Genomic DNA, 57,671 nt, shown 5'->3' with positions numbered 1-57,671 from the left:
ACACCATACATCTTAACAAGAACGTATACTTTAACTGACTGCGCAGAAAACAAAACCGAATTGGTTCAAACCTTTACAGTGGAAAGCAAAGTTACTGTTAGCGGAGTGCCTACAAATACTAGCTGTTTTGGAGGTACAGATGGAAGCATCGCTGTAACAAGCAGTCCTGGCTCTACTGTTGTAATAACAAATGAAAGAAATGAAGTAGTTGGCAATACCAATTTACCAGCGGGAACTTATACTCTAACTGCAACAGCACCAGTAAACGGCGAAAATCAAGTTTGTTCTGCTACTGCTACTGTTGTAATTACACAGCCTGAATATACTGTGAAAATTTCTGGAAAAATTATCAATGTAGATACTAATACTCCTATTGCAAATGTACCTGTTACGTTAATCCCGCAAGGAACAACTCCAGGTCCAATACAAATGCATATTACAGGAGCAGACGGAATGTACAGTTTCTCTGGAATGCCAGCGGGAGATTATTTAGTACAAGTGCAAGATGCTAATTTAAATAGTGCATACCAATTGTATCCTGTTGATTCTAGCTTATTCTTTACTACTCTTGAAGATTGTAAAATCCAGACTCACGATTTTGAATATGGAGCATCAAAACTTCCTGTTCTTGGAGATTATGTTTGGTATGACACCAATAGTAATGGCATTCAAGATGAATGGTACGATGCCAATAATGATGGTGTTGTTACTAAAAACATTCCAGACTCAAATGGAGCTGTTGATTACAGCCAATGGGAATGGATCGATCTTAACGGAGACGGAAGCTATACTGGTTCTCAAAATGTTGGAGAGTTAAACGCTGGAGGTTTCGGAAACGCACTAAGCCCTAATGTAATTGTTGATGGTCCAAACGGATACCATAAAGAAGTTATTGTAGGTATTGCGGGATTCTGGAGAGAGCGTCCTACTACAGAAAATCCGTACGGAGAATATACAGTAAAATTGGTTAGAGATGCAAATTTCGATACGGTGGCTGCTAATTTAGGCTTTACAGGTTTAGTAAAAGTTATACCTTCAATGTCCGCTAAAAACATTGCTGGAAAAACAAGTAAAGCGCAATTGCACACGGTTTGTAAAACCACAACAGACAGCGGATATGTAGTAAACGTAACTCCAGAAGATCTAGTTCATTTGGATATTGATTTCGGTGTAAGCTGTAAAGAATACAAAGACATTGTGGCTAATGATGATAGCGCCGGTCCAATTGCTGGAGTAAATACTACTACAACCAATGTATTAAATGTAATGACAAATGATACTTTAGAAGGAAATCCGGTAACAGCATCAGAAGTTATTATAACAACGGTAACACCAAATGAGTTTTTACAATTAAATACTGACGGTTCTGTTGATGTATTGCCAAATGCTCCAGTAGGAACATTAACAATGGTATACCAAATTTGCGAAGCAGATCAGACAGACAACTGCGATACTGCCACTGTTACCATTACAATTGAAGGTCCTGTAATGACTGTTACTGCAACATCAATATGTATAAATGATGTTCCTTATGTTGATTATGTTGTGACACCAGGAAATTTCACTCCTGTAAATGGCGTAACCATTGCTTGGGCAGACAGCAACAACAATGTGGTAACCACAATGAAAAACCTTCCATTAAGCGGTCGTGTATTATGGCCAGGTGCTGTAGTCGATGAGCAAGGAAAAGGTATTGACTGGCCAGGATGGATTTTTGAAAACAACAGATGGGTTCAAGGCGCTGACGGATTTGAAAAACTACGCCCAACTTCCAACGTAACCATCTCTGTAAATCCGAGTGAGACTATTACACTGAGCTATCCACCGGCAGATCCTTATTGTACTGCAAGACCAACATTTGCAATTGTTGCCAATGATGATACTCCTGCACCAATAATTACACCAACCGCTCAAACTAGTGTGGGTAATGTTTTAACTAATGATACACTAAACGGTACTGCAGTAAATATAAATGATGTAACATTGACAACAACTGTTCCTGACCCAACGGGTTCAATAACAATAGGCCCTGACGGAGCTATCAATGTTGCGCCAAATACAGCAGGCGGTACTTATACATTAACGTATCAAATTTGTGAAAAAGCCGATTTCGGAAACTGTGACACCGCTATAGTGACTGTTACTATAATCTCTCCTCTTATTGCAAATGATGATACCTTCAGTAATATTGGATGTAATACATTTGGATTAGTAGGCAATGTATTGGCAAATGATTTAAAAGGAAGAATTGCTGTAACATCAGAATTAGTAAACTTTACGCTAGTTGTAGAAGGAAATAATACTAAAACAGATCCAAACATTACGGTTGATGCTGCTGGAAATGTAAATGTATCGAGTTTAACACCTGCTGGCACTTATACTTACAACTACACAATCTGTGATAAATCAAGTCCAGAAAATTGTGATTCAGCTATTATAACCATTATAGTAGTTCCGAATGGTGTGATACAAGTTAGCGGTACAGCATGTAACGATGATTCTACATTGGTAAACTTAAGCAACCTTCTTCCTGAAGGAACTCCAACAACAGGAGTTTGGCAGGATAGAAATAATACTAATGCCTTACAAGGTGGTATTCTTAATCCGTTTGGTTTAGCATTAGGCAATTACGCTTTCGAATATGTGATAGCCGATGAAAGATGTCCAAGAAGCATAGTTTTAAACATGGAAATCAATGATGATTGTAGAGTCTTAGCTTGTGGTAATGTAGTAGTTCATAATGCATTCTCTCCAAACGGAGACAGTATAAATGATTTCTTCAAAATTGACAATATTGATGACATAACTTGTTATCCAGGCAATACTGTTGAAATATATAATCGCTGGGGAATCTTAGTTTTTGAAACTACAAACTACAATAATACAACAAATGCTTTTGATGGAACTTCGAGAGGAAGAACAACTGTTAAGCAATCTGACGGACTACCAACTGGAACTTATTTTTATATCATTACTTATAAAGCTCTAGATGGAAACAACAATGTTCAAGATCATAAATTAAACGGATACTTATATTTATCTAACAACCAGTAAATATTAAAAATACGCTGTAAAACATTCTTTTACAGCGTATTAAATAAAATCATCCGAAAATTTTGATTAATTTTGAACAAACACATTGAAATTCAATGATTTAAATAGTCAATAGTAATTATTAAATTAATAAAATCTACTATGAGAACAAAATTATTTTTCTTCGTCATTCTGTTAGTTACATGTTCTGGCTATGCGCAACAAGATGCACAGTATACGCAATACATGTACAATACAATAACCATAAATCCTGCCTATGCCGGTTCCCGTGGAGTCTTTAGTGTATTTGGTCTTTACCGCACCCAATGGGTTGGACTTGATGGAGCGCCAGAGACAAGCAGTTTTTCAATCAATACACCTATAAACAACAGCAATTTAGGAATAGGAGCATCGCTTGTTAATGACAAAATTGGTCCAACAAATGAGAACAACATCTCAGTTGATCTTTCTTATACCATTCAGACATCAGCAGATTTTAAACTTTCATTTGGTATAAAAGGAACTGCAAATATCTTCAATTTAGATATCAACAAATTAAATCCAGAAAATCAGGGCGATCCCCAATTTCAGGATTTAGATAGCAAATTCAGTCCAAATATTGGTGCGGGAGTTTACTGGCACTCCGACAAAGCTTATATCGGTTTGTCTGTTCCAAACTTCATTGAAACCAACCGATATGATGATAATGATGTTGCCATTTATAAAGATAAAATCAACTACTATTTAATTGGAGGTTATGTATTCAATCTTGATAAATATCAGTACGTAAAATTTAAACCCGCAATTTTGACCAAAATGGTTGAAGGCGCACCACTTCAAGTAGATCTTTCTGCCAATTTTATGTTCTATGATAAATTTATGATTGGTGCAGCCTATAGATGGAGCGCTTCTGTAAGTGCTATGGCTGGTTTTCAGATTACCGAGGGTCTATATATCGGTTACGGGTATGACAGAGAAACCACCAAGTTAAATAATTATAATTCAGGATCACACGAAATCTTCCTGCGTTATGAATTCTTCTCAAATAAAGGCAAAATGACAACTCCTCGTTTCTTCTAAAATAAGGTATCATGAAAAACTATACACTACTTTTCGTTACAATTATAGGCGCTTTTTCATTTAGCAGTCATGCACAGCAGTCAAAAATAAATGCTGCGGATAAAAAATATGACAGCTATGCCTACGTAGACGCAATAAAAATTTATGAAAAAGTGGCTGATAAAGGCTACAAGTCTGAAGACATGTTTAAGAAACTGGGAAATGCCTATTATTTCAATTCAGATTTTCAAAATGCTGCCAAATGGTATGGCGAATTATTTGCAATGAACACCAATGTCGAACCAGAATATTATTTTAGATACGCTCAGTCTTTAAAATCAACTGGAGATGTTAACAAAGCAAATAAACTTCTAGAAGAATTTAATGCCATTTCAAAAAATGATAACAGAGGAAAACTTTACAAAGAAGATGTAAACTATCTGGATCAGATTAAAGCAAATTCTGGGAGGTACCAAATAGAAGATGCTGGTATAAACAGCAAATACTCCGATTACGGCTCGTTTGTTTACAATAATAAAATTTATTTTGCATCTGCACGAGATACAGGAAATTTCACAAAACGCAAACACAAATGGACAGGAGAATATTTTACTAATATTTATAATGCCGATCTGGATCCTGCAACAGGAAGCACCACAAAAGTCAATAAATTTAAATCGGCTATAAATACTAAATTCCATGAAGCTTCGCCAGTTTTTACTAAAGATGGAAAAACAGTTTATTTCACAAGAAACAATTACATCGATGGAAAAAAAGGAAAAGATGACAACAAAATCACTTTAGTAAAACTATATAAAGCAGAACTCGGAAAAGACAACAAATGGACAAACATTGCCGAACTTCCTTTCAACAGCGATAATTACAGTACGGCGCATCCAGCTTTGAGTCCAGACGAAAAAACACTTTATTTTGCTTCCGATATGCCGGGATCTTTTGGGCAGTCAGATCTGTATAAAGTCAATGTAAATCCAAATGGAGGCTACGGCACACCCGAAAATCTTGGAAACACCATTAATACAGAAGGAAAAGAAACCTATCCGTATTTGACGAGCGAAAACGAGATTTACTTTTCATCAGACGGGCATCCAGGTTTGGGAGGTTTAGATGTTTTTGTGGCCAATATTGACAATAATGGAAAAATAAGCAACATTCAGAATATAGGAGCCGATGTGAATTCTCCTAAAGATGATTTCGCTTATATTATTGATCCTGAAACAAGAAGAGGATTTTTTACTTCCAATAAAGACGGAGGTCAAGGTTCTGATGATATTTATAGATTCTTAGAGACAAGAAGACTAAAATGCGTTCAAGAACTTTATGGCACAATAACAGACATAGACACTGGTGTTGCACTTCCAGGAGCAAAAGTCACTTTGTATGATGACCAGATGAATCTAAAAAATTCTGCTGTTGCCGATGCATCAGGCAATTATAGTTTTTCTGTCGAATGCGGAAAAACCTATTATGTAAGAGCTGAAAAACCAGAATATACCACAAAAGAGCTGAGTATTACCATAGATAAAGCAAGCGGTAAAACCAGCCTTCCTATTGCTCTGGAAAAAGCAACCTGCAAAGTTACTGTGGGTGACGATTTAGGAAAATGCTTTGGTATTAAAATGATTTATTTTGATTTGGATAAATCTAATATTAGAACCGAAGCGGCATTAGATCTTGAAAAAATCTTAGCGGTATTAAATGATTATCCAACAATGAAACTGGATATCCGTTCTCACACAGATAGCAGAGCATCACATCAGTATAATGAAGCCTTATCTGACCGAAGAGCTAAATCAACAGTTCAATGGCTGGTTAAAAACGGAATAGCTCCGAACCGATTAACTGGAAAAGGATATGGCGAAACAGAACTTGTAAACAAATGTTCAGACGGAGTTCCTTGTACTGAAGCAGAGCATCAGGCCAATAGACGAAGTGAATTTATTATCACAGCATTATAATAAACTGCAAATAACCAACCCAAAAAGCTGCCTAATAGGTGGCTTTTTTTAATTTAAAAAGTCGTTGCAATTCTAAGAATTACAACGACTTCTAAAAAACCAACCTGTTCAATATACTTTTATAGCTTAACAAAAATGTTAGTATAATATTTTTTTCCTGTAGCAGCATCTGTCGTAACAGCTAATCCGAAGTGGGTAAAATCACCTACAATATTCTCTTTGTGTCCTGGACTATCAAGCCAAGCTCTCAAAGCTGCTTCGGCAGTTTTATAATTGTAAGCAACATTCTCTCCTACTTTCTTAGCTCCCAATACGCTAGTCATATTACTAGATCTAGCCGTAAAATCGTTATGATTTACAACATTATTTTGAATCATATATTTATTATGTTCTTCACATTTAAAAGAAATATGATTCACTCTTTCCAAAGCATTCAAACCAACACTCACACGGTATTCGTTTATCAGCTTCATCGTTTCTATTTCGGTATCGTTGTAAGTGTAATTGGCAACAAGCGTTTCTGTTGGAGCAGTAGTATCCAAGCTTGCTTCGGCAGTGTCAGCAGAACATGCGTTCATTGCGACTAAAATCGCAATGAACAACATGGTGCGCATAATCGTTTTCATAATCATCAGCATTTTAGCGGTTTAAAGTAAATGTTGGGGCAAATCCTTTAAATTTATCTTTGAATTAAATATCGTTTGCTTTATCTGTTCCAAACGTATTCAATTTACCGTTAAACTACAAAATTAATCGATGAAATGCATTAAATTTTTATTTAAAAAAGTATTTTCTTACAACTAAGAAGACAAGCGTTCAATTTTCCATGAAAAATCAGATTGGCTTGTGTAACGAATTCTGTCATGGAGCCTATTTGGTCTTCCTTGCCAAAATTCAACTTGCAGCGGAGTCACAATATAACCGCCCCAATTTTCGGGTCTAGGAATTGATTTTCCGTCAAATTGCGCTTCTAGTTTTTTAAGATTTTCTTCCAAGAAAGTTCTTGACGGAATCACTTCACTTTGGTGAGAGACAATTGCTCCCAACTTACTCCCGTCTGGACGAGAATCAAAATAATTATCTGAAATAATCTCAGAAGTTTTCTGAGCAATTCCTTTTATAATAACCTGACGTTCCATTTCCTGCCAAAAAAATGACAGACAAATATTTGGATTGGCCTCTATCGCTTTTCCTTTTTCAGAATTATAATTGGTGTAGAATATAAATCCTTCTTCCGAGAATTTCTTCAATAAAACAACACGAGATTTCGGAAATCCGTCTAAACCGATTGTGGAAACCGTCATGGCATTCACCTCCCCGCTTCCGCCAAAATCTTCCACCTCGTGAAACCATCGGTTAAAAAGATTAATCGGATCTTCAGGAATATTAGTTTCTAATAATTCACTTTTCTCGTATGACTTTCTATAATTGCTTAAATCATTCATGATTTATTATTTTAGATTGTTGATTTTAGATTTTAGATTTTCTCGCATTGTCATCCTGAGCGTCCCGAAACTTCGGGAGAAGGACTTGTGTGCCAGAATTTAATTTTTCAGACGAGGGCTTCGACTCCGCTCAGCCAGACAAACTAAAGCTCTTCTCTCTTAGCGGCTTAGCAACTCAGAATCTTAGCGACTTTAAATTAAAATAAAGGCTTCGACTCCGCTCAGCCAGACAAACTAAACCCTTTGCTCCTTTGTCCCTTTGTCTCTTTGATCAAAACTCAAACGAAACCCCATCATCTCCCAATAAAACATTCGGGAAAACTTCCAGAGCTTCTCTTTTAAAAGTCTCAATTCCGTCGTAACGGGTTGAATAATGACCTAAAATTAACTGTTTTACATTTGCTTTTAAAGCAATATTTGCCGCTTCTTTTGCTGTCGAATGCAGTGTTTTTTCTGCCAACCTTGCTTCAGATTCTAAAAACGTAGATTCGTGATATAAAATATCGGTATTCTGTATAATAGGAATAATTTCTTCATTATAAACCGTATCAGAACAGAAAGCATAACTTTTCGTTGCTGGAGGATCAAAAGTCAGTTTTTCATTTTCAACCACAGTTCCATCGTCAAGCGTAATGTCGCTTCCATTTTTGATTTTCTGATAATAGGCAACGTGAATATCATAACGCTGAACTGCTTCAACATTTAACTTTCTCTCATCTGGCTTTTCCTGAAACAGAAACCCATTCGTGTAAACGCGATGTTTTAACGGAATCGTTTTTACAATTACCTTTTTATCTTCAAAAATAACTTCACTTTCTTTCGATTCTAATTCGTGGAAAAATAAAGAATAAGTGGTCCAAGATTCTGTTAACTTCAATTGAAGCAGAATCAATTCTTTTATTCCTTTTGGTCCGTAAACATGTAAATCAGTTGTTCTTCCTAAAAGCGAAAAAGTCGAAATCGTTCCGATTAAACCATACAAATGATCACCGTGAAGATGCGAAATAAAAATGTGATTAATTTTTGAGAATTTAATCTTATTCTTTCGAAGCTGAACCTGAGTTCCTTCACCGCAGTCAATTAAAAACAATCGGTTTTTAATCTCTAAAACCTGCGAAGTCGGATTAGTAAGTGTTCTAGGAGTTGCGGCGTAACAGCCAAGTATAGTTAATTTCATTTTAGATTTATGATTTTAGATTTTAGAATGAGAAAAGTATTTTAGATTCAGCTTTAAAAAAATCTAAAATCTAAAATCATAAATCTACAATCAGAAACCTAGGTCTCTTTCAATTTCTTCCATTTCGATAATATCGTGCGCTTCCAAAAGAGAAGGAACCACAGCCAATTTATCTGAAATAGCGTTAAAATCAAGATCAGTTGCTACAATTACAAACGATTTTTTTGCTTTTTTCTGAGCTTTCGAAAGGGGTAAAAAAGCTTTCAAATCTTTTTCTGAAATATTAGAATCTGATGACAAATCGATTATAATATTTTGTTTTTCAAAGGTTTTAAATTGCTGCGTTATTTTTTCCAAGAAAGCATTTACATCTCCTTGAGTATCTTTAATCGTAACGGTATGTCCTTTTTGATCTACTTTCATTTTTAATTTTATGGGGCTTATATAAAAATTGATTTTCTGAGAGCTAAGGTACGAAAGTTTTTTTAGTGGTCAGTGGTCAGTTTTCTTAGTGTTCAGTTATATGCTATTGTCACCCTGAACGGAGTCGAAGGGCATAACGTGAGCAACAAACAAGGCTTCGACTACGCTCAGCCTGACAACTTAGGAAGTCAAAGTATTTCAAAACTGATCACTAAAAAACTGACCACTGAATACTCTAATTTTACTGAATCTTAGAAGCCAATAAATAAATCACTGCCATTCTAATCGCTACACCATTTTCCACCTGATTCAAAATCACAGAATGATCAGAGTCCGCTACTTCAGAAGTAATTTCTACTCCTCTATTGATGGGTCCTGGGTGCATGATTACGATTTCTTTTCCTAGAGAATCCAAAAGCGGTTTATCTACTCCGTATTGCTGTGCATATTCACGAGTTGACGGGAAGAAATTCACATCCATACGTTCGTTTTGTACACGAAGCATATTCGCAACGTCACACCATTCTAAGGCTTTACGAAGATTTGGTTCAACCGTAACTCCCAAAGATTCGATATATCTCGGAATCAAAGTTTTTGGCCCGCAAACTTTTACTTCTGCGCCTTGCATTTGTAAAGCATATATATTAGAAAGCGCTACTCTTGAGTGTAGAATATCTCCAACAATAACCACTTTTTTTCCAGCAACATCTCCCAATTTTTCTCTGATTGAATAACTGTCCAATAAAGCTTGAGTTGGGTGTTCGTGCGCACCGTCTCCTGCGTTTACGATACTGGCTTTGACATTTTTAGATAAAAAATAAGCCGCTCCGGGATTGGAGTGGCGCATTACAACCATGTCAACTTTCATGGAAAGGATATTATTTACAGTATCAATCAGGGTCTCTCCTTTTTTAACCGATGACTGAGCTGCAGAAAAACTGATAACATCAGCAGATAAACGTTTCTGCGCTAATTCGAAAGAGAGTTTGGTTCTAGTACTGTTTTCGAAAAAAATATTGGCAATCGTAATATCTCGTAATGAAGGAACTTTTTTAATAGGTCTATTAATGACTTCTTTAAAATGATCTGCCGTTTCAAAAATCAGGTTAATATCATTCTCATTGATATATTTTATTCCTAATAAATGATCTACGCTTAATTCTTTCATTTTTCTTTCTTTAATATTAATTTGTCAAATTCTGAATGGCAAAATATTCGACATTCAATGCTTCTTTAAAGAGCAGCTACTCTATTCAGTCATTCTTTCGACAACTTCGCTGTAATCCTGCAAATCTCTGCCGTCTTCATTATAAATTTGCTGCCATCTGAAACCTGGAATTTCTAGCTTTCTTTTAGCAGAACCATCCCACTTTACTTCAAGACCATTATTTCTTAGAACTTCTGCAACTTTATTTCCAACTTCAATTGTGGTATCTGCATCAGAATTATCTACTTTCTGAAAAGCGATATACAAACTTGGATCCTCTAGAATTATAGCTCTGGCCAAATCTTGTTCGTGGTAAAAGCAATAACCGTCAGATTCTATTCCACTATTTCGAAGCTCTCTCTCTACCTCAACCACTTCATATTCACCGTCACTTGTTGTGTATCCAGCATTATGAAGTGCAATGATATTCTGATCGCATAATTCATCAAACGCTTTTATAAGCTTTTCAGTATCTGTTGGACTTACCCAATTTTTACTTTCTGAAAGTAACTTTTGGTATTCTTCGTCGATTTTTTCGAAAGCCCAAGCTTCAGAAATTTCATCTTCAAATTCGTTGTCTTCAATTTCTTCCATGATGTTTTCTTTAATTTCATCAATAGGAAGAAATCCCATTCTTACCTGATTAAAAATTGATTCATAAATAAACTCTTCGTTCTCTGTCATGACTATATTTTCAATTTTTAACGATTAACATATTAATTGGTAACCAAATGAACTACATCTTCGCCGTCGTTTTCTTTCCAACTCACGATCACTTTTTCGCCATTAATAGCATCTACCTGACGACCGCGATAATCAGGCTGAATTGGTAAATGACGGCTGAAACGTCTGTCGATTAACACTAATAATTCAATTTCTGAAGGTCTTCCGAAAGATTGAATGGCAGTTAACGCAGATCGAATGCTTCGACCTGTAAACAAAACGTCATCAATAAAAATGACTTTTTTGTCTTCAACGATAAAATTGATTTGAGTTTTATTGGCTTCAAGAGGTTTTTCTGTACGACGGAAATCATCTCTAAAAAAAGTAATATCCAGATAACCCAAAGAAATTTCAGGAACCTGATATTCGTTTTCTAATATTTGTTTTAAACGTTCAGCTAAAAAAACGCCTCTTGGCTGAATTCCCACTAAAATAGTATTTGAAAAATCAAGATGTTTTTCGATTAACTGACAAGCCAAACGATGAAGTATGATAGTAACTTCTTTTGAATTAAGTAATACTTTCTGGCTCATAATTAATTGTAATGATTGGTCGCGCAAATATACGGAATCTGATTTTATTTGTTGGGGTGTTGGGGTTGGAAATATTTTTTGTCTTTTATATCTTCCTAACCAATTTATAGTATATTTTCGTATTGCGAATATTTTTATTTCATAAATTTCAATAGTAAATAATAAATGAACCAGACTTTAATTGAAAATGTAAAACTTGCCATCAATCCTAAATTTCAAGATTGGGTTTTATTTGAAAATGGAACATACATTGTTTTTGACAATACTGATTCAATTAAAGACGTGAGAAACGAGGCTATTAAAATCATGGCAGAATACGGCCCTGTTCATATCGGATCTCCTGCTGGTGATTTTGGAGTTACCACACTTAAAAAATCAGAAGGATGGTCAATATCTGGGCATTACTACGGAATGTATACTTATGTTCATCCGTCAGAAATAAACTCCTCAACTTTTAATGAAAGTGAAATAGGTTTATTTGGTCGTTCAAAAAGAGACTTAGACGGCAAAAATCCTAACATTATACATATTAATCGAAAAATTTTTGATGTAAAATTAGTCGCAGGTTTTGTAGGTATAAAAAAGATTCCTCTACCTTTCGTATGGGCTATTAACAATTTCAATCCAAAATTAATTTTAGAAGAAGACTATTTTGAACATAGAGGCGGTTTTTGGAGCAAAACTGACGATTATGACAATATCGAAAAAATTGATATTTTTCTGGCTTACAAGACTACTAACATTGAAATTACCAAAATAGATTCTAAATTTACTTTTGTTGGAAATACAAACAATAATATGGAACTAAAAAAATGTTTGGCATTCTTTCATGAAAAAAAATGTAATCTCACGCAAAAGGCTTTGGACTTTTTAAATCAGTAATCTTTATAGTCATATCTTATTGACAAGAATTACAAATGAAAGCAATATTTCAAAATTTTGTAAAAAACTCAAAAAACATCTTCTTATTAGATGCATTTGGAGCATTGCTTACAACTCTTCTACTCTATTTTATCCTTCGAAATTTCAACGAACTTTTCGGTTTATCTAAAGAAATTTTCGAATGCCTTTCAATTATTGCATTTGCATTATTTATTTATTCAATCAACTGTTATTTTTTTGTCAAGCAAAATTGGAAATCGTTTTTAAATATAATTTGCATTGCCAATATTCTATATTGTTTTTTAACATTGGGAATTATAATTTATTATTATCAAAGTATTTCTGTATTTGGGATAATTTACTTTTTGGGCGAAATCGTCGTGATATCAGGAATTGTTTTCTTGGAAATAAAGACAATAAAAAAACAATAGCAATTTCAAAAATTCCGTAGAAATGAAACATTTTGTAGCAACGTCCCGAGACTTCGGGATTAATCCGTTGAAAAATTGAACGCCCAGATATAATGTAAGATGTGCCAAGCCTACAGCTCTTTCTAATCTATCGCATAAATGTAAATAGGATTAAAATCCGGCCCTACAATATTTAGCCGAGCCGCTGGCTCTCTTGTTGATTAGATTTTTCTTTATAAAATCAAATCCAAATCCTAAAACATTTCCAAAAAATTCTATAACACGTTTTCTTGATTCTTGAAGTAATTTTAGTATTGAACTTAAAAACTCAAAATCATGCAAAATAAAATACTAAGATTGTTAATGGTATTTGTAATACTATTTTCATTTACAAGCTGTGAAGTTATAGGAGACATTTTTAAAGCCGGAATGGGATTCGGAATCTTTATCGTAATTTTTGTTATTGCGATTATCATCTGGATTTTCGCCAAGATGTTCGGCAGCAAATAATAATAAATAACAAAATAAAAAATCCCAAATTCCAAGCTAAATTGGAATTTGGGATTTTATTTATTGGAATTTCAAAAAATTAAAGATTGTACATCTTTTTTCTTTGTTCCTGAATCTTTTCGTCATCAAGATATTCATCAAATGTCATGTAACGGTCGATCACTCCGTTTGGTGTTAATTCTACGATTCTGTTACCAACTGTTTGTGCAAACTCGTGGTCATGCGTTGTGAAAATTACAGAACCTTTAAAGTTTTTCAATGAGTTATTGAAAGCTGTAATAGACTCCAAATCTAAGTGGTTTGTTGGTTCGTCTAGCATTAAAACGTTTGCACGCTCCATCATCATTCTAGAAAGCATACAACGTACTTTTTCCCCTCCTGATAAAACTCTAGATGTTTTAAGAGCTTCTTCTCCCGAGAAAATCATTTTTCCTAAGAAACCACGAATGAAAACCTCATCGCGCTCTTCTTCTGTTTTAGCGTACTGGCGTAACCAATCTACTAAAGTCAAATCGTTTTCAAAATATTTATGGTTTTCTGCTGGCAAATACGCTTGGTTTGTTGTAATTCCCCAGTCGAAAGTTCCAGAATCTGCTTTTTGTTCTCCGTTTAGAATTTCGTAGAAAGCTGTTGTAGCTCGTGAATCTTTAGAGAAAAGAACGATTTTATCGCCTTTCGCCATATTCAAATCCACATCTTTGAATAAAACTTCGCCATCTACAGACGCAGCTAAGTTTTGTACATTCAAAATTTGGTCTCCAGCTTCACGATCTTGATCGAAAATAATCGCAGGGTAACGACGGCTAGATGGTTTGATCTCAGAAATGTTTAATTTCGAAATCATTTTTTTACGAGAAGTGGCTTGTTTCGATTTCGCCACGTTTGCGCTAAAACGACGAATAAATTCTTCCAATTCTTGTTTCTTCTCTTCTGCTTTTTTGTTTTGCTGTGCGCGCTGTTTTGCCGCTAATTGGCTAGACTCGTACCAGAATGTATAGTTTCCAGAATAGTGATTGATTTTTCCGAAATCAATATCCGAAATATGTGTACAAACCGCATCTAAAAAGTGACGGTCGTGAGATACAACGATTACAGTGTTTTCGTAGTTTGCTAAGAAGTTTTCTAACCAAGCGATTGTCTCGAAATCCAAATCGTTGGTAGGCTCATCCATGATCAAAACGTCAGGATTTCCGAAAAGTGCTTGCGCCAAAAGCACACGTACTTTCATTTTTCCTTCCATATCAGCCATTAAAGTATAATGATCTGCTTCTGTGATTCCTAAGTTAGATAACATCGAAGCAGCATCAGAATCGGCATTCCAACCGTTCATTTCTTCAAACTGCACTTGCAATTCTCCAATTCGGTCAGCATTGGCATCATTATAATCTAAATAAAGCTCATCCATTTCTTTTTTAACAGCATACAGAACTTTATTTCCCATTAAAACGGTTTCCAAAACGGTATGCTCGTCGAACATGTTGTGGTTCTGGTTTAAAACCGACATACGTTTTCCCGGTTCTAAATGGATATGCCCAGAAGTCGGGTCCATATCGCCCGAAATGATTTTTAGAAAAGTAGATTTTCCAGCACCATTGGCTCCAATAACTCCGTAAATGTTTCCATGAGTGAAAGTTGTATTTACTTCATCAAATAAAACTCTTTTACCAAATTGAACTGATAAATTATTGACTGTTAACATGAATGTCTTTTTAATTAATTTGGTGCAAAAGTAGTGAAAAAGGTTCTAAGTTGCAAAGATGCTAAGTGGCTAAGGTTTTCTTGTTTTTTTGAACCATATCAGTGATGTAAGTTCATTTAAAATACTGTTTGTGTTTTTAATCGCGCAAAGTCGCAGAGACGCAAAGTTTTTTTTTAAAAATATAAGTCCTGTAAGTTCATTTAAAATACTTTGTGTTTTAATCTCGCTAAGTCGCAGAGACGCAAAGTTTTTTTTAAAAACCATATAAGTCATGTAAGTTCATTTAATATACTTTGTGTTTTAATCGCGCAAAGTCGCAGAAACACAAAGTTTTTTTTTAAAACCATATAAGTCATGTAAGTTCATTTAATATACTTTGTGTTTAATCTCGTAAAGTCGCAGAGACGCAAAGTTTTCTAAACCATATAAGTGATATAAGATATTTTAAATATTGCGCATAGAAGATTAACCAAAGTTTGTCATCCTGAGCAACGAAGGATCTCCGCAAGTAGCTAGACAAGCAAAATCGCCAATCTTTGTAGAGTTTCTTATGGAGATCCTTCATTCCTCAGGATGACAAAAAAGAGAAAACTTTGCGCCTCTGCTCCCGATAACTATCGGGATTGAGAGATTATTTCAGCATTAAGCTTAAAATATCTTACATCACTTATATGGTTTAAAAAGAACTTTCTTTTTCCAAAGCTACTTCTAGACTTTCGTAGTTATTTAAAACTTTTGCAATTTTGCCTTCTTTGTTGAGAATGAAATGTGTTGGAAAGGCATTTAGCTGTAATGTATTATTCATATATTCTTTCATGTTTGGAATAACAGAATATGACAGTGGTTTTCTGGCTAAAAAGACTTTTAATTGTTCGGGAGTATCTTCGGCTAGGCTAACAAAAATAATATCTTTTCGGTCTTTGTATTTTGCTGCTAATGCGTTTACGGCTGGAAATTCTTTGATGCAGGCAGCGCAGTGAATGTACCAGCATTTTATCACAATGATTTTCCCTTTCATCGTTTCGTTTGAAACTTCATTTCCGTCTAAATCTTTAAATGAAAATTTCGGAAAAGGCTTTCCTTCCATTTCATAGTTTTTCAAAGCATCAAAAGCTTCTTGACTGATCGTGGCTTTGATACTGGTATCTGATTTTGGCTGAATTTTAAATAATTTATACTCGTAAATAGAATCTGCAGATTTTAATCGGATTGGAATAAAATTTTCGTTTACGAGAATATTAAAAAAAGCTTCTTTTGAAATTTCTTTTGATGAAGTATCCAAAGCCGTAAAATCTCTGGAAAGCATTAACGTTTTATTGTACGCTGACCAGCTTTCGTAAGTTTTCTGAATTTGAACGGGATCCACTTCTGGATTTCCGAATTTGGTTTGGCTAATACAATTTGTAAAAATTAAAAGGAAAACTAAAAAAAGGATTGACTTTTTCATTAACTGAAATAAAATAAATAAATGGCAAAATTACTTAAAAGTTTAGTCTTTTCTGTTGTGAAATTAACTATTCACTTTAGGCAGAAAAGAAATGTCCATATAATATTTCTTTGGATTTGAAGGGTCAATCAGTACTTTTATCTCTTCTGACAAAATGAAATCTGTTGGATTATACCAAATATCTTCACTCTGGAATAAATGCATTTCGTTAGTTGCTGGATTGAGCCATTGACTATAAATAACATACGGGCTTCTTCCGTTTACTTTATAATTGTAATTAATATTTACATTATCAAATTTGGTTATAATAGATCTCCCGTTGAATTTTAAATCATCTATTTTCTTTTCTTTCATTTTACCAAATAGAATAATTGAAAAACCTATTAAAAAGAAAATACTACCTAAAATTCCTAAAATTAACGGTGCAAGCCACAAAGAAGCAAATCCGTTAATATCGGCATCGTAAGGGTCTGCTGGATCGTAAAAAATTTCTACAGTTTCACCTTCATGATAACTTGGAGGGTTACTGCTTACGGATGAAGTAAATTCGATCTGCTTTCCTTCTTTTGTTGTATAAGAAACAACGGGCTTATAAGTTGTCGAGTTATCCGATCTTGAGGGTATTAATGCTGTAACAGTCCCCTGAACTTTTACTGCTCGATCTAAAAATGCTTGTTTGCTTTGGTAAAAGTAAAAGGCTCCAGCTAGTAATGCTAAGCCAATAGTTAGAAATACGTATTTTATGATTCTCATCTTTCTATTTTATTAATTGAAGTAAAATTATTAAAATAGATAAAAATACACATTGTAATTGTCTTTTTATGCCATAAAAAAACCCGACAGTGGAACTGTCGGGTTCATAATGCATTTCTCTAGGCAAAAACCAAATAACAAATTACCTAAAGGCGCATTTATTCGAAATAAAAAAAGTTAAAAAATAAATAACCAAACTCAATTTTAACCGTCCCATCTTTTATTTCTAAATTTTCAATCCTATTTTAGTTTAAAAAGTTCATTACTTTCAATGACTTTTTGTTTCCTGATTTGTCAGTTACAATCACAATAAACACTTGTTTACTTGAAAAACTTTGGCTGTTAAGCAAGATCTCTTTGTTGTTTTGAAGATTTCTCTGACTTACCACATTCTGCCCTATTGTGTTAAATACATCAACTTGAGCAATATCTTCCGAATCATTTGACACAGACAAAGTGTTATTTTTAAAATACGCTAGTGTTGCATTATTTGTAGCTGAAATATCTTCAACCGCTAATGTTTTTGCAGTTGCTGATTGTGATGCAAAATAAGCCGCGTATGCTTTAGACAATTCAGATGAATTACCGCAAGAAGAGGCATCCCAGTTGACAGACCAAGTCATTAAACCTCTTAAAGAAGGATATGGACCACCTGGCTGCATCGTGTATGTTCTTCCTGAAAAATTAGTTCCATTTCTTAAATAATCCATAGCATTAATTCCTTCTGTCGGAGTCAAATAACCGCTACCTGCTGCACTTGGACAAGCTGGCAATGCGATAAGAACTTTTGAAGCTGGCAAACCATCAAAATGCATTCCTGTAGAAGCTATATTATACCCTTTTATGATCATATCAGTTAGCGCTGTAACCATGTTTGATTTCTTAGCTGTACCATAATACTGGCCGTCTAATCCGTTTTCTCCACCTGTATTGTACAATTGTACCGCTAATAAATCCAATTCATTACGCAAGTTTTGAATAATTGGCAAGAAAGAACCAAAAGTATCTGTATAAGTAGTGTAACCTCCTTGTACATATTGTGTTTCTGGAGCTGCAGTTAATAAAAATCCAGGACCATAGTAAGCTTTTAATTCTTTGAAAGCATCAATTACATTTTTTAATCTTGGATAAGCAGAAATACCTTCATAAGAAATATCTCTTAAGTTTCCTGCACTAAAATTCATTGATCCGCCTTCAAAATCAATATCAACTCCATCAAACTGATACTCGTCAATAATTGCTTTTAGACCATTAACAAAAATATTTTTCTGAGTTACATTTTCCAAAACAACATGACCATTTTGACCTCCAATAGAAACAATAACTGGAACGCCACTATCTCTTAAGGATTTTATATCATTTTTCAATAATTGTTTATTGAAAACGCCGTTGGTCAAATATCTAGCATCATTTGTAGTTAATATTGGTGTATAACCATCGCGATTAACTGTTTCTACGAAAGCATAGTCCACTACGTTAAACTTGCTTCCCACCATTTGAGAAAAATATAAAAATGGCGCACCTGCATTTTCCCAAGAATGTGCGTATCCTAAAATAACTTTAGATGGAAGCGGGATAAATCTATTAGTCCCTACTTGAGCAATTTTAATGGTATTGTTTAATGTAGCTATAGCAGACTTGTTATCGGTTGCTTTAATTACAATTGGATAATCTTGATAAGCAGATGGTGTAAAATTATACGTATAGGTATTATTTGTACCTGCTGTCATGTTAAATGTACCTCCATTAATTGTAATAGTAACACCAGAAACTGTTCCGTCACTATCTACGGCTGTAACTGAAATTGGCACAGCTTGAAAAGAATTTTGGTATATCGTTGTATTCGATGGAGTATTCCAAGTAATTACAGGCAATGCATTAGGACATGTTGTTCCCGAACATTGTAAAGAGAACGTTTTTGTATTCTCTGCTGTCGCTCCGCTTGATGCTGTTACAGTTGCTTTTAAGGTATAATTTTTATTAAAATCTGCTGCAACAGGCGTCCAACTTGCCACATATTCTGATCCAGAAAGTGCTGCTGTAATATTTTGACCGTTGATGTTAAATGCTACTGACGAAATAGTTAAACCAGAATCTACGCTTGCAGTTGCTTTTAACTGAATTGCTGTTCCTGGAGAAATAGCTACAGTTGCCGTTGAAGGTGATGTAATAGTAACTTGTGGCGGAGTAACTGCGTTTCTGTTAAAATTATAAACTGTTGGCGTAGTCGGAACCGCAAAGTTTGCTAAATTATTTGGATAGTATGTTACTTCTCCATTTTGCCAAGAATTTAGTTTTAAACTTAAAATCTGCGTATAACCTGCTACAACTGAATCATCAAAGGCGTAATTTCCTGATGCATCTGTTGTTGCTAAAACACTTTTCCAGTTATGAGTATTATCTGTCCAAGGCAGTACAATTTCTACTTTAGCATTGGCTACTGGAGCTGAACCATTTTTAACTGTTCCGCTAATTAAGTTTGTCGCTGCCGCCAATGCCATTCTTGACGTTGCAGTTGTATTAAAATTATAAACCGTTGGAGTTGATGGAACAGGAAAGTTTGCCAAATTGTTTGGATAATAATTTACTTCTCCGTTTGACCAAGTATTTAATTTTAAACTTGTAATAGTCGTATAACCGTCTGTAATAGAATTGTCGAAACTGTATTTTCCTTGTGCATCTGTTGTTGCAATAACGCTTTTCCAGTTATGAGCATTGTCTGTCCAAGGTAAAACCAATTCTACTTTTGCGCCCGCAACAGGAGTTGATCCGTTTTTAACTGTTCCGCTGATTTTGCTTGAAGTTGAAACAACATCTTGTGTAAAATTTAGTGTTTTATTGGCATTCAAATTAGAATAAACAGTAGAAGCTGGAGTAAAAGTCTGACCTGTTAAAGCAGCTGTTACAGTGTAATTTCCGCCAGAAGGCAAACTTAAAGAATAAGCACCACTAGCATTCGTAACCGCTGTAAAATTACCTCCTGTAGAAGATGCTGTAACTGTTACACCAGAAACTGCTGTTGATCCGTTTAGAACTGTTCCGCTTACGGTGTAATTTACAACTACTGGGCCTTGCGTAAAATTCAATGTTTTGTTAGCATCGATTGCATTGTAAACAGTTGATGCTGGCGTATAAGAGAATCCAGATTTTGAAGCAGAAACTGTAAAGTTTAATCCTGCTGTTAAACCTGCAACACTGTAAGCACCGCTAGCATTTGAAACTGCTGTTAAAGTTGTACTTCCAGAAACTGCCGAAACGGTTACGCCAGAAACTGGTGTTGTTCCGTTAAGAATTGTTCCGCTTACGGTATACACAGGCTGAGAACCTTGAATCGTTACTCCTGTCTGATTAACGGTTACGTTTGTTAAACTCACTGGTACAAAAGTATAAGAAGCTTTTGCTGCTGTAAGTGAATAGTTTTGTCCTGAAGTTAAGTTATTGAATGTAAAGTTTCCTGTTTGAGAAACTACTGTTTGGATAACTACATTCGAAGCATTTCTCAATTCTACTGTAACATCTGTAACCAAGTTTGCTCCATTTTTTACTGAACCAGCAATACTTACTGTCCCTGGAACAACACTTCCGAAAGAAGTATCAACTTGATTTAATAATGAATTTGGAATTGAACCTCTAGTATCTTGAGATAATTCCCAAATCATACCTCCTGCTAAGTTTTTAGATTTAATGTATTGTACTTTTAAATCCATTGACTGTTTATCTTCATAGGAGATAAATTCCTTCGTAGTAGCATTATATAAGTACGGAACTTTTGTAGTATTATCAAAATAACGAACCCATCCTGCAGAAGCTGCAGACGGTGTTACCATCATTGTATTTGGATCTAAATAAGCATGTGAGTTAGTAACTGGATTTCCTACTAAATCGCAAATCTCGATACTTCCTGATTTTTCACACGCTCCAGCACCATCCCATGTTCCTGTTGGATTTTGAGGATTCGTACATCCTGGAACTATATATCTTGGTGCAGATACAAATAATCCGTTAGTTGAATTTGCAGCAACGTTATCGAATTTCTTTCCATAGAAAGGCAATCCCATGATTAATTTGTTCGCAGGAAAACCAATTACGTTCAAGTATTGATTGGTTAACTCGTCTAATGATTCCGATTGTGTTGCACCGTACAATGGATCATTTGTATTTCCGCTTGCATATAATGGAGCATTGTAGCACGTTTTATCGTACCAGTTTCCTCCAAAATCATATCCGAAATAAGTAATATAATCGCAGTAAGTCGAAATATCTTCGCTCATGCCATATTGTGCTCTGTTGTTTGGCCCTAAATACTGTTTAGAAACATTTCTCACATTGTTTCCTGCAGCAATAGTGACCAATTTATTTGGCATTGCCTGACGCATCGCTTTTAAAAGAAGCACTAAGTTTTTATTATCGTCAGGACTGTATTTTTGTGGAGGCACTGGCGCACCATTCACGATTTCTGTACCGTCAGTTCCACCAGAAAGAGGATATTCCCAATCGATATCGAAACCATCGATAAACGGATATGTTGTAATGAAGTTTGCCATATCTGCAGCCAAAGCGGCTCTAGCAACCGGACTGGCTGCAATTGGAGAAAGATCCTGGCCTTTTGTCCAGCCTCCAACAGAGATTAAGACTTTTAAATGAGGATACTTTTGTTTTAATTTCATCAAATCGTAAAAGTTTCCTTTAACTGGAGCATCCCAAGGAATTCCGCCTTCCATATGCTCAAAATCGGCATAGGTATCCAAACACTTTAATTTTGTATTCTCTGGATGGGCAGGATCGTAAGTTGTCCCATAAAAAGAATAATTTAAATGCGTAATCTTACTTCCATCAATTTTCGGAACATTAAAATCCCGAGCATAAATAGACCATTGCGCATAATACCCCACTACCTTTTTTCCGTGAGCCGGCTGAGCTAACGCGAGTAAGGGAAACAACAACAAAAAGAGTAATCTGTAATAATGTTTCATAGTTAATAAATATTGGTTAATAGAAAAATAAGTACTTGGGCCATAACTGCTTATTCAACAGTCAGGTTTCGCTTAACCGCAGGTTGGAAGGCTGCTGTCAACTGGAAATAAACTCAAATTACATTCTATAGATAAATATTACTATTTCTGATTCATACATAATCATTAGCAAATAGCAGTGACTGATATTTATTTATAATTTTTAAAAAATTAATCGTAAATACAAATGATAAATTTGGGACTAATCATCAATCTATACTCTCGTTTTTGTCATGTTTTATTGTATTCTTTTTATTTGGTTTTTAAAGGTTAATACTAATTTTCACGGCTTATATTTTACTATTTGATTTAGTTAAGTGCTGTTTTGGGCTATAACTATCTCTACCGAGGAACTCCGGCAGAGATAATTAAAAGCCTAATTAATGTAACTCTAATAACACTAACTCAACCAAAATTTTAAATCAATTTCTTTAAACTTTCATAAACTGACAATTCTACGTCAGCATGGTCTTTTGTATTGCATTGCTCAATTAAACTTTTTAAATCTGCTGCTTTTAAAGCCGATTTGTTGTCTAATACCAGCAATAATTCTTGCGATGCATCACTCAATTTTTTAGATAAAGGAAGCAATGGCTGTACTAATGGCGCATTTTCACTTAGTGCTATTAAATCTTTATTCACACTAATCCATTTATTAAAAAATGTTGCAACTTTTGCTTTATTATCAGCCGATTTATTGGCTAAATATTGATTTACTGCTGCGTCAAAAGCTAAAGCATCTTTTGCATCTGGTCCACAAGCATCTGCAAACAAGGTAAACGGAGAGTACATTTGATATTCTGTTCCTCCTTTGTTACGAGTATATCCTTTTAAAGGTTCGCTTACTTTAGAAAATTCTTCAAGCGATTGAATACTCTGATTGTTAGCAATATTTCTTAAAATAACATCCTTATTGCGAATATGTGTAATGCCTAATTCTTCTAATCTAAAAGAAATGTTTTCTAAACGCTTACGCATATTTTCTACATCGACTACATCTTCTGCAGACCATAATCTTTCAGCGATTGCTGCTGTTCTTGGCCAAACTCTTGAATCTATTGTTGTTGGTGTCGCCAATTCTGTCCACATTGTAGCTTCTCCACCCAAAATTCTTGCTCTTTCATCATTTGTTAAATTAGCGCCTTTTGGCATCGGATCGTTTAAGTAATGGCTTGCAATTGGGTACATCAAATCGATATAATACCCATTTGAAAGAACTGTTTTGTATCCTTTTTTAACGGCATCAACTAAGGACTGTCCAGCTGCCATTCCTTCGTTTGGACCTCTCCAAGAATGTACAATAGCTTCTTTAGATAAATCTTTGGTTAAGATTTCTTCCCACCCCATTAACTGTTTTCCGTGTTTCTTTAACATCGGAGCCAATTGCATGGTGAAATACGTCTGTAATTCGTGATTGGTTTTTAAATTATGCTTCTTTTTAAATTCTTGAATTTTCGGATTTGCATCCCAGTCTTTTCCTTCGTTTTCATCTCCCCCAATGTGGAAATAAGCACCTGGAAACAACGGACAAACCTCATCAAAAACTTCGCTTAATAATTGGTATGTTTTAGGATTTGAAGGATCTAATGTTGGCGAAAAAATACCAGCATTTCTTTCAACTCCATAGGTAGCGATTGCTGTACCTTGAATATTTTTTTCGGAAGTTCCTCCAGTCAGCGTGATAACTTTACTGCCAATTTCTGGATAAGCCGTTAAAATTGCAGATCCGTGACCTGGAACATCTATTTCTGGAACAATTAAAATACCGCGTTCGTCAGCGTATTTTACGATATTTTTAATTTCCTCTTGAGTGTAATACATTCCATCCGAAGCCAATTGTGTAAACTTTGGATGTTTTTTCATTTCAATTCTCCAGCCTTGATCGTCAACCAAGTGCCAGTGAAAAACATTCATTTTCATTGCTGCCAATGCATCAATATTTCTTTTAATAACATCAACCGGCTGAAAATGTCTTGAAGCATCAATCATTAAACCTCTCCAAGTAAATCTTGGGAAATCTGAAATTTTTGAAACTGGAAAATAAAAAGATTTTGAATTGTTTTGAAGCATCTGCAACAAAGTCTCCAAACCATGCAAAGCTCCCAAATCACTTGAAGCATTTAAAGTAATTTTGTTTGAAGTAATATCTAAATGATAACTTTCGTCTTCGTATAAACCAATTTTACCGCTTTTAGTACAGTTGATCTGTAATTCAGCAGTTGGCACTTCATTTAATTTTGTAATAAATCCTTGTTCGAAAAATATACCTGTTCTACCATCTAAACGGCGCAAAAAACGCGTTACTCCACCAAATATTCTTGCATTTGGATTACCTGTAATATTTACTTTAAAATTTTTATTTAAATTAAAATTACCTTCATTAATAACAACATTCTGAGGCCAAGGCATAAGATTCAGCTGCTCCTTCTGGACTTGAGCGCCTGCAGATATACCAGCAAATAATAGTACAAATAGATATTTCATTTTTCTTTTTTTTGGTTTGGATAGTTTTTAATAAGTATCCCAATTTATATAAAAAAAGACAAAATTCAGAATGACTTCTGCAGTACCTCACTTTTACAAGCAATCAACTGAATTTTGTCATTTGATTCATAGAATCATAAAATTTTTAGTAATCAAAACGCTTAAATGCTTCAATCGCTTCGTATTCAGCCAAACCTAATTCATCATACAATATGGCTGTATTTTTATTACGATCTTCTGCTCTAACCCAGAATTCACGAGAATCATTCCCTTGAAACATCACTCTGTCTTTTTGAGACTGGTGGTGTAAAATGGCATGACGTTTCAATAAAACTTCTGATGGGCTTAACGGAACTGCCATGTCAATTTCGTGAATATCCCACTCATGCCAAGCTCCTCTGTAAAGCCATAACCAGCAATCGTTCATGTACGGTTCTGGTTTTAACTCTTTTAAAGCTGCAAAAATGGCATTTAAACAAACCTCATGAGTACCGTGCGGATCTGCAAGATCTCCTGCTGCAAAAACCTGATGCGGTTTTATTTTCGCAATAATATCTTTTACAATAGCAATATCTTCTGGTCCTAACGGATTCTTTTTAACTTGTCCTGTTTCATAAAAAGGAAGATCTAAAAAGTGCGTATTCTCATCTTTCAATCCGATATATCTTGTTGCTCCATAAGATTCTCTTCTTCTGATAAGCCCTTTTAATTTTCGAACTTCTAAAGAATCGATTTGATTTTCAGATTTGTTATTTAAAAATTCAATAACCGATTTGAAATTGATATCCGAATTTTCGTCTCCAATAAAATCGCTGGCTACTTCTGCAAATTTTAATGCTTCATCGTCTGAAACCGCAATATTTCCTGAAGTCTGGTACACTACATGAACATCGTGTCCTTGTTTTATTAGCTTAGAAAATGTTCCTCCCATAGAAATCACATCATCGTCTGGGTGCGGACTGAAAAGAATAACTCTCTTTTTTGCCGGATTTGCCCTTTCGGGACGAAATGAATCATCTGTGTTTGGTTTTCCTCCTGGCCATCCGGTGATTGTATGCTGTAAGATATTAAACATATTAATGTTCATATCGTAAGCAGAACCTTCTTGAGCCAAAAGATCTGACATTCCGTTATTATTGTAATCACGGTCGGTCAATTTCAAAATAGATTGTTTTGTTTTTTGACAAAGCCAAACAATAGCTTTACTTTTTAATTCAGGAGTCCAAAGACATTCTCCAACTAACCAAGGCGTTTTGAAACGGGTTAATTCTGATGCCGCTGACTGATCTAAAACAAAAGTAGCATTAGGATGATTCTGTAAAAATGTAGCTGGAATTTCTGAGCTGATATCACCTTGAATTGTTCTCTTGATAATATCTGCTTTATTTTGCCCCCAAGCCATCAAAACAATACGTTTTGATCTCAAGATGGTCGAAACTCCCATTGTTATAGCACGTTTCGGGACATTATCAATACCATTAAAAGCAGATGAAGCATCGACTCTTGTGATATGATCTAAAGTAATAATTCTAGTTCCTGAATTAATATGCGAACCTGGCTCATTAAATCCAACGTGTCCTGTACGGCCAATTCCTAGTAATTGAAAATCTAGACCGCCAGCATTTTTAATATTCATTTCATAATCGATACAATATTGATTGATTTCATCAATTGCTACTGTACCATCAGGAATATTAATATTTTCAGGTTTAATATCAATATGATTAAAAAGATGCTCATGCATGAAATAATGATAGCTCTGATTGTTCTCCTTAGTCATCGGATAATATTCATCCAGATTAAAGGTGATCACATTGCTAAAACTAAGTCCTTCTTCTCTGTGCATTCGCACTAGCTCCTCATAAACTTTGATAGGAGAAGAACCCGTTGCCAGACCTAGAACACAAGATTTATTTTTTTCCTGCTTAGATCTAATTAGCTGCGCAATTTCCTGTGCTACAATTACAGAAGCTTCAATAGAATTTTTGAAGATTTCGTTGTGAATTTTTTCAAATCGAGTTTCTTCAAATTTTCCGGCGCTTTTGTAACTGATATCAGGTTTTATTTCTAAAGCACTTTTCATTTCTTTTCTTTTTTGTAGTAATTACCATTTTGGTTTAAGAATGGTATAGATAGTTTTCACCATCTATACCATACTACTAACCAAACTCAATATCCTTTTTTTCTATTTTTTAGAAGTTTGGAGCATTTACGTCCCACCAAGTTCTAGTACCTCCGTTGTCAGGACCGTTTAATTTTGCAATACCTGTTTTTAAACCTTCAGGGTTACCATCTTTTTCAGTAGAAACGAAGTTTATTCTTCTTACACCAAATTCAGTAGTGATAGCACCAGCACTTTGGTTGTTAAGAATTGGTAATAATTTAGGGTATCCTGTTCTGCGGTGTTCAGCCCATGCTTCCATACCGTCAGGGAAATTTGCAATCCATTTTTGAGTAATGATTTTTTGCAACTTCACTTCATTAGTTGCAGCATTATCCCAAGCAACAGTTACTTTATTTACTGCTAAACCACTATTAAATGGAGCAACAGGATCTACATAATCTTTAGCCGTTTTTACATTATCTGCCATATAATCTGCTGCACCACCAGTAGCAAGCTGATCAAAAGATGCAGTAATACCCGCTTTATAGAATGATTCAGCATCACCTCCCATATTCCAACCTCTTAAAGCTCCTTCAGCTCTTAAGAAATTTACTTCCGCTGCATTTAACCAAACTACTTGTTTATCATCTCTTACCACTTTTCCAAAATTTGAGAATTTCAAGTGCAATGATTTATCTCCAAGAATTCCTCCTGTACGGATTCCTTTGTACTGACCAGGAAACTGATCTGATTCAGCAAAGTAAACTTTCATTCTAGGATCATCATAACCTCCCATGATAGATTCCATGTCTGCAGACATACGGCTATCATTATATTCATAAGCTGCTACTCTAAGAGGATGTTGTGATACATTTTTATTTACAATAAATGAATCCGCAGCAACACTCATTACACCAAATTTTTGCCCTGTAGCTTTTTCTGCTTCTGTTTTAGCTAGAGTTGGGTTAATTTTTACAACACGCATTGCTAATCTTAATCTTAAAGAGTTTGCATATTTAACCCATTTTGTATAATCTCCTCCGTAGTTCGAGCGATCTATTTTGCCAAAAGCACTTGTTTCTCCTGCATCAATTCTTTTTGTCAATTCTGTAATTGCATAATCTAGATCTTTAAACATTAATCCGTAAGCTTCTTCTTGAGAATCATATCCAATTGCAGCTTCTGTAGTACCCAATTTTGAATATACGATTGGCCCCCATGAATCTGCCGCTTTATGTAAAGTTTGAACTTTAACAATTAAAGCAATAGCATAAATATCATCATATATACCTTTAGTATCTTTTTCAACTTTTAAATAGTTTGCCATTACTTGTGTGTAAATAGCTTCCCATCCCCAAAGATTCCAGTTATCAGAAAGTGCATAAGAAAGGTTATTATTTCCATCAAATCCTGGCGCTGTAGTATAACCACCCCAAGTATTTCCAGATAAATCAATAGCTACCTGATACTTCCAACCTGGAGTATTTACCATTACGTTATCAAACATAGCCGTAAAAGGGCCTTTGATATGATTAAAGTCTTGTGTTAGTTCTTCCTGTGTAAAACCATCAGGATTACTATTAATCTCGTCGAAATTATCTGTACAACCAACTAAGGCTAGAAGACTCAAACAGATTAATGATTTTTTTATATTATTTGTTTTCATGAGATTTTAAATTAGAAAGTTACATTTAAATTAAGACCGATACTTCTTGTTGATGGTAAACCGTAAATATCAACCCCCTGTAAACCTTGACCTGAACTTAAAGCAATGTTTGGATCAAATGGTGCGTCTTTGTAGAAGAAGAATAAATTTCTTGCTATTAATGATAACGTTGCTGTATTAACAAATGGAATCGCTTTTTTATTGAAAGTATAGCCAAGTGAAACCTCTCTTAAACTTACGTTTGTTGCATCATAAACATATTCAGCTGTCGCTCCACTAAATCCTGCAACAGCAGTGTAATATTTCTCAGCATCCATTGAAGTTACTTTTGAACCATCAGGCATAACTGCATTTACAGCAACACCACCAGCATTTCTTGCATCTCCAGATCTTTTAGATACTCCATAAAAATCATTCATAGATTCTGTAATACTCATTACGTCTCCTCCAAAACGACCATCAATTAAGAAATTAGCTGTAAATGATCCAAATTTGAATGTGTTTGACCAACCTAACATGAAATCAGGATTTGCATTACCAACTTCACGGAAATCAGCTTCAACTGATAAATTTCCTTGATCGTCTAAAACAATTTCTCCTTTATCATTTTTAACAATACCTTTTCCTTCGATCACACCAAATGGTCTTCCTTCAGTTAGAGAATATCTGTAGTTAATGTTGTTTACTGGAGTTAATGGAATTTGACCTCCTAATTCTTCAGGAATTTCTTTAACTTTATTTCTATTGTGAGAGTAGTTTACCATAGTTTCCCATGAAAATTTCTCTCCCTCGATAACTTTTCCACTCACAACAAGCTCGATACCTTTGTTTTCTATACTACCAGCATTGATTCCGTAGAAAGTATAACCGTAAGGGTTTGTTGCAGGAGCTGGAACTTGAATATATTGATTTTTAGTTTCTGAATTGTAGTAAGAAATTTCAAAACCTAATCTGTTGTTGAACATTCTCCACTCAGTACCAAATTCAAATTCTGATTTTAATTCTGGTTTTAATCCTTCACCTGGTCTTGGCCCAACTACAGGAGGAATAATGTTACCACCTTGGATAGTAGATTTTGGAGAAGTTACAAAAGCAGAAACGTCATTTCCAACTTGAGCATAAGTTCCTCTTACTTTTCCAAAGTTAATCCACTCTGGCATAGTCATCATTTCGCTTAAAAGAGCTGTAACCCCTACAGATGGGTAAAAATAAGATGGAGTATCTGTATTTACTAAAGTAGAAGACCAGTCATTACGTCCAGTAACATCTAAATACAACATATTTTTGTAACCAAAAGTTGCAGAAGCGAATATAGACTGTACTTCTCTTGAAGACCCCGTACCTTGAAGGCTTAAATTGTCAAGCCCTGTTGATGGTGCAAAATTTCCTAATGTAAATAAGTTAGCATTAACAAGTCCGCCAACAATACCAGAATCTAAAGTAGTAAAAGCATTTGATAATGTATTGTTGATACTCGCTCCAACGATAGCATTAAAGCTAAAATCTTCATTGAAATTAGTATTAATTTTAGCAATTAAATCTCCATAACGCTGTGTGCTTAATGTTGCAACGTTAATGTATCTACCGTTTATATTAGATAAAGAAGTATTTGTTGTAGCATAAATTCTTTTATCAAAATCATTCTCGATTCTATTGTAGCTATATCTTGCCCCAATACTCAACCAATTGTTAAATTTATAGTCTAATGCTAAATTTCCATTAAAGAAATTGTCTTTATCTACAGATTTATTTCTGTTAATTAACCAATAAGGATTCTGAACATAAATATCAGTATTTAATGGAGTGTAGAAATTTTGACCATATAAGTTTCTATCTGGCATGTACACTTCAAAATTATCTTTGTAGTAATTAAAATCATTTGCACGTTGGAATAAATATACTCCCGTTAAAGGATTTGAATAAAGTCCGTTTACAGGTCTGTTATTGATAGTCTGACTTGTATATTTAGCATCAGCAGAAACAGTTAATTTATTATTGAAAAATTTTCCTGTTTGGCGAATACCAAAATTGTTTTTCTTTAATCCATTTCCTTCAATAACTCCAGAAGAAGTTGTATTAGCATAAGATAAACTTGTAGTAGAAACATCTGTTCCTGTTGTAAACGCAGCAGAAGTAATTTGCGTAACTCCAGTATTGAAGAAGTCTTCAACAAAATCTTTAGAAGCTACTTTTCCTCCCCAAGATTTCTGTGCGCCTGCAGTTCCATATTCATTCTGGAATTTTGGTAAAGAATGCACAGATTCAAAAGTAGTAACAGAAGAAATAGCTAAATTTCCTGTATTTTCTTTAACTTTTTTAGAAGACAATAAGATAACCCCATTTGCTCCTTGAGATCCGTATAATACAGAAGCCGCCGCACCTTTAAGAACTGTCATTCCTTCATAATCATCAGGATTAATTAAAGACACAGTATCTCCACCATCACGGTTACCTCCTGCTGTACTACCAAATGAATCATTTGAAGCATTAGAATTACCCTGCTGAGTTGAAGTACCATTATACAAAGGAATACCATCAATAACATATAGAGGCTGACTGTTCATGATAGATGAGTTACCACGAATAACTACTTTTGTAGAACCTCCTGTACCAGAAGCACTTTTTGTTACTGCAACACCCGCAATTTTACCTGCAATCGTATTGATAACGTTAGCATCTTTTACACGAACTAACTCATCACCTTTAAGTTCTTGAGCTGCATAAGTCAAAGATTTTCTTGTTTTCTTAACACCTAATGAAGTTACAACAACCTCATTTAATGCATTTGAAGAGGCTGTTAACATTTTTACATTAATTGTAGCAGCATCTCCTACAACAATTGTTTGAGTTTCCAGTCCTACATAAGTAAAAACTAAACTTTGTCCTTTTTGAACTTCAATTGAATACAATCCGTCAAAATCGGTAGTAGTACCTTTTTGACCTCCTTGTACTGCAACAGAAGCTCCTGGTAATGGCATACCATCAGAATCTGTAATCACACCTTTGACACTTTTTACTTGTGCAAGAGAAACTTGCGCCGTAAAAACAATCATAAAGATTAAGAAAATTTTTTTCATGTTTAATTTATTTTGTTAGTTATGAAGTAAAATTATTCTTAAGGCATTGTTAAAAAAAATAAATTAAACCAACAACCTAAAATTTTAAACGAACGACATAAAACATTCAATAATGCGTTTCACGAAAACGTTTTATTTCAAAAAATAAGCATAAATATCCTTTTTATACAAAATTTTATTCAAAAAAATTGTCTCTTTGTCTTTAATTGTTTAAAGTTGCACAATATTTAGTCTGTGTTAAGAAAAACCAAATTTTTATAAAATACTTACAAACCATTGAAAGAAATCAGAAAAGTTAAATTTGATATCAAACTACAAAATCATATTTGGTTTTGGGGAGTTTATTTTACATTAAACTTTTTGAGATGGGGTGCTTACTTTAATGATTATCCTTATGCATTCAAATCAAATTTGATTGAATTTTCACTGGTCATTCCTTTAGTGTATTTGAATTTATTTGTTTTAGTTCCTAAATATGTATTAAAACAAAAGTATATTATGTATACTTTTTTACTACTGCTAAGTTTATTTGCAATATATTTAGCTAAAACAGCACTTACTTATTATATTATATCTGAAAATATTTGGCCCGAAGCCAATCGTGAATATCATCCTTTCGAAATTAATCACATTGTGGCCGTTTGTATTGGAGAGTTGTATGTTCTAGCAATGGCATCGTCTGTTTATCTTACTTTGACATGGTTGAGAGAACGAGAAAGAAACCGATCTCTACGAGAAAATCAATTTAAGATCAAACTAAAATATCTCGAAAATCAGATCCAACCGCATTTCTTCTTTAATACCTTAAACAATTTGTATGCGCTGTCATTAGAATCATCAAAGAAAGTTCCAGACGTTATTATAAAGCTTTCTAATTTGATGGAATATGTTTTATATGATGTTAAAGGAACCAAATTTGTTCCGTTAATTAAGGAAATCGATTATATCCAGAATTATATTGAAATCGAAAAGCTTCGTTTTGAAAATGTTGAAGTTACGATAAACCTGGAATCGAATATAGAAGATGTTGTTGTACCGCCTTTAATCTTTATTTCGCTAGTCGAAAATGCTTTTAAACATGGAGGTTTGAACAACAAAAATTTAAAAATAAAAATCAACTGTAAAGTTATCGACAACAAAATACTCGATTTTGAAATCTTAAATAATTTTGTAATTTCACAAAGTCATAATCCAAAAAGAGGAATTGGACTGGTTAATACTAAAAAAAGACTGAAACTGATTTATAAAAATAATTTTAGCCTAATACACCAAACCAAACTAAATTTCCACATAATTAGATTACAAATACCTACTCAGAATGAAGATTAAATGTGTGTTAATTGATGATGAGCCTCTAGCTATCAAAGTCCTGCAAAATTATTTTACCAATTTTACGGATTTTGAAGTTGTGGCGACATTTAACAACTCATTGGAAGCACTGGATTTTCTTAACAGTACTCCGGTTGATGCAGTGTTTCTAGACATCAACATGCCCATGATGACAGGTTTTGAACTGATTAGTCTTATCGAAAACAAAACAAAAGTTATTATTACTACCGCTTTTAGAGAATTTGCAGCAGAAAGTTACGATCTAGATGTTTTAGATTATTTGGTTAAACCAATTCCGCTACCTAGATTTATAAAATGTATCAATAAAATTACTACCGAGTATAATCTCAAAAACAATATTAAAGTTGAAACGTCAAAAGGCGATTCTCATATTTTTATTAAAGTCGATAAAAAAATGATGAAAATTAATATTGAAGAAATTTTATTCGTTGAAGGAATGAAAGAATATATAAAAGTTGTCACTCCAGATAAAACTTATATTACACATAAATCTCTTACATCTTTATCTGAAGAATTACCGGCAGATCGCTTCCTTAGAATACATAAATCGTACGTCATTGCCCTAAATAAGGTAAAATCTATAGAAGGAAACCGCGTTCAAATCCAATCTTATAACATTCCGATAGGGCGAAACTACAGCAAAGAGGTTAAAAATAAGATATTGGAATAAATATAATTACGAATTACATTTTCTAACTGGGTTAAAATTAACACTTTGTTGAAAAAACACAGTCGTTGGTTTAAATTTAACATTATTTATACCTTTTTATTTTTTTTTGATAATCCTAACAAATATATTTACGGTCTTCAAAAAACAATAAATAAAAATTAACCTTATTATTATGAGTTCAGAAAATGTTCAAACCAAATGGGGGCAATTTATCTCTTTGATAATCGTCTTCTTCTTTTGGGGTTTTGTTGGTTCTGCTAATGACATCCTGATTCCAGTATTCAAAAAAGTATTTACGTTATCGCAAGTACAATCTCAATTAGTAGCATGGGCTTTCTATGCGGCTTATTTTGTTGGATCAATTATATTCTTTATCGTTTCGTTAAAAGTAGACGTTTTACAAAAATACGGTTACAAAAGAACGTTATCAGCAGGATTGATTTTGTCTGCAGTAGGTTCATTCTTATTCGTTCCAGCAGCTACAATTCAAAGCTTTCCTTTCTTCTTAACTGCATTATTTACTGTAGGTTTAGGATTTTCTATTCAGCAGATTGTAGCAAATCCGTTGGCAATTAAAATGGGAAGTCCAGAAACTGGAGCGCACCGTTTAACGCTTGCTGGAGGAATCAACTCTTTTGGAACAACTATCGGAGCTATTTTATTAGGTATTGCTTTATTTGGAATGGGAGACAACAAAAAAACAGCTCTTTCATTAGAAGATATTAAATTGCCATTTATCATTTTAGGTCTTGCATTTATTGCTGTTGCCATTTTTATGAATTTCTCTAAAATCGAAGACCCTGTAAAAGAGGAAGAAGCAATAATTAAAGACAAACATAGTAAATTCAGCATTCTTGACTACCCACAGTTATACTTAGGTATGTTAGGAATTTTTATTTATGTTGGAACTGAAGTAACTATCATTAGTAATTTACCCGCTTTATTGCATACTAACGAATTCGGAAATGTTTTAGAAGATGCTGTTGCACCTTTTATTGCACTATACTGGGGAAGTTTAATGATTGGCCGTTGGAATGGTGGAGCAAACGTATTTAACACTTCAAACTTAGTAAATACAGCTCTTAAATTTATTGTACCAGCTGCTGCGTTTGGAGTAATCATTGGAGCAAATATCTTTGCTGCTCACGATGTTTCTTCTTTCTACATTTACCCAATCTGGATCTTATTGTTTATTGCAGTAAGTTTTGTTGGAGGAAAAAATGCTGGAAAAACATTAATGCTTTTCGGAATTTCTGGATTAACCATGATGGTATTAGGATTAGTATGGCCAGACCCAGAAATTGCTAAATTCTTCTTTATTTCTGGAGGTTTATTCTTATCTATCATGTGGCCTTCTATCTTCGATTTAGCTATTGCTGGATTAGGGAAAAACACAGGAAAAGCATCTTCTTTCTTAATTATGATGATTCTTGGTGGTGGAGTTATTCCGTTGGTACAAGGAAGTATCTGTGATTTGGATGCTACAAATCCAAATGGAATTTTCGGAATCACTTACACTCACTTCTCTTATATTATACCGCTTTTAGGTTTTGCTTATTTAGGATTCTACGGTTTCTATTGTCCAAAAATCTTGAAAAGACAAGGAATCAGCCATATCGAAAGTGCTGGCGGCGGACACTAAATATTTAGAAATGTCAATATAAAAAAATCCAAATCCCAATTTTAATCGGAATTTGGATTTTTTTTTATTCCATAATCTTAGAAGCTTAGCATCTTAGAACCTTAGAAGCTTTTACTTCGCATTAATAATATTACTCAAGTTCTTCTTAAAAACAGCTTTATTTTGTGCTGTCAGCGGATAAACCACATCTTTATCTGCATGAACAATTATCTTCTCGATATCCGCATTTAAAAGCGCTTGCGGGTCTTTTATTTTCAAAGTGCAAGCTCCGTCAAAATAACCATCTTCTTCTATTGTTTTTCTAGCCTGTATTTTGGTTCCATCGCTTAAAACTGCCGAAATAGTCATTTCACTATTTAAAGTTTTTGAATAAAACCCATCCATGACAAGCAAAAGACGATAGCTATTTTTTAATTCGGGACCTTTAAACTCATGCCTGGTAATATTATACCGAAGACCTTTGGCAAGAGTTTGAAATTTAACCGAGCAATCCAATTCATAAGTTGCAACATCGCCTGCTTCGTTTACCGAAGTAATAACTTTAGCAGTTTGGGCATTTACTGAAAAACTCGCTGCAAAAAAAGACAACATAAATAAGATAACTTTCATATTTAACTATTTAAGATTCAACATAAAAGTAAAAAAAATCGCCTTTTCTCGTTAGAAAAAAGGCGATTTTTATTTTGTAAATATCTAAGGATTATTTGTTTCCTTTTTCGAAGTCAGCTACGAATTGAGCTAAACCGATATCTGTTAATGGGTGTTTCAATAAACCGTAAATTGCAGAAAGTGGTCCAGTCATAACATCAGCACCAATTTTAGCACAGTTTACAATGTGCATTGTGTGACGTACAGAAGCTGCTAAAATTTGAGTTTCGTAACCGTAGTTATCATAAACTTCTCTAATTTCTTGGATCAAGTTCAATCCATCAGTAGAAACATCATCTAAACGTCCAACAAAAGGAGAAACGTAAGTAGCTCCAGCTTTAGCAGCCAAGATAGCTTGTCCTACAGAGAAAACAAGAGTTACGTTAGTTTTAATTCCTTTATCAGAGAAATATTTAGCTGCCATAACACCTTCTTTAGTCATAGGAAGTTTTACAACAATCTGCTCATGTAATTCAGCCAGCTCCTCGCCTTCCTTAACCATACCGTCAAAGTCAAGAGCGTTAACTTCAGCACTTACATCTCCTTCTACAAGGTTGCAAATATCAACATAATGCTTAAGGATGTTGTTTTTTCCTGTGATGCCTTCTTTTGCCATTAATGACGGATTAGTTGTCACACCATCCAAAACACCTAAAGCTTGTGCTTCTTTAATTTGAGCTAAATTAGCTGTGTCTATAAAAAATTTCATAATTTGTTTAATTAAAAATGGTTTGTTCGTATTTATATGTTTGCAAGTTTTCTTCAAAATAATGCTTTAAAGAAAATCTAGCTGCAAAATTACAAAATCAATATCAATAACGTTTTTAAAATTAAAACCATTTTCAAATTATATGTTAAAAATAAGTGTATTTTTTACATTTTTAAGCCACAAAGCAACTAATAGAGGTGTTTTCATACAAGAAGTAGCTATTTAAACTTTCTAAAATATTATTCTTTTGTTTGAAGATAAAGATATCCCGCTTTTTTAACTTTTTTCACACCAGAAGTTTGATTGTTTTCGTATTCCAAAATATAAAAATAAGTTCCAGCAGGAAGCATTTTATTGGGTGCAACGGTTGTTCGTCCTTGAGAATATCCTTTGAAAACATTTCCAGACGAATTATAATTATTAGTTTCAAAAACTTTTACGCCCCAGCGATTATAAATTTCCACAGTGTTTTCAGGAAAAGAATTGATACATTTTATCTGGAAAGTATCATTAAAACCGTCATCATCTGGTGTTACTAAATTATAAACCTCAACACAATCTGAACTGTTTTCTACCCTTCCAAGAGTAAAAACTCCATAGTTAGTTAAATTCACAGCGGTAGTAACTGTTTTTCTTCCGCTATCTGCCACTCCTCCTTCGTCGATCCATAAATTTTGTTGCGAATCCCATCTTACAATATGAATATCTTCGTAAGGAGAAGTAACAACAGGCTCTGGAGTTGTCGAATTTTCATCCCAGCTTAATGTTAACAAGACATCATCTCCCGCTCCTTTTTCAAATGTCCAATATTCAGCATTATCAATTAAAACAATATTTGAAGCTTTATTTGTATGCGGATAAAGAGGATTTGAATTCTCAAAAAAGTATTTACCCGTAAAACTGCTGGAATTATTTGCAGGTGCCGACATCGCTTCAAATCTGTAATGTTGTTTATCTCCAACAGGGTATACAAAATCTGTCGAACCGTCTTTAATCACTGGCCCATCAACAAAACTTTGATCTGATGCATTAATATGATTTCCTAAGTTTCCAAAAACAAATAATCCTCCAAAAGCATCATTATCGACAATTCCTCTAGAAAAATCTGCTCTTCCAGCTATTGAAATGCCATTATACAATCTAAATGCGGGCTGGGCATTTGTATTATTAAACAAAACATTTTTAAAATCGGCCATTATTTTTCCTTTAATATCCTGATTTAAAACTCCTTCAAATCGAGTGTAACCATTTAAACTAGCATTAAAACCCGTTATGCCATCATTGGTAAAATTTCCTTTAAAAAGCACTTCTCCATTATTCTCGTATGTGGCTATTTCTGTATTATTGAAATCTCCAATTATACTGACATTGGTATTTTCGCTCACATAAAAAGTTCCAACATTGACAGCCGGAGCAATCTGCGAATAGCCTGCTTCTAAAATGATCAAAAACAAATACATCAAATTCCTTTTCATTCGTCTTAAATTTTTAATTCAAACTTATTTAACTCGCTGTCTAACCATAGGATTAGTAGCGACTTGACAGTATTTTGCTGTTATCACAACTGCTGTCGTAGGGGCAGATTCACAAACTGAGCCTCCAGGAGAATTTGCAATAGTTTTTCTTCTATACTGGGTCGTAACACTTTGCACAGGCGGCTGATAGGTTACGCCCGTTTCTCCCGAAATTATGCTCCATGTCGTTCCATCAGTAGATTTTTCCCATTTGTAAGTTATTGTACCTGTTCCCGTACCTGGTGTTAAAGATGTTATTCCGCTTGGTAAGATTCCATTACAAACCGTTTGATTACCTGATATTGATCCAGATCCCGTTGCTAAAATAGTTACTTGAATTGCAGTTTTAGGACTTTCGCAAGCACCATTTGCCTGACTTACATAGTATGTAAAAGTACCTGTATGATTTGTCAACGGAACTGGAGCTATAGTCGACGATGGTCCGTTTAAAGTTGTGTACCATAATAATGTATTTCCGGGGTCTGCAGTTGCTTTCAAAGCAGTTGCTGTTGCATTTTGGCAATATTCTACTGTTGCAACTGAAACTGCGGGAGCAGCTGGAACTGAATGGAGTGTTTCAGAAACTGTATTATTTAATGTATTATCTGTTGGGGTTAAAATTTCTAAATTATCGCCTGTATAACAATTATCAGGATCGACGGTACATACCGCTGTATAAGCGACCGTTGCAGAATTTACGTAAGATGTTGTTCCAACTGGAGGAGTAAGCGAATAACTTATTGGATAATCGATTTCATACTCGGTTCCAAAACCTGCTAAAGTCTGATCCCTGTCATCTGTAGGATAACGGGCTACATAAGTATAGGTCGTCTGCCCTACCGCTGGCGAATCTGGAGTTACAAATCTAGACCATCTAGCTGTATTTCCTGCTCCGTTGTCGAAACCGCCAGGTGTAGCAGTATCATCATACGTAAATCCTGCGTCAATAACTTTTGTAACCACAATTCTCTGTCCTGTAGTTCCAATTCTTCTGTAAACCGCAGGCGATGTCCCTATATTTGCCACTCTGAGCTTGAAATTATGAGCACCTTCGACACAAAGGTTATCAGCTTGTTCTGTTAAAACCAAATCAACATCTTCTGCTAAAACTGGAACTGTTACCGAAGCTTTATTGTTTCCTAAATCTTCATCTGTTATTGTGGTCGATGACACTTCTGAAGTATTCGTTAAAACGTTTCCAACAGGAATTTGATCGTTTAGTAAATGTCCCGTAACAACAATTCTTCCAGTACTATTGGCAGCCAGATTCACTGTTCCTGTAAAGCTATTTATTGGAGATGATGTTGGCAAATTTGTTCCAGTCAAAAACCCGCTATGCGAAATATTAGTTATTACAAAAGTCGAAGGCGGTACAATATTTTCCTGACTATCGGTTAATTTATCAGCGAAATCAACATTGCTCAAATCTGCATTGGTATCATTTACAACATCTATATAATAACTGATTTCATTTGCATTTCCTGTTGTTATCGCTCTTAAAAAATCTTTATCGGCCTGCTTACTAATTCGCAGGTTTCCAGGTGTGGTAATAAACAAGTTTCTCACATCATGAAAATTGACTCCCGCTCCTGTCGAAGCTGCAAAACCTACGGAAAGTAATTCTGGAGGAACATCGGTAGTTGTGTAATCAATCAGCTGAACAAAATCACTGTTCAAATCTGTTTTCCATCTTACGACAATCCGATAATACCCGTTAACATTGGTTGGTGACATTTCGATTTGAACTCTTCTGTAAAAAACATTATCTTCTGGACGCGTAGCAACTACCGTATTGTAATCAATTTCATTGTCTGTAAACGAGCCTACATTGGTATTAATATCTACAATCTGATGGCCATTTAAAATGGTTACTCCAGTTAGAAAAACATTCGAATTATTAAAATTAGAATCGTCTGTAGGGCCTCGCAAAGAAACCGAATTAGGTCTGTTACCTGGACCGCCGGCTCTTGGTCCAAAATTAGGATTTGCAAAGTTTCCTAAAGCATCAAAACCAATTCCGACATATCCGCCTCGTAAACCTAAAGGAGTTCCGTCATCTGCATTTGGAGCATAGCCTAAAGAACCGCCATAACCACCTAATCGGAATCCGTTTGCTTCAACATCTGCAGCATCAAAAAGAAATACACCAAGTCCGTCAGCTCCATTAAAAAAATCATTTACATTACGCCACATTTTATATTCAAAATCCATAAGCACACCAAGAGTAGAAGGAAAAGATTTGGTCACATAAGCATAACCTCCCTGTTGTGTAGTGCTTTTGGTAAGTCTTAACCAGCCCGCTCCTATTGGATCATCTATTCCAGACGTCAAATATGCCGTTCCGTTTACACCGCCAACTCCTCCTATAGTAACATCGTGTGCGGTATTATTTTTAAAATCGTTTGTAAATGTAAATTGTGCGCTTACTGAATTACATATGAACACAAGAAGACAACTGACCAAAACTGCCTTTTTCCTCAGATTTTTTAAAGTTTTAATTAAAGTTTTCATTGTCTTTGATTTTAATTATTTAACAACAAAAACAATATTCATGAAGGAAGTCGGAGTTCCATTTCCAATAATATCATAAGTCAGCACTCCATTTGCATCTATCGAAAGATTACTGAATACTGCTGGATCATAATATGTTATATAATAATACAAATCTGTTGCAGCAGGAAGAAATGGAATATCTGCTGGAGCTCCCGCGCTTTTGACCGTTACAGCTTGAAATTGAGCCGTATATTCTGTATATAAATTTTTAGTCAGTCCTGGTGAAATCACAGCTGTATCAAATATAATTGCCGGCATATAAAAAAACTTCGGCATAGCACTGCTGACATTCTTAACAACACCATTGACATCTGTTACCACAATTTTATCGTTCTGAGCCGTACTTTGTTGCAGGCCGGCAATTGCCAAAGTATTGGTTGCATCGGTTGTGATCGTTGTTGGCTCTGTTAGAGCTCCACCTAATTTTACCTCTATTCCAGAACTTGTCAAACCATTGATACCGCTAACTTTTGGATCTATCCATTCCAATTGTGCGGTTGGTATATTGCCATTTGTCGTTAAAACCTGTCCTGTGCTTCCGTTGGTTTTTGGAAAAATATACTCTCCTAAAAAACCGCCTGACGTATCATTAAACTGATATCTTACTCCCTGATCATTTCTTACAGAAATTAAGGCTTGGCTCGACGTGGTCTGGCTGTTATGGGCTAACGTTAATTGATTTGGAAAAACAAGTATTTCTGATTGTGAAACGCTATTAAAAGCAATCAAATCGGCACCATTTCCCGACACCGACACCATTGCAGACTGTGATGCAGAAAAAGGCGCAGCTGCATTTGACGCAAACATAGCTGTAATTGGAGCACCTGTGTCTAAATTATTCACTTCTACTGCATGAAATAATCCGTCACTAGCATTAAAAACCGATTTAAAGTCACCATGAACATCCAATTGCTTGCTGAAAGTATTGCCCCCTATAGCAACCCGACCAGTCTGATAAATATTTTGAGTATTTAAAGTGGCTTTATCTCCCGTTGTTTCGACCAGCCACGGCTCAATTGCCAGCGTATTGCTATCTACAAACAAAGCACCGTCTGTGCCCGCAGCCACAGCATTATTTACATCGGTAGAAATCAAATTTACATTGGCATTGTTACTATCTTCATTCGTATATGCCAAAGCACCAGCAGCGATAGACAAAGTAGTATTTGTTTCATTAGAAGCGATAGCAGATTGATTCAAAAACGATCCTCCATCTGTGCCAGTTGTAAGCAAATTTCCTGCATTGGCACTTGTGACTTTTACAACCGAACTTGCTCCATCTTCGTCGGTAAAAGTAATATCGCCTGAAGTTAGATTTTGAGTTTGAGAAGTAAGGGTTTCATTGGCTTGAATAGATGCTTGATTTAGGAAACTTCCGCCATCTGTTCCCGTTGTAAGTAGATTTCCTGCATTAGCACTTGTAACTTTTACAACTGAACTTGCTCCATCTTCGTCGGTAAAAGTAATATCTCCAGAAGCTAGATTTTGGGTTTGAGAAGTAAGGGTTTCATTGGATTTAATTATCGGAATAATTTCATTTACAACATTCGTAGTATTAAAAATAGTCGTAGCATTATTAATTACACTGCTTGGGACATCAATTAATGAAGTTGTTCCTTTTTCGTTTGTATACGTATACGTTCCGTTTGCATTATCAACTAAAGTTGTAGTCGTTTCTAAATTTTTGATAGCCTGATTTAAATCTAGTTGCGTAATATTTCCTACTTCATCTTTATAATCGATATGAACATTATCTGGATTCATTGCAATTGTTGTCAGTACATCAGTATGATTTGAATCAATTGTAGTTTGAACTCCTTTTTCGTTGGTATACGTATAGGTTCCGTTTGAATTATCAATCAAAGTTGTAATAGATTCTACATTTCGAACCAAAGTCTGAAGATTAATAACAGTTCCATTTTTATGCTCGTCTACATAAGTTAGTGTATTTGCGATAGCATCGTAAACCAAAGAAGTAAGCGTTTCATTAGCAGGGATATCTATCACAGTAATTGTCCCATCTTCACTTTTATACGTATAAGTTCCATCGCCATTATCTACTAAAGTCGTGACTACTTGATTAATAAAATTTTGATCTGTTATAATTCTGTGCCATTTATTGTTGTACCAATAATAATAACCAGGTGTAATACTGCTTGCCGTATTGGTATTATAAACCAAAAGACTTTCGATATTTCCGCTAGTAATTGTAGAAGTATCTGTATTACTTTGCAGGGAAACTCTTGGAATCAGAATTCCTTTGTTTGATGCTACAATATCTAATTGAGCAGAATTATTAGGAGTGAAAGTTCCGACACCAACTTGCGAATAAACATCTGTAGTAGAAATTAGTACTACCATCCAGAAAAGGAGTAATTTTATTTTCATTCGATCCGATTTTAAGTTTCTAAAATGATAAAAGCAGAAAATCCATTCTAAAACAGACTTACATTTTAAACATCAAAATGTTTAACAATCAATTATCAAAAGGGTGCTCAAAAATACGAATCAACTAAACCACAATGTGTTATAAAACAAAAAAACATGTTTCACTTTTTAAAATGAAACATGTTTTTGTAAGAATTACAGCTTTATTTACACAAAAACCGAAGCAAAAAAAGTTTACCTCGGTTTTTATTATTCTAAATTTATAATGTTTAAAGCTTATAATGATTCATCAGCATTTTCTCGTACATTTTATCTGGAAGCGCTCGTTTTAAGACAATCGAAAACTTTTGCATAAATGCTCCTACTTTATAATGCACATTTGGCTTTTTAGTCTGAATGATTTTGTAAACTGCTTCGGCCATTTCATTCGGATTACTTCCTGCTTCAACATGATCGTTCATTGTTGCCAGAACATCTCCGTAAACTTTTTCATAAGCTGAATCTTTAATAACTGGCGCATGGTAACGTCCCGCTGCAATATTGGTTGCAAAATCTCCAGGCGCAACATTCGTAATTTCAATTCCGAAAGATTTAACTTCCATCCTCAAAGCTTCTGTAATTAATTCTAAAGCACCTTTTGACGCCGAATAAACACTTCTATAAGGCAATCCCATATAACCGGCGATCGAAGTTATATTTATAATAAGTCCCGAATTCTGTTTGCGCATTTGCGGAAGCGCCGCTTTCATCACCTCAATTGGCCCGAAAAAATTAGTTTCGAAATTATTTCTGATTTCTTCGGTTGGAATTTCTTCCAAAGGTCCTGTAATTCCAACTCCAGCATTATTAATTACAATATCTAATCTTCCAGAAGTTTCAATAATTCTGCTAACAGCCGTTTTAATAGAATCAGAATTTCGAACATCTAAAGCAACTAATGGAAAAATAGAATTTAAAACTTTCTCTGGATTTCTGCTCGTTCCGTAGACAACGAAACCTTTTTTGTGTAAAAATTCACCAATAGATTTTCCAATTCCAGATGACCCTCCGGTTATTAAAACTACTTTACTCATCTTTTTTTAAGTTATATTATATTTTTAAAGTTCAAGATCTTTCTACAGTTAATACAATGTTGAATCAATCTTTAATTCTAATTCTTTGATCAATATGGAATCTTTAATTTCTTTTGAAAAATCAACACGGATTTTGTTAGGATCATTTGTTGAATAATTTAAAATAAAATATTTATCAATTGTCATATCATAATTTTCAGGACATCTTCCTGCTTTATTTCGATACAATTTATTGTCGATATAATATTTTACATATGCTGTATTAGTTTTCGGAAATTGCTTGCAAAACGTGTATTTGCAAATTGTTTGTCCAGGATTCTCATATATCTCTTTACTATAGAAATGTCCTTTCATAAATAAACCAAAAGCAACAATTATAAAAAAAACTAAAACTAGTTTTGAAAATTTTTCCATTTTTAGAAAATATATCTTTTATCCTCAAACGTCCAAAAATAAAAAAATCTTCCATAAAGGAAGATCACAAATTAAATAATTCTAAAAAATAAAAAATGGCAAGCGACCTACATCGCACCGCTCAACCACGTACCCTTGCTATGTTCCCATCCTGGGGGAGTCTGCAGGAGCTGGTCGTGTAGGACTTGCCAGTGCAAATATACAACCTTTTTATATTTTTGCAAGACCTTTGCGGCAATAAAAATATCGTCGTATATTGCCTTATTCAAATTTTAAACTATGAAAAAATATAACTTCCTAGCTGTCATTTTATTAGGAATCACATTAATTGGATGTGGAGAAAAAAATAAAGGTGAAAATTCTTTATTTACTATCGATGATTCTGCTTTTCCAGCTCATCTTACGCAAAAAGAAGCGCTTAATATTGGAATTTTAAACCCAAAATCAAAAGAAATTGACAGCGTTGCCTACTTCGTAAACGACCAAAGAGTTGGAGGCACAAAGGGTGCTGAAAATTTTAGATTTGAATTAATAGATCAAAAATTGGGTTATCAATACCTAAAAGCTAAAGTTTATTTTGGAGGAGATTCTTCTGATGCTACTGCTAGAATTGAGGTAGTTTCAGACATTGAGCCAAAACTATTAAAGTATAAAATTGTAAATACTTTTCCGCATGACAAAAAAGCATTTACAGAAGGTTTAGAGTTTTATAAAGACACTTTATACGAAAGCACTGGACAAGAAGGCGCTTCATTCATAAAAAAATACGACTATAAAACTGGGAAAGTTTTCAAACAAATTGATCTTGACCAGCAATATTTTGGAGAAGGAATTACATTTATAAATGATAAATTATTCCAATTGACTTACAAGAATAAAAAAGGCTTTATTTACAACGCAAAAACTTTAAAGCTTGAAAAAACCTTTGACTACGAAAAAGATATTGAAGGATGGGGAATGACAAATGACGGGAAACATATTTATCAGACAGATGGAACTGAAAAAATTTGGAAAGTTGATCCAGCTACTCAAAAAATGATTGATTATATCAACGTTTATTCAGGTACTTCAAAAATTAAAGCCGTTAATGAAATTGAATGGATTGACGGGAAAATCTATGCAAATGTATGGTTTAAAGATGCTATTGCTGTTGTAAATCCAAATTCGGGAGCTGTTGAAGGTATTTTAAATTTATCTGATTTAAGAAAAACAATGACCGACATCACTAAAGATGATGTTCTTAACGGAATTGCTTACAACCCTAAAACTAAAACTATTTTTGTAACAGGTAAAAACTGGAGCAAAATGTTCGAAATAACAGTTTCGGAATAAAAAAAACATACAAATTAAAACACGAATTTCACAGATTTCACGGATTAGTTCGTGATAATTTGTGACTCGACCGAAGGGAATAGGCGAAGCAAATTTGTGTTTTATAAATAGATTAAAAATGACAACGCTAATTATCAACATACAAGAATTACTTCAGGTTCGAGAAACTTCAATCGCTAAAGTTTCAGGTTCTGAAATGGCAATTCTTCCCACTATTAAAAATGCTTTTTTAATTATAAAAGACAAGTTAATTGAGGATTTCGGCTCAATGGACAATCTTCCAAAAATCAATGCTGACGAAACTATTGATGCAACTGGAAAAGTGGTTCTTCCGTCTTGGTGCGATAGCCACACTCATATTGTTTATGCTGGAAATCGCGAACAAGAATTCGTTGACCGCATTAATGGACTCTCTTACGAAGAAATCGCGAATCGCGGTGGTGGAATTTTGAATTCGGCTAAAAAACTAAACGAAACCTCAGAAGAAGAAATTTACGAGCAATCTAAAATTCGTCTAGAAGAAGTAATGCATTTAGGAACTGGAGCCGTTGAAATCAAATCGGGTTACGGATTAACCATTGAAGGTGAATTAAAAATGCTCCGCGTCATTAAAAAACTGGCCGAAAATTATCCTATTTCCATTAAAGCTACTTTTTTGGGCGCCCATGCTTTTCCAACTCATTACAAAGAAAACAAAGCAGGTTATATTGATGAAATCATTACTAAGATGATTCCTGAAATTGCCAAAAATAAACTAGCAGAATATGTAGATATTTTCTGCGAAAGCGGTTATTTTTCTGTAGAAGAAACCGAAAAAATCATGAAGGCCGGAATCGACTTTGGGTTAAAACCAAAAATCCACGTTAATCAATTTAATTCTATTGGCGGTATTCAGGCTGGAATTAAATTTAATGCACTTTCTGTAGATCATTTAGAAGTTATGAATCCAGAAGATATTCAGGCATTAAAAGACACAGAAACAATGCCTGTTGCTCTGCCCTCTTGTTCTTACTTTTTGAGTATTCCGTATACGCCTGCGCGCGAAATGCTAAAAGCAGGTCTTCCTCTCGCTTTAGCAACCGATTTTAACCCTGGTTCTACTCCATCTGGAAATATGAATTTTGTAGTAGCAACGGCTTGTATCAAAATGAAAATGACGCCCGAAGAAGCTATTAATGCGGCAACCATAAACGGCGCTTATGCAATGGGACTTTCAGAAACTCACGGAAGCATTACAAAAGGCAAAAAAGCCAATTTAATCCTGACAAAACCAATTTCTTCTTATTATCAGATTCCGTACGCTTTTGGTAGCAACCTTATCGAATCTGTTTTTGTTGAAGGCAAAATTTTAAAATAGCCTTCCCTTTTTAAATTTCAAACTTACTTTATTCCATAAAAAAAGGTCTGCAAAAAACTGCAGACCTTTAATATCTTAAGTGGTATTTTTCCCTTCGGCTTATCTTAAACTGAAACTAGTTTTAGAAACTAATTCGTCATTATCAAATACATTGATAAAGTAAGTTCCTTTAGCAAAATCTTTTCCAGGAAGATCTTCACTAACTTGAACAGTTTTGTTTTCATACTTTACAGTAGTTTTAAAGCTGTAAGTTAATGTGTTATCTCCAAAACTTTCTGTTTTCTTTTCGCCTAAAACATTGTTTTTAGCATCGATAACTTGAACATAATACGTTTTGTCACCAGATTTTGCAATTTGGTTTTCAGCAATTGTAAAACTAACTTTCAAAACATCAGCACGGCTTGCTTTATCAGTTTCGATTTGTTTACCAGAGCTTTTCAATTTGTAAGCTGAAGTTTTTGTGTTTAACACAGATAATTTAGAACCTTTTTCTACAGTTTTAGCTAATTCTTCGTTTTGACCAACTAATACTTCGTTATATTTCTTAGATTCTCCTAAAACTACAATAGTACTGTCTCTTTGAGTAGTTAAAACACCATTTTGTTTTTTCAACTCATCGTTTTCAGCAACTAAAGTTTTCATTTTACTTTGCATTGCCTGAACTTGAGATCTGTATTTAGAAACATCTCCTTTAGACTTGTTCAAATCATCCATCAAAGCTACTACTTTGTCTCTCTCTTGGATTAATTCGTCAGACATCGAAGTATTTTCAGCAATTGCAGCATCGTAAGTTGCTTTTAGCTCCTGTAAATCTTTCATTACAGATTCTTTTTCTGTTAATGTAGTTGTAAGTTCTGTCTTAACTACATCACTATCAGACGATAGTTTAAAAATATACACTAAGCTACCAATAAGTAGGACTGCTAAAACTGCGATTACCGCCTTTAGACTTGAATTGTTGTTCTTTGGGTTTTCCATATTTAAAAAATTTTCTTTAATAACAAATTTAAGAATTAATATAAGGTAATAACGTAAGTTTCTACAATTATATTATTTTTGGAAAATAAATTTTTTTCATGGAAAAATTAATCCCTTTCACTATAAATGATTTAGCAAAAATCACAAATCACAGAAGTGGTGAAATAAAGTTCGGAGAAAAAATGATTGTCATTCCTTCTGGAGTTGACAAGGTTGATTTTATTAAAGAAAGCGAAGCAAAATACGTGCTTTTAGGAATTCCTGAAGATATTGGTGTGCGTGCCAATTACGGAAGACCTGGAGCGGCTTCTGCATGGCAATCTGCTATAAAAAGCATTGCTAACATTCAGCACAATCGTTTTTCTAAAGGAAGCAATATTATTATTTTAGGCCATATTAATGTTGCTGATGAAATGCGTGAAGTAGAAAACTTAGACTTCAACGACATTGACGACAGATCAAAATTAAGCCAGCTGGTTGAAAAAATAGACAAAGAAGTATCTCATATTATTTTTACGATAATTAAAGCTGGAAAAACACCTATTATTATTGGCGGAGGCCATAATAATGCTTACGGAAATATTAAAGGTGCCGCTCTTGCGAAAGGAAAGCCTATAAATGCAATCAATTTTGATGCGCACTCTGACTTTAGAATTTTAGAAGGCCGTCATAGCGGAAACGGATTCTCTTATGCTTACGAAGAAGGTTTTTTAAGGAAATATTTCATTTTCGGACTTCATGAAAATTACACTTCAAAAAGTGTTTTAGATATTATTAAAAAACTGGAAGACCGCGTTCGCTATAATACATACGATAGCGTTAACATTAGAAAAGAAAAAGATTTTAATCGCGAAATGATTACCGCTTTGGATTTTGTAAAAAATGACGCTTTCGGAATCGAGATCGATTTGGATGCAATTCCGAACATTGCCAGCAGTGCCATGACTATAAGCGGATTTTCAGTTGAAGAATTGAGACAATTTGTTTCTTTCTTTGGCGAACATAAAAATGCGGCTTATCTGCATATCTGCGAAGGAGCACCAGATTTAGACAATTCTCCAAACAATAATTTAATAGGCAAATTAATTGGTTATTTGGTAACCGATTTTATTAAAGCCAACATCGAAAAAGATTGATTTAAAAATTGATTCCAGATACTAAGAAGATTGGTTTTGCCAAATAAAAGCCAATTCAAACAAACGATTGACTGAATAAACTTATCTTTGCACGGCATTTTAGAATTAAAACTAAAATAGTTAATCACCTAAGATATGTTATTCGAAGATCTATCACTTTCAAAAAGTATACAAAAAGCCGTATTTGAAGAAGGCTATTTAAATCCTACCCCAATTCAGGAAAAATCTATTCCAATTGTTTTGGCAGGCCGTGATTTAATTGGCTGTGCGCAGACCGGAACAGGAAAAACAGCGGCTTTTGCTATTCCAATTATACACCAATTACACCGCATTGTAGGTTCATCAAAAAAAACAAAACTGATTCGTGCGCTTGTGGTTACGCCTACCCGCGAACTAGCAGTGCAAATCGGGCAAAGTTTTGATACTTATGCCAAATATACCAATTTAACACAGCTGACTATTTTTGGAGGAGTTTCTCAGAACCCGCAAGTTGATGCTTTAAAAAATGGAGTCGATATTTTAATTGCTACTCCTGGACGTTTATTAGACCTTCATAAACAAGGTTTTCTTGATTTTAATCACTTGCATACTTTAGTGCTTGATGAAGCCGATCAGATGCTGGATATGGGTTTTATAAACGATGTCAAAAAAATCGTAAAACTGACTCCTAAAAACAGACAGACTTTACTTTTCTCTGCTACAATGCCAATTGCAATTCGCGAACTGGCAGAAATGTTTTTGCAAGATCCGGAAAAAGTAGAAGTTTCTCCCGTTTCTTCTACAGCAGAAAATGTAGAACAGCGCATTTATTTTGTAGATAAAACCGAAAAAAGAAACTTATTATACAGTTTGATTAAAGAAGAAAATTTATCAAACGTGCTTGTTTTCTCGAGAACAAAACATGGCGCTGACAATGTTGTAAAAGCGCTTCGCAAAAAAGATATTCCCGCAGAAGCCATTCATGGCGATAAGTCGCAAAATGCAAGACAAAGAGTTTTGGATGCTTTCAAAAATAAAGAAGTTGGTGTTCTTGTAGCTACAGATATTGCAGCGCGTGGAATTGACATTGAACAGCTTCCGTACGTTATCAATTTTGATTTGCCAAATATTCCTGAAACTTATGTTCACCGTATTGGCCGTACAGGTCGTGCAGGAAACGGCGGTATTGCTATTTCTTTCTGCGGAAAAGATGAACTTCCTTATTGGAAAGACATTCAGAAACTGATTAAAGTAGATGTAAAAACAATTGCCGATCATCCGTACCAATGGCATTCTGGGAGTCCAGAAGCAGGAGAAAAACCTAAAAACTCCAACAGAAGCGGTGGCGCTCACAAATCGAGAAAATCGGATAATTCTAAGAAAAACAAAAAACGCTGGTATTAAACAGCGTTTTTTTCGTTTATAAGGAAATTGATTATTTTAAACAATTTAACTGGCTCAAAAGGTTTAATTATAATATCATTCATTCCAGAAGAAATCGCTTCATCTGTAATTTCATCTTTATCAAAAGCTGTCAGAGCCACAATTGGCGTTTCTATACCGAGAAGACGTATTCTTTTAGTAGTCTCAAATCCGTTCATTAGAGGCATATTAATATCCATTAAAATCAAATCAAAGGTTTCTTCTTCTAAAATTTTAAGCGCTCCAAAACCATCATCTACCACTTTGCAGGCATAATTGTTCTTTTCGATAATCTTTTTGGTCACCAGCTGGTTAATCAAGTTATCTTCAACCACCAAAATTTTGTAGATTTCGCTCGAAGTCAGATCCACTTCAATCTCATCAATAATGCTTTTCGTTTTGGCTAAATCGTGTTCAAAAGCGATTGTAAACGAAAATGAAGTTCCTTTTCCTAAATCGCTGTCTAAAGTAATCGTACTTCCAAAAAGTCCTAACAATCTTTTTACAATGCTAAGCCCTAAACCTGTACCCTGATAATCCTCATCTTTTCTGCCAACTTGAACAAACTTTTCAAAAATCTTATTCTGGTCAACAAGCGCGATTCCTATTCCGTTATCTTTTATCAGGAAATCTAAATAATACAGTTTTCCTTCAACTTTATTGAGTTTTACAATAATTTCAACTTGTCCGTCTTTGGTAAATTTCAAAGCATTGCTCACCAAGTTCATTAAAATCTGAGCCAGTCGCAACTTATCTCCAATTAAATATTCTGGAATGCACGGATCAATATCAATAGAAATCCTATTATTATTTTTTTGCGAAAGAAAAGAAAGCGAATTCTTGATTACCGTAATTTCATCGGTAATATTAAAAGTCAGGTTTTCTAGTACGATTTTATTTTCTTCAATTTTATTGATTTGCAGAATATCGTTTACTAAAGACAATAGATATCTGGCTGAGAATTTCAGCGAACTCAAATGCTGGCTTCTTGAAATTTCTTTATGCTCTTCTAGCAACATATTGGTAATCCCGACCACTCCATAAAGCGGTGTACGCAATTCGTGGCTTATAGTAGATATAAATTGCGTTTTGAGCAGAGAAGCTTCCTCTGCAATTTCTTTAGCTTGCAGAAGCTCTAAATTGTGTTTTTTCTTGTATCTGATGTTTCTTATTAGCGTGATAATTAAAATTAAAAGAATCAGCGAAATCAAAATAAATAGAATTACAATGATTTTTGATTTTCGCAAACTTTGAGACTGCTCTACTTTTTCGCCTTCAACTTTATCGATCTGTCTTTTGTATTCATCCAATTCCAAACTTAAACCTGCCTGCGACGCTTTTTTAAGTTTTTTAGCATCATACAATTTATCAGAAAGGCTATAATGATTTACAAGCGCATCGTAAGCTTCTTTATGCTTATTGATTTTATTTAAAAAATGAGAATATTCTAAATAAGCATGCGCCAAATCTGTTTTCTCCTGACATCTTTTTCCAGCTTCTATTGCGCTCAAAAAATGAGCATTTGCCGCTTTATTATCGTTTTTGTGACTAGCATAAATCCCATTTAACATATCTACAATAACTTCTGTAGATCCGTCATTATATTTTAATTTGGTGCTATTGACATATTTCAGAAAAAGAGACCCCTGCTTATAATTTTCAATATCAAAATAAGCCCAAGCAATATTGACATTCGTAAAATAAACTTCTTTCAGATCATTGATTTTCAAAGCGTAGGCAACCGCTTTTTTATAATAGCGAATTCCTTCGTCAAACTGTTTCTTTTCGAAACAAAACATGTTCCCTAGATTATTATAGAGATTACATTTTAAAGTATCATTATTGGTTTTATTGGCGTAATACAGTCCTTTTTTATAGAAAAAAACAGCTTTATCAAACTCTGTCAATTCATTATAATTGGCCGCTATAATATTATACGAACGGGCAATAAGACAATAATCTTTTTTTGCGGTTGCAGCATTTAAAGCCGTTCTGGAATAAGTAAGTGATTTTTCGAAATTAGATTCCCTAAAATTTAAAAGTGCCTTTTTTACAATCTTATCGATCTTAGGATCAATATTACAATTAGATTGCGAGATCGCCGAATTGGCAAAGCAATTCAGAACAAAGAGTAAAAGTAAAAAAATCCGTATTTGGGGCATTAATCGGCTAGTTTGATCAAATATACACTTTAAAATAAAAAAAAGCTGTATTTCATAAAAAAATACAGCTTGTCAAAAATTATTTCGATAACTAAGAAAAAAAATTAAATCTTAGTGCTATTATTATTCTTTGCTTTCCTCCCATTGTCCTACAACAGAAGTCGCTAATGCATTTCCTAATACATTGGTTGCACTTCTAAACATATCGCAGAAATGGTCAATTGGAAGAATCAATGCAATCCCTTCAATCGGAATATCAAACATACCGCAAGTTGCAGCCACAACAACCAAACTTGCACGAGGCACACCCGCAATACCTTTACTGGTAAGCATTAAAACCAAAAGCATTGCCATTTGTGTTCCTAAATCTAAATGCACATTGTAAAATTGAGCAATAAAGATACTGGCAAAAGTCATGTACATCATACTTCCGTCAAGGTTAAACGAATAACCAAGCGGCAACATGAAAGAAACGATTTTATCTTTTACGCCAAAACCTTCTAATTCTTCCGTCAATTTAGGGAAAACTGCTTCACTACTCGTTGTTCCGAAAGCAATAGCTAGAGGTCCTGTAATTCGTTTTAGTAATTCCGTCATTCTTCCTTTAAGGAAAATATATCCGACCGCAATCAAAATAATCCACAGTGTACTGATACCGATTAAGAACGAACCGAAAAATTTAAAGTATGTGATAACCAATTCTTCTGCATCTCGTATAGCAAACACACCTGCAATGGCACCAAAAACTCCAATTGGCGCAAATTTCATTACGTAGTTTACCATTTTTAAAACGATATGCGATAGTTTATCGAAGGCTCCAATAATTGGTTTTACCGTTGGCCCTAAAGAAGCTGCCGCTAATCCGAAGAAAATAGAGAAAACTACAATCTGCAGGATTTCATTAGTTGCCATTGCTTCGACAATACTTTTTGGCACAATGTGCTCAACAAAATTATCGAAAGAAAGATTTTGCGTTTTACCTGTAACTTCAGAAGCTGCCGCCATATCTACGTGGTCTAGTTTTAAACCAACACCTGGTTGCAAAACATTTACGTAAAACAATCCGATTAAAAGCGAAATAAATGAAGCTGTAAAAAACCACCCAATAGCTTTTCCTCCAATTCTTCCAACAGTTTTAATATCACCCAATTTCGCAATTCCTACTACCAAAGTAGTAAAAACTAAAGGCGAAATAATCATTTGCACCAAACGGATAAAGATGGTTGCCAGCATTTTTATTTTACTACTAAATAACTGCGCGGCTTCAGGCGAAATGGTATTATGCAGTATAATTCCTAAAATGGCTCCAAGAACCATCGCAATTATAATCTGCCCTGTTAATCCCGAAAGAAATGATTGTTTTTTAGTTTCTGTAACTTCTTGCATTAAATTATTTTTTAATTATTAAAATATAAGACCCTCACTGTCTTACCTTTTATTAATATGTTTTGTTGATTAAATAAAAATCTGCCAAAACAATTGCTGCCATCGCTTCTACGATAGGCACTGCGCGAGGCACTACACACGGATCATGACGTCCTTTTCCTGTCATTGGTGTAATGTTACCTTTATTATCTAAAGAATCCTGAGTCTGCATGATCGTTGCAACCGGTTTAAAGGCAACTCTGAAATAAATATCCATTCCGTTGCTTATACCGCCTTGGATTCCGCCTGATAGATTTGTTTTTGTACTTCCGTCAGGATTATATAAATCGTTGTGTTCACTTCCTTTCATTTCAGATCCAGAAAAACCGCTTCCGTATTCAAAACCTTTTACTGCATTAATAGAAAGCATTGCTTTTCCTAATTCTGCATGAAGTTTATCAAATACAGGTTCTCCTAAACCAACCGGAACATTCTGAATCACACACGTCACAACACCACCAACGGTGTCTCCTTGCTTGCGAATATCACGAATATATTCTTCCATAATCGCTGCCGATTTTTCATCTGGACAACGTACTGGATTGCTTTCAATTTTAGAAAAATCCAATTCTTGATAAGGCGTTTCTAAATGAATTGGCCCAACCGAAGAAACATAAGCATTGATCTTAATTTCAGGCAACATTTGTTTTGCAATTGCACCCGCTACTACTCTACTTGCTGTTTCTCTAGCAGAACTTCTTCCGCCGCCTCGGTAATCACGCAAACCATATTTCTGGTCGTAAACGTAATCGGCGTGGCTAGGTCTGTAATTATCTTTTATATGAGAGTAATCGTCTGATTTTTGGTTGGTGTTCGGAATAATGAATCCAATTGGAGTTCCTGTAGTTTTTCCTTCAAATATTCCTGATAAGAATTGAACGCTGTCTGGTTCTTTTCTTTGAGTAACAATTGCCGACTGACCTGGCTTTCTTCTTGCCATATCTACCTCAATTGCTTCAAAATCTAATTGTATTCCTGGAGGACATCCATCAATAATACCGCCTAAAGCTTCACCGTGAGATTCTCCAAATGTTGTTACTTTATATAATGTGCCGAAGCTGTTTCCTGCCATTGTGTTTTGTTTTGAGCAAATGTAAGTTTTATGAATTAAATTAAAAAATTTAAAACTGGTATTATTAACGAAACATTAAATGGGATAAAAATTACAATTTGGTAAAAATATCCTCTTTTTAATAACCTTTTAATAAAGTCAAATTTCACAAACTTTCTTTCATTTGTAAAACTTCAAATCAAGAAAAATTGAAAAAAAGAAACGTCGAATTGGTCATTCTTTCTGATGTTCATTTAGGAACTTACGGAAGTCATGCTAAAGAATTAAACAACTATCTTTCAAGCATTAAACCCAAAACTCTAGTCTTAAACGGCGATATAATCGATGCTTGGCAGTTTCGAAAATCTTACTTTCCTAAAGCCCATTTGCGAGTGATCCAGCGCATTATCGGAATGGCTTCTAAAGGAACAAAAGTGTACTATATTACTGGAAATCACGATGAGATACTTCGAAAATTCAGCGATATGAATATGGGAAATTTTGCTCTTGTTGATAAATTAGTTTTAGAATTGGACGATAAAAAAGCCTGGATTTTTCACGGAGACGTTTTTGACGCCTCTGTTCAACATTCAAAATGGATTGCAAAACTAGGCGGATTAGGTTACGATTATCTAATTTTAATGAACCGATTTGCCAACTGGTGTTTAGCAAAGCTTGGACGTGAACCTTATTCTTTTTCTAAAAAAATTAAAGCTAGCGTAAAAAAAGCAGTAAAATTTATTTCAGATTTTGAAACCACTGCAACCGATTTAGCAATCGAAAAAAACTACGATTACGTAATCTGCGGACACATTCACGAACCAAAAATTGCAACTATTGAAAACAAACACGGCTCTACTTTATATCTTAATTCTGGCGATTGGGTAGAAAACTTAACCGCGTTGGAATACCATAAAAAACGTTGGAAACTGTTTTCTTATAAAGCCAGTAATTTTGTCGAAGAAGAAAATCTGTTAGAAATGGAGGATCTTATTACAAATCAGCTCATTTCGTCTATAATCCTTAAATAGGAGACTCAGAAACAGGTTTTTAAGAATTTTAACGCGCCTTTTTCATGAAAATGTAAATTATATAACAATTTTCAAAAATAATATACGTTCTCTATCTGACTGTAATTATACATTTGAAAAAAATTAATTAACCATTTTTATGAAAAAGATTTTATTATCTGCCATTATGCTTCTTGGTTTAGCATTTACGGCTCAATCACAAGAAATTTCGAAACACGCTTTAGGATTACGTCTGGGAGACAATAACGGATTTGGAGGAGAAATATCATATCAATTAGGACTAAATCAGAAAAACAGACTGGAGTTTGACTTAGGTTGGAGAAACAGCAGAGATGTAGACGCCATAAAAGGAGTTGCTCTTTACCAATGGGTTTGGAACATCGATGGAGGTTTTAACTGGTACGCAGGTGTCGGTGGAGGTTTAGCCGCTTGGGATCATGATTATTACAATAACAACTATAGATACAATGATAGCGGAACTTATGTTTTTGCTGCTGGAGATATCGGTATAGAATACAGATTTGATGAAGTGCCACTTACTTTATCATTAGATGCAAGACCTGAAATTGGTTCTGGATACTATGACGATGATAATTTTGGATTTGACGTCGGTTTAGGTGTTAAATTCAGATTCTAATTAAAAATAAAAAATAATTGTAAGAAGAAACCTGTCGTATTAAAGCGACAGGTTTTTTTTATCTTATGGTAAGTTTAACCGCAAAGAACGCAAGGTTTTTTATCTATAAGATTCTATATAGAACGCTAAGTTCGCAAAGCTTTATCTAATTCAGCTTTGCGAACTTAGCGTTTTCAAGACAAAGTTGAAAAAACCTTGCGCTCTTTGCGGTTAAAAAAACACTTTCTTATTTAATGATTATTTCTTTTTTAGAGTTAATTTTTACTACAGTATACGGATATGAAATAACAGACATAGTAATCGCATCTTTTGCTGGGCTGTTTTCTTTTACTGTTATAATGATATTTTTATCTGTCTCTTCAACATTTACAACATCAATAGTATAACCGCTGGTATTTTTTTCACCCATATTCAGAATCACGTAATTTGAAGTATTGGTATCGCTATTTTTTACCTTATCAGCCAAAAGCGGATCGTTTTCCAGCATTTTAATCTCATTCGGTTCTGTCAGAATCTCAAAAAATTTGATGTTTCCCCCGCCGCTAGACTGTACCGTCAAAACTTCATATAATCCTGTTGA

At 34.4% G+C, this 57,671-nt stretch carries 41 protein-coding genes and 1 other RNA gene (2 of these 42 running past the window's edge); 14 read left to right on the top strand and 28 right to left on the bottom strand.

Features of this window, described 5'->3' with window-relative positions; translation table 11 throughout:
• The 3 genes from ACWA1F_RS20935 to ACWA1F_RS20925 all read left to right on the top strand — a co-directional run.
• Positions 1-3,054: part of a T9SS type B sorting domain-containing protein coding region (locus tag ACWA1F_RS20935; RefSeq protein WP_456896603.1), annotated on the top strand (this coding region is incomplete at its 5' end). 2,989 nt of the annotated region lie to the left of the window's left edge; the window shows 3,054 of its 6,043 annotated nt.
• Between the two features lie 141 nt (positions 3,055-3,195).
• A complete protein-coding gene (locus ACWA1F_RS20930; RefSeq protein WP_456896601.1) occupies positions 3,196-4,113 on the top strand; it encodes a PorP/SprF family type IX secretion system membrane protein in 918 nt (305 codons plus the stop codon).
• A gap of 11 nt (positions 4,114-4,124) precedes the next feature.
• A complete protein-coding gene (locus ACWA1F_RS20925) occupies positions 4,125-6,068 on the top strand; it encodes an OmpA family protein (RefSeq protein WP_456896599.1) in 1,944 nt (647 codons plus the stop codon).
• A 119-nt stretch (positions 6,069-6,187) separates the two neighbouring features.
• Here the strand turns inward: ACWA1F_RS20925 and ACWA1F_RS20920 are convergent, their stop codons facing one another.
• From ACWA1F_RS20920 to pyrR, 7 genes are all read right to left on the bottom strand, one after another.
• Entirely contained in the window at positions 6,188-6,694 is a 507-nt protein-coding gene (locus ACWA1F_RS20920; protein ID WP_456896597.1) for a CAP domain-containing protein, read from the bottom strand.
• A 174-nt stretch (positions 6,695-6,868) separates the two neighbouring features.
• On the bottom strand, positions 6,869-7,513 hold the full coding sequence (gene pdxH / locus ACWA1F_RS20915; RefSeq protein WP_456896595.1) for a pyridoxamine 5'-phosphate oxidase: 645 nt from the start codon (positions 7,511-7,513) through the stop codon (positions 6,869-6,871).
• 271 nt (positions 7,514-7,784) lie between these two features.
• Positions 7,785-8,690, bottom strand: a complete 906-nt coding sequence (locus tag ACWA1F_RS20910) for a ribonuclease Z (RefSeq protein WP_456896593.1) — start codon at positions 8,688-8,690, stop codon at positions 7,785-7,787.
• Between the two features lie 90 nt (positions 8,691-8,780).
• The gene (locus ACWA1F_RS20905; RefSeq protein ID WP_456896591.1) at positions 8,781-9,113 is read right to left on the bottom strand and encodes a ribonuclease Z; all 333 of its coding nucleotides are present in this window, start codon (positions 9,111-9,113) and stop codon (positions 8,781-8,783) included.
• A gap of 241 nt (positions 9,114-9,354) precedes the next feature.
• Positions 9,355-10,281 carry an aspartate carbamoyltransferase catalytic subunit gene (locus ACWA1F_RS20900; protein ID WP_057120673.1) on the bottom strand — a complete coding sequence of 309 codons (927 nt, stop codon included), beginning with the start codon at positions 10,279-10,281 and terminating at the stop codon, positions 9,355-9,357.
• Between the two features lie 81 nt (positions 10,282-10,362).
• On the bottom strand, positions 10,363-11,004 hold the full coding sequence (locus tag ACWA1F_RS20895; protein ID WP_456896588.1) for a DUF6891 domain-containing protein: 642 nt from the start codon (positions 11,002-11,004) through the stop codon (positions 10,363-10,365).
• 32 nt (positions 11,005-11,036) lie between these two features.
• Complete coding sequence (pyrR, locus tag ACWA1F_RS20890) at positions 11,037-11,576, bottom strand: bifunctional pyr operon transcriptional regulator/uracil phosphoribosyltransferase PyrR (protein WP_144219125.1); 540 nt, start codon at positions 11,574-11,576, stop codon at positions 11,037-11,039.
• Between the two features lie 165 nt (positions 11,577-11,741).
• On the opposite strand from pyrR, the gene ACWA1F_RS20885 reads away from it, so the two are divergent.
• Both ACWA1F_RS20885 and ACWA1F_RS20880 read left to right on the top strand, forming a co-directional pair.
• Positions 11,742-12,458 carry a hypothetical protein gene (locus ACWA1F_RS20885; RefSeq protein ID WP_456896586.1) on the top strand — a complete coding sequence of 239 codons (717 nt, stop codon included), beginning with the start codon at positions 11,742-11,744 and terminating at the stop codon, positions 12,456-12,458.
• A gap of 746 nt (positions 12,459-13,204) precedes the next feature.
• Positions 13,205-13,378, top strand: a complete 174-nt coding sequence (locus ACWA1F_RS20880) for a hypothetical protein (RefSeq protein WP_306161179.1) — start codon at positions 13,205-13,207, stop codon at positions 13,376-13,378.
• A gap of 79 nt (positions 13,379-13,457) precedes the next feature.
• On the opposite strand, the gene ACWA1F_RS20875 is transcribed toward ACWA1F_RS20880, so the two are convergent.
• The 8 genes from ACWA1F_RS20875 to ACWA1F_RS20840 all read right to left on the bottom strand — a co-directional run bounded on the left by ACWA1F_RS20875 (position 13,458) and on the right by ACWA1F_RS20840 (position 31,620).
• The gene (locus ACWA1F_RS20875; protein ID WP_306161181.1) at positions 13,458-15,077 is read right to left on the bottom strand and encodes an ABC-F family ATP-binding cassette domain-containing protein; all 1,620 of its coding nucleotides are present in this window, start codon (positions 15,075-15,077) and stop codon (positions 13,458-13,460) included.
• 676 nt (positions 15,078-15,753) lie between these two features.
• The gene (locus ACWA1F_RS20870) at positions 15,754-16,524 is read right to left on the bottom strand and encodes a TlpA family protein disulfide reductase (RefSeq protein WP_456896583.1); all 771 of its coding nucleotides are present in this window, start codon (positions 16,522-16,524) and stop codon (positions 15,754-15,756) included.
• A gap of 63 nt (positions 16,525-16,587) precedes the next feature.
• Positions 16,588-17,277 carry a DUF3592 domain-containing protein gene (locus tag ACWA1F_RS20865; protein WP_456896581.1) on the bottom strand — a complete coding sequence of 230 codons (690 nt, stop codon included), beginning with the start codon at positions 17,275-17,277 and terminating at the stop codon, positions 16,588-16,590.
• Positions 17,278-17,522: 245 nt separating this feature from the next.
• Complete coding sequence (chiA, locus tag ACWA1F_RS20860; protein WP_456896579.1) at positions 17,523-22,250, bottom strand: T9SS-translocated chitinase ChiA; 4,728 nt, start codon at positions 22,248-22,250, stop codon at positions 17,523-17,525.
• Between the two features lie 456 nt (positions 22,251-22,706).
• Positions 22,707-24,773 carry a beta-N-acetylhexosaminidase gene (locus tag ACWA1F_RS20855; RefSeq protein ID WP_456896577.1) on the bottom strand — a complete coding sequence of 689 codons (2,067 nt, stop codon included), beginning with the start codon at positions 24,771-24,773 and terminating at the stop codon, positions 22,707-22,709.
• Between the two features lie 145 nt (positions 24,774-24,918).
• A complete protein-coding gene (gene nagB / locus ACWA1F_RS20850; protein ID WP_456896575.1) occupies positions 24,919-26,856 on the bottom strand; it encodes a glucosamine-6-phosphate deaminase in 1,938 nt (645 codons plus the stop codon).
• 109 nt (positions 26,857-26,965) lie between these two features.
• A complete protein-coding gene (locus ACWA1F_RS20845; RefSeq protein ID WP_456896573.1) occupies positions 26,966-28,543 on the bottom strand; it encodes a RagB/SusD family nutrient uptake outer membrane protein in 1,578 nt (525 codons plus the stop codon).
• Between the two features lie 11 nt (positions 28,544-28,554).
• Positions 28,555-31,620 carry a SusC/RagA family TonB-linked outer membrane protein gene (locus tag ACWA1F_RS20840; RefSeq protein WP_456896571.1) on the bottom strand — a complete coding sequence of 1,022 codons (3,066 nt, stop codon included), beginning with the start codon at positions 31,618-31,620 and terminating at the stop codon, positions 28,555-28,557.
• Between the two features lie 276 nt (positions 31,621-31,896).
• On the opposite strand from ACWA1F_RS20840, the gene ACWA1F_RS20835 reads away from it, so the two are divergent.
• From ACWA1F_RS20835 to ACWA1F_RS20825, 3 genes are all read left to right on the top strand, one after another.
• Entirely contained in the window at positions 31,897-32,949 is a 1,053-nt protein-coding gene (locus ACWA1F_RS20835) for a sensor histidine kinase (RefSeq protein WP_456896569.1), read from the top strand.
• Positions 32,939-33,640 carry a LytR/AlgR family response regulator transcription factor gene (locus ACWA1F_RS20830; protein WP_306161196.1) on the top strand — a complete coding sequence of 234 codons (702 nt, stop codon included), beginning with the start codon at positions 32,939-32,941 and terminating at the stop codon, positions 33,638-33,640. Before ACWA1F_RS20835 ends, ACWA1F_RS20830 begins: the two co-directional genes overlap by 11 nt.
• A gap of 172 nt (positions 33,641-33,812) precedes the next feature.
• Entirely contained in the window at positions 33,813-35,282 is a 1,470-nt protein-coding gene (locus ACWA1F_RS20825) for an MFS transporter (RefSeq protein WP_306161198.1), read from the top strand.
• Positions 35,283-35,393: 111 nt separating this feature from the next.
• On the opposite strand, the gene ACWA1F_RS20820 is transcribed toward ACWA1F_RS20825, so the two are convergent.
• The 8 genes from ACWA1F_RS20820 to ffs form a co-directional block, all read right to left on the bottom strand.
• The gene (locus ACWA1F_RS20820) at positions 35,394-35,891 is read right to left on the bottom strand and encodes a hypothetical protein (protein ID WP_456896567.1); all 498 of its coding nucleotides are present in this window, start codon (positions 35,889-35,891) and stop codon (positions 35,394-35,396) included.
• 91 nt (positions 35,892-35,982) lie between these two features.
• Complete coding sequence (gene fsa / locus ACWA1F_RS20815; RefSeq protein ID WP_456896565.1) at positions 35,983-36,639, bottom strand: fructose-6-phosphate aldolase; 657 nt, start codon at positions 36,637-36,639, stop codon at positions 35,983-35,985.
• Between the two features lie 239 nt (positions 36,640-36,878).
• Positions 36,879-38,114, bottom strand: a complete 1,236-nt coding sequence (locus ACWA1F_RS20810; protein ID WP_456896563.1) for a gliding motility-associated C-terminal domain-containing protein — start codon at positions 38,112-38,114, stop codon at positions 36,879-36,881.
• A gap of 24 nt (positions 38,115-38,138) precedes the next feature.
• Positions 38,139-40,664, bottom strand: a complete 2,526-nt coding sequence (locus ACWA1F_RS20805; protein ID WP_456896561.1) for an Ig-like domain-containing protein — start codon at positions 40,662-40,664, stop codon at positions 38,139-38,141.
• Between the two features lie 15 nt (positions 40,665-40,679).
• Positions 40,680-43,094 carry a hypothetical protein gene (locus ACWA1F_RS20800; RefSeq protein ID WP_456896559.1) on the bottom strand — a complete coding sequence of 805 codons (2,415 nt, stop codon included), beginning with the start codon at positions 43,092-43,094 and terminating at the stop codon, positions 40,680-40,682.
• Between the two features lie 269 nt (positions 43,095-43,363).
• A complete protein-coding gene (locus ACWA1F_RS20795; RefSeq protein WP_456896557.1) occupies positions 43,364-44,167 on the bottom strand; it encodes an SDR family oxidoreductase in 804 nt (267 codons plus the stop codon).
• 48 nt (positions 44,168-44,215) lie between these two features.
• On the bottom strand, positions 44,216-44,581 hold the full coding sequence (locus ACWA1F_RS20790) for a hypothetical protein (protein WP_456896555.1): 366 nt from the start codon (positions 44,579-44,581) through the stop codon (positions 44,216-44,218).
• Positions 44,582-44,674: 93 nt separating this feature from the next.
• Positions 44,675-44,772, bottom strand: an RNA gene (ffs, locus tag ACWA1F_RS20785) — signal recognition particle sRNA small type.
• Positions 44,773-44,860: 88 nt separating this feature from the next.
• Here ffs and ACWA1F_RS20780 point away from each other — a divergent pair.
• Both ACWA1F_RS20780 and hutI read left to right on the top strand, forming a co-directional pair.
• Entirely contained in the window at positions 44,861-45,913 is a 1,053-nt protein-coding gene (locus tag ACWA1F_RS20780) for a glutaminyl-peptide cyclotransferase (protein WP_456896553.1), read from the top strand.
• A 118-nt stretch (positions 45,914-46,031) separates the two neighbouring features.
• Positions 46,032-47,270, top strand: coding sequence for an imidazolonepropionase (hutI, locus tag ACWA1F_RS20775; protein ID WP_456896551.1), 1,239 nt, complete (start codon positions 46,032-46,034; stop codon positions 47,268-47,270).
• A gap of 99 nt (positions 47,271-47,369) precedes the next feature.
• Here hutI and ACWA1F_RS20770 read toward each other — a convergent pair whose 3' ends face one another.
• The gene (locus tag ACWA1F_RS20770) at positions 47,370-48,248 is read right to left on the bottom strand and encodes a hypothetical protein (protein WP_306160448.1); all 879 of its coding nucleotides are present in this window, start codon (positions 48,246-48,248) and stop codon (positions 47,370-47,372) included.
• Positions 48,249-48,346: 98 nt separating this feature from the next.
• Here ACWA1F_RS20770 and ACWA1F_RS20765 point away from each other — a divergent pair, with 98 nt between their 5' ends.
• Positions 48,347-49,384 (top strand): formimidoylglutamase, encoded by a 1,038-nt coding sequence (locus tag ACWA1F_RS20765; protein ID WP_456896548.1) that lies wholly within the window; start codon positions 48,347-48,349, stop codon positions 49,382-49,384.
• 135 nt (positions 49,385-49,519) lie between these two features.
• Complete coding sequence (locus ACWA1F_RS20760; protein ID WP_306160451.1) at positions 49,520-50,767, top strand: DEAD/DEAH box helicase; 1,248 nt, start codon at positions 49,520-49,522, stop codon at positions 50,765-50,767.
• Here the strand turns inward: ACWA1F_RS20760 and ACWA1F_RS20755 are convergent.
• From ACWA1F_RS20755 to aroC, 3 genes are all read right to left on the bottom strand, one after another.
• Positions 50,764-52,947, bottom strand: coding sequence for a response regulator (locus tag ACWA1F_RS20755; protein WP_456896546.1), 2,184 nt, complete (start codon positions 52,945-52,947; stop codon positions 50,764-50,766). The genes ACWA1F_RS20760 and ACWA1F_RS20755 overlap by 4 nt on opposite strands.
• 123 nt (positions 52,948-53,070) lie before the next feature.
• On the bottom strand, positions 53,071-54,333 hold the full coding sequence (locus ACWA1F_RS20750) for a dicarboxylate/amino acid:cation symporter (protein WP_456896544.1): 1,263 nt from the start codon (positions 54,331-54,333) through the stop codon (positions 53,071-53,073).
• A 52-nt stretch (positions 54,334-54,385) separates the two neighbouring features.
• Complete coding sequence (aroC, locus tag ACWA1F_RS20745; protein WP_306160456.1) at positions 54,386-55,444, bottom strand: chorismate synthase; 1,059 nt, start codon at positions 55,442-55,444, stop codon at positions 54,386-54,388.
• 188 nt (positions 55,445-55,632) lie between these two features.
• Between aroC and ACWA1F_RS20740 the strand changes: the two genes are divergently transcribed.
• Together ACWA1F_RS20740 and ACWA1F_RS20735 are read left to right on the top strand one after the other, a co-directional pair.
• Positions 55,633-56,454 carry a UDP-2,3-diacylglucosamine diphosphatase gene (locus tag ACWA1F_RS20740; RefSeq protein WP_456896541.1) on the top strand — a complete coding sequence of 274 codons (822 nt, stop codon included), beginning with the start codon at positions 55,633-55,635 and terminating at the stop codon, positions 56,452-56,454.
• A gap of 139 nt (positions 56,455-56,593) precedes the next feature.
• A complete protein-coding gene (locus ACWA1F_RS20735) occupies positions 56,594-57,091 on the top strand; it encodes a hypothetical protein (protein WP_306160460.1) in 498 nt (165 codons plus the stop codon).
• 226 nt (positions 57,092-57,317) lie between these two features.
• On the opposite strand, the gene ACWA1F_RS20730 is transcribed toward ACWA1F_RS20735, so the two are convergent.
• Positions 57,318-57,671 carry the 3' portion of a protease complex subunit PrcB family protein gene (locus tag ACWA1F_RS20730; RefSeq protein WP_456896539.1) on the bottom strand. The gene runs 69 nt beyond the window's last position, so only the last 354 of its 423 coding nucleotides appear in the window; its start codon lies beyond the right edge, outside the window; its stop codon occupies positions 57,318-57,320.

The organism is Flavobacterium erigeronis, from assembly GCF_054075165.1.
Note: the sequence above shows the minus strand (reverse complement) of the source record. Positions and strands in the feature narration are given on the sequence as shown.

Coding starts and splice junctions, on each gene's coding strand:
- ACWA1F_RS20930 (WP_456896601.1), top strand. CDS start 3,196: ATGAGAACAAAATTATTTTTCTTCGTCATTCTGTTAGTTACATGTTCT.
- ACWA1F_RS20925 (WP_456896599.1), top strand. CDS start 4,125: ATGAAAAACTATACACTACTTTTCGTTACAATTATAGGCGCTTTTTCA.
- ACWA1F_RS20920 (WP_456896597.1), bottom strand. CDS start 6,694: ATGAAAACGATTATGCGCACCATGTTGTTCATTGCGATTTTAGTCGCA.
- pdxH (WP_456896595.1), bottom strand. CDS start 7,513: ATGAATGATTTAAGCAATTATAGAAAGTCATACGAGAAAAGTGAATTA.
- ACWA1F_RS20910 (WP_456896593.1), bottom strand. CDS start 8,690: ATGAAATTAACTATACTTGGCTGTTACGCCGCAACTCCTAGAACACTT.
- ACWA1F_RS20905 (WP_456896591.1), bottom strand. CDS start 9,113: ATGAAAGTAGATCAAAAAGGACATACCGTTACGATTAAAGATACTCAA.
- ACWA1F_RS20900 (WP_057120673.1), bottom strand. CDS start 10,281: ATGAAAGAATTAAGCGTAGATCATTTATTAGGAATAAAATATATCAAT.
- ACWA1F_RS20895 (WP_456896588.1), bottom strand. CDS start 11,004: ATGACAGAGAACGAAGAGTTTATTTATGAATCAATTTTTAATCAGGTA.
- pyrR (WP_144219125.1), bottom strand. CDS start 11,576: ATGAGCCAGAAAGTATTACTTAATTCAAAAGAAGTTACTATCATACTT.
- ACWA1F_RS20885 (WP_456896586.1), top strand. CDS start 11,742: ATGAACCAGACTTTAATTGAAAATGTAAAACTTGCCATCAATCCTAAA.
- ACWA1F_RS20880 (WP_306161179.1), top strand. CDS start 13,205: ATGCAAAATAAAATACTAAGATTGTTAATGGTATTTGTAATACTATTT.
- ACWA1F_RS20875 (WP_306161181.1), bottom strand. CDS start 15,077: ATGTTAACAGTCAATAATTTATCAGTTCAATTTGGTAAAAGAGTTTTA.
- ACWA1F_RS20870 (WP_456896583.1), bottom strand. CDS start 16,524: ATGAAAAAGTCAATCCTTTTTTTAGTTTTCCTTTTAATTTTTACAAAT.
- ACWA1F_RS20865 (WP_456896581.1), bottom strand. CDS start 17,277: ATGAGAATCATAAAATACGTATTTCTAACTATTGGCTTAGCATTACTA.
- chiA (WP_456896579.1), bottom strand. CDS start 22,250: ATGAAACATTATTACAGATTACTCTTTTTGTTGTTGTTTCCCTTACTC.
- ACWA1F_RS20855 (WP_456896577.1), bottom strand. CDS start 24,773: ATGAAATATCTATTTGTACTATTATTTGCTGGTATATCTGCAGGCGCT.
- nagB (WP_456896575.1), bottom strand. CDS start 26,856: ATGAAAAGTGCTTTAGAAATAAAACCTGATATCAGTTACAAAAGCGCC.
- ACWA1F_RS20845 (WP_456896573.1), bottom strand. CDS start 28,543: ATGAAAACAAATAATATAAAAAAATCATTAATCTGTTTGAGTCTTCTA.
- ACWA1F_RS20840 (WP_456896571.1), bottom strand. CDS start 31,620: ATGAAAAAAATTTTCTTAATCTTTATGATTGTTTTTACGGCGCAAGTT.
- ACWA1F_RS20830 (WP_306161196.1), top strand. CDS start 32,939: ATGAAGATTAAATGTGTGTTAATTGATGATGAGCCTCTAGCTATCAAA.
- ACWA1F_RS20825 (WP_306161198.1), top strand. CDS start 33,813: ATGAGTTCAGAAAATGTTCAAACCAAATGGGGGCAATTTATCTCTTTG.
- ACWA1F_RS20820 (WP_456896567.1), bottom strand. CDS start 35,891: ATGAAAGTTATCTTATTTATGTTGTCTTTTTTTGCAGCGAGTTTTTCA.
- fsa (WP_456896565.1), bottom strand. CDS start 36,639: ATGAAATTTTTTATAGACACAGCTAATTTAGCTCAAATTAAAGAAGCA.
- ACWA1F_RS20810 (WP_456896563.1), bottom strand. CDS start 38,114: ATGAAAAGGAATTTGATGTATTTGTTTTTGATCATTTTAGAAGCAGGC.
- ACWA1F_RS20805 (WP_456896561.1), bottom strand. CDS start 40,664: ATGAAAACTTTAATTAAAACTTTAAAAAATCTGAGGAAAAAGGCAGTT.
- ACWA1F_RS20800 (WP_456896559.1), bottom strand. CDS start 43,094: ATGAAAATAAAATTACTCCTTTTCTGGATGGTAGTACTAATTTCTACT.
- ACWA1F_RS20795 (WP_456896557.1), bottom strand. CDS start 44,167: ATGAGTAAAGTAGTTTTAATAACCGGAGGGTCATCTGGAATTGGAAAA.
- ACWA1F_RS20790 (WP_456896555.1), bottom strand. CDS start 44,581: ATGGAAAAATTTTCAAAACTAGTTTTAGTTTTTTTTATAATTGTTGCT.
- ACWA1F_RS20780 (WP_456896553.1), top strand. CDS start 44,861: ATGAAAAAATATAACTTCCTAGCTGTCATTTTATTAGGAATCACATTA.
- hutI (WP_456896551.1), top strand. CDS start 46,032: ATGACAACGCTAATTATCAACATACAAGAATTACTTCAGGTTCGAGAA.
- ACWA1F_RS20770 (WP_306160448.1), bottom strand. CDS start 48,248: ATGGAAAACCCAAAGAACAACAATTCAAGTCTAAAGGCGGTAATCGCA.
- ACWA1F_RS20765 (WP_456896548.1), top strand. CDS start 48,347: ATGGAAAAATTAATCCCTTTCACTATAAATGATTTAGCAAAAATCACA.
- ACWA1F_RS20760 (WP_306160451.1), top strand. CDS start 49,520: ATGTTATTCGAAGATCTATCACTTTCAAAAAGTATACAAAAAGCCGTA.
- ACWA1F_RS20755 (WP_456896546.1), bottom strand. CDS start 52,947: ATGCCCCAAATACGGATTTTTTTACTTTTACTCTTTGTTCTGAATTGC.
- ACWA1F_RS20750 (WP_456896544.1), bottom strand. CDS start 54,333: ATGCAAGAAGTTACAGAAACTAAAAAACAATCATTTCTTTCGGGATTA.
- aroC (WP_306160456.1), bottom strand. CDS start 55,444: ATGGCAGGAAACAGCTTCGGCACATTATATAAAGTAACAACATTTGGA.
- ACWA1F_RS20735 (WP_306160460.1), top strand. CDS start 56,594: ATGAAAAAGATTTTATTATCTGCCATTATGCTTCTTGGTTTAGCATTT.